The sequence below is a fragment of the Bacillus paranthracis genome (assembly GCF_001883995.1).
Classification (GTDB): Bacteria; Bacillota; Bacilli; order Bacillales; family Bacillaceae_G; genus Bacillus_A; species Bacillus_A paranthracis.
In genome coordinates this window covers 57672-104088 of sequence record NZ_MACE01000033.1, presented here as the reverse complement: position 1 = coordinate 104088, position 46417 = coordinate 57672, and the positions used below count along the sequence as shown (strand labels likewise).

Below are 46417 nucleotides of genomic sequence, written 5' to 3'. Positions count from 1 at the left end.
AAATAACTCATACATGTCTTGCGGAAGTAGTTCAGTGGTAGAATACAACCTTGCCAAGGTTGGGGTCGCGGGTTCGAATCCCGTCTTCCGCTCCAGTAAAATTTTATATGGCGGCATAGCCAAGTGGTAAGGCAGAGGTCTGCAAAACCTTTATCACCGGTTCAAATCCGGTTGCCGCCTTTTCTTTTGTGCCGATGTGGCGGAATTGGCAGACGCGCACGACTCAAAATCGTGTTCCTTCGGGAGTGTCGGTTCGACCCCGACCATCGGTATCACGAACGGCGTAATAAAAAGACTCTACACCAAATGTGTAGAGTCTTTTTATATTTTCATCACACTACAAAATAAGCATAAATAGTGTGTTGGTGAAATGGTAGGATTTTTTTGCTAAATTATGTTATGTGCTTCTAAAATTCGTAATAAACGTAGGAATTCATGTATAATATAACTTGTCGAAAGAACAAAATGATAGTGATTTATATTATGTCTGTAATATGAATCAAAAATGAACTTTTTATATTTCTTTTAAAAATGTGTTGAACACACATGATATTTCATATTAATATTTTTATGTAGATTTAAAACGGGAAAGAGAGTGGAAAGTATGGGTCGTAAATGGAATAATATTAAAGATAAAAAAGCATCAAAAGATGCAAATACTAGCCGTATATACGCGAAATTTGGACGTGAAATTTATGTAGCGGCAAAACAAGGCGAGCCAGATCCGGAATCAAACCAAGCGCTTAGAGTTGTATTAGAACGTGCGAAAACATACAATGTTCCAAGAACAATTATCGATCGTGCAGTTGAAAAAGCAAAAGGTGGTTCAGAAGAAAATTATGACGAGCTTCGTTATGAAGGATTCGGACCAAATGGAGCTATGGTAATTGTAGATACACTTACAAACAACGTAAACCGTACTGCAGCAGATGTACGAGCTGCATTTAGCAAAAACGGTGGTAACATGGGTGTAAACGGTTCTGTAGCTTACATGTTTGATGCAACAGCTGTTATCGGCCTTGAAGGGAAAACATCAGATGAAGTTCTTGAGATTTTAATGGAAGCAGATGTGGATGCACGTGACATACTTGAAGAAGAAGATGCTGTTATCGTGTATGCTGAACCAGATCAATTCCATGCAGTACAATCTGCTCTTAAAGATGCGGGTGTTGAAGAATTTACAGTTGCCGAATTAACAATGCTTGCACAAAACGATGTAACACTTCCTGAAGATGCACAAGCACAATTTGAAAAAATGGTTGATGCATTAGAAGATTTAGAAGATGTACAACAAGTTTATCACAACGTAGACTTAGGAGAATAATACGATAAAAGCCCCTGTTCGTTTAACGAATAGGGGCTTTTTTAATAAAGGTATTTTATTGTAAACAGGGAATATGCTTATAGGGATATATGAAATATTCATTATTGCTAGGAGGCTTAACATGGAACAAAAAACACCAAAACATATCGTTGCTGTAGCAGGCTATTTAACAAATGAAAAAGATGAAGTGTTATTAGCAAAGGTACACTGGCGAGCTGATACGTGGGAGTTACCAGGAGGACAGGTAGAAGAAGGGGAAGCACTCGATCAAGCTGTTTGTAGGGAAATGCTTGAGGAGACGGGTTTAACTGTGAAGCCGCTTGGAGTTACAGGAGTTTATTATAATGCTTCCATGAACATTTTAGCTGTCGTTTTTAAAGTAGCATATGTAAGCGGTGAAATAAAAATTCAACATGAAGAAATACAAGAGGCTAAATTTGTTGCTTTAAACGAAGAGAACATAAATGAGTATATAACGCGTCCTCATATGAAATCCAGAACACTTGATGCGATGAGAGCAACCCATTTCATTCCGTATGAAACGTGGGAAGTGCAGCCGTATAACTTAATAGGAAGATTGTAAAGAAAAGAGTAGCCGATTTGAGATACAGTCAAATCACTACTCTTTTTTGTATACTGTTTAAGAAAAAGGTCAAAATAATAATAGTGTTAGTATTGATTTAAAGAACGTTTGTTCTGTATAATATATGATATATTATGTACATTTAGATTACTAGATACTCAAAAGTATATATATTGGTAGATGATATAATGAAAATAGGGCGCTTTAATAGAGAAAGTATAATAGCCTTAAGATCTAATCTGCTATTGATTTAGCATAATCTATATTCAATATTTCAGATGAATAGTAGATAAAAAAGGACTGTGATACAATACTTTTTTATCCCGCTATTTGCCGGGCAGCCAGATTGGTGGGGGTCTGATGAAAGTTTCAATTTATACCTTACAATGATGTAAGGTACGTGTAAGAGAAATCGATGGGATATTTTTTTACAACAAGGTATTCTTAAAGTAAGAGTTATACGCTATGTGGAAAAGAGGTGTTTAAGATGAAAGAACGAGTATTATCTAGGGTGAATTATCATCAAAAAGTTGCATTAAATCCAATGACTAAGTTTTTTTATAAAGCCATTATTTTATTATTATTGTTAAGTTTTACGTTATTATTCATTGGAAATGTAATGATTGAGAAAAGTGATATTAGTAAATTACATGTACCGGCTAAGTTAGAGGTACCAGAATCATTGACACATGCATTTATTGCGACAGAAGATAAAAGGTTTTATCATCATAACGGTTTAGATTATATAGCGATTGTCAGAGCGTCTGTTGAAAATATAAAAGCTGGTGGTGTTGTGCAAGGCGGAAGCACAATTACACAGCAGTTATCTAAAAATGCTTTTTTAACGAATGAACGTACATTTTCTCGTAAGTGGAAAGAGATTTTCTATACGAAAAAAATTGAACGTACATTTACGAAGGATGAAATTTTAAAATTGTATGTAAGCAATATTTATTACGGAGAAGGAGCATGGGGAATTGAAAAAGCAGCAAACCTATACTTCGGTAAAAAGGTGAGCCAATTAACATTGGCTGAAAGTGCAATGATGGCTGCTGTAGTAAAGGCACCTGCTTATTACTCACCGGCACAAAATTATGATAAGGCCGTAGAGAGACGAAATGTCGTTTTGAGATTGATGGAGAAAGAAGGCTATATCAATCATGATGAGTATGTGCAAGCAGTTAGTGAGAAGTTAGTCATTCGTCATGATATAAAAACAGAGCAGTCGATGTTAAATAGTGCTCGTGAAAAAGCAGTAAGCTAATGGAAGTTCCTACATAGGAGCTTCTTTTTTTGAATAAATTGTGACAAATCGTGACACAATATCGTCACAATTATTGTGTTTTTGTAATTTATGTGAGCGTGTTCATTGCGTGACGTATATAAGTGTTGATATTATGTGTATTGTGTACAATGCTGTATACAGAATATGAAATTAAAGAGGAATGTATATGAAATCATCGAACAAACTCATGGCTCTTGGTATAGTTTTTTCCATTGCAGTATTGATTGTGATCGGAACGATTGCGTATAGCATCATAAATGACAAAAAAGATAAAGGGAATGAGATGTTTGCTTATTCCACACAACAATCTTTAGGGAAAGATGATGCTCCGGTTAAGGTAGTTGAATTTGGAGACTTCAAATGTCCCGCTTGTCGTACTTGGGATGTAACAGTATTGCCACGATTAAAAGAAGAGTATATTGATAAAGGTAAAGTGCAGTTATACTTTATTAATTTTCCGTTTATTGGGAAAGACTCTGATTTAGGTGCAGCAGCTGGTGAAGCAATTTATAAACAAGATAAAGATTCATTCTGGACTTTCTATGATGAGATTTATCAAAGTCAAAAGAAAGATACGGAAGAATGGATTACAGAAGAATTACTTCTTAACATTGTGAAAGAGAAGCTTCCGAAAGTTGATGTAGATCAATTTAAGAAAGATTTACACAGTAAAGAAATAAAAGAAAAAGTACGTAAAGATTCAGATCGTGCTCAAAAATTAAAAGTTCAAGGTGCTCCTTCAGTATATATAAACGGAAATCTTGCAAACCCTGATTTCGATAGTATGAAGAAGGCGATTGATAAAGAATTGAAAAAGTGATGAGCTACTCATCACTTTTTCGACTTTTTTCGATAAAATTCTTGCTTCCGCTTTTTTTACATGCTATACTACTTTACATAAGTTATTCTAATATCTTATATGTATTTCATATTTGCGGGTGTAGTTTAGTGGTAAAACAAGAGCCTTCCAAGCTCTGGTCGAGAGTTCGATTCTCTTCACCCGCTCCAAATTTTATTAAATGTTTTTCTATAAATTGTGATCAACGCAGTGTTTCGTTTCCGAGATAAACGAGGCATTGCGTTTTTTAATGTTTGGAAAACGTAATTGTATGCGAAAATAGAAGTAAAGAATAGTATTCCGAAAGTGAATTGCTAACTAATAGATCGTTACATAAAGGATGGATTCATCTGAGGAGGCGATTAGAAATGGATTTTGAACAATTAAAGCAAGATGTTATTGCGTATAGTAAAACGATTGGTATAGATAAAATAGGCTTTGCTAGTGCTTCACCATTTGAAGAATTAAAGCAGCGGTTAATCCAGCAGCAACAATTAAATTATCAATCTGGATTTGAAGAGCCTGATATAGAAAAGAGAACGAATCCACAGCTTCTATTACCTGGTGCAAAATCAATTATTGCGATTGCATTAGCGTATCCTTCAAAATTAAAAAATGCACCATTAAGTAAGCGTGGAGAACGCCGTGGGATTTTTTGTCGTGCTTCTTGGGGACAAGATTATCATCTAGTTTTACGAGATCGTTTGCAGAAATTAGAAGCATATTTAATCGAAAAACTTCCCGATATAGAAGTTAAGTCAATGGTTGATACGGGTGAATTAAGTGATCGAGCTGTTTCAGAGCGTGCTGGTATTGGATGGAGCGGTAAGAACTGCTCTATTATTACACCTGAATTTGGTTCGTATGTATATTTAGGAGAAATGATTACAAACGTTCCATTCCCACCAGATCAGCCGATAGAAGATCAATGCGAGAGCTGTACAAAGTGTATTGATATTTGTCCTACAGGTGCTTTAATACAAGGAGGACAGTTAGATTCGAAGAAGTGTATAGCATTTTTAACACAGACGAAAGGATTCCTACCAGAAGAGTATCGCGACAAAATAGGTAATCGTATTTATGGATGTGATACGTGTCAGACAGTTTGTCCGAAAAATAAAGGAATGGATTTTCATAATCACCCTGAGATGGAACCAGATCCTGAGTTAGTTAAACCGTTATTAACACCGCTTTTAACAATTAGCAATCGTGATTTTAAAGAGAAATATGGAATTATGTCTGGTTCATGGAGAGGTAAAAAACCGTTGCAACGAAATGCAATTTTGGCACTTGCACATTTTAAAGAAGCATCAGCAATTCCAGATTTAATAGGTGTTATGAAAGATGATCCAAGACCAGTGCTTCGCGGGACGGCAGCGTGGGCGCTTGGAAAAATTGGTGGAGACGGCGTGGGCGAAGCTATTGAAAAAGCGATGCAACGTGAGAAAGACGAAGAGGTTCTTCATGAAATGAATCGCGGACTTGAACTGTTAGCGCAGAAAAAAGAGTAGATAATATCTCCCTTTTTCATATTGTAATATGGGAGGGAGACGAAATGGTTGTAAAAATAAATATTGAAAAGCAAGTCCAACACTTTTTAGCATATATAACAGAGAAACGAACAAATGTAGATGGTATTGCTGAAGATTTATTACAAATAGCAAAGAGAAAGAAACAATTATTTCAAAAGCGTAATGCAGAGATAGTAAAAGCAACTGCGGATGTTTCTTTTATGAGGCAATTAAATAATAGCAATCATCAAGAAATTGATTATCAAATACATTTTAAATATTTAATTAAGCATAAAGAATTATTTTATATTGAAGAGGAACAATTAAAACGAAGAGTTTGTTTAAATAATAGCCGGATAATAAGTGATTATGCTATTGAAGTGCCAGAAGCAGTTGGAATGAGTGAGACATTAGAAAGGGAAGTTACAAAAGAGAAGTACGGTTCCTATCAGTACAACCGTTTAGAGGCAGTTAAATATGCAGAGCGTTGGTGGGATGATCGAAACCCTGCATATCGTAATTTCCCTGATAATTGTACGAATTTTATTTCTCAATGTCTTCATACTGGAGAAGTACCAATGAATGGATATCCTAATATTCGTAAAGGATGGTGGCAAAGGGAGAATCAGTGGAGTTGGAGCTGGGCTGTTGCACACTCTTTTTATTGGTATTTGTCAGGTGCTACATCAGGACTTCGAGCTGAAGCTGTAGAAAGGCCAGAGGACCTTATTCTTGGTGATGTCATCGCTTATGATTTCGAGGATGATGGTAGGTGGAACCATACGACGATTGTAGTAGCAAAAGACGCAGATGGTATGCCACTTGTAAATGCACATTCAGCGAATAGCCGTCGGCGTTATTGGAACTATGAAGATTCTAGTAAATATACACCACAAATGAAATATAAATTCTTTCATATTATTAATGGGTAGAGATTTTTCGCTCAAGTGGTATAATACGTAGTAGACAAAAAACAGAGGTGAATATCGCGTGGGAGTACATGTTGTTTTATATCAACCAGAAATTCCAGCAAATACAGGGAATATTGCTCGTACTTGTGCAGCAACTGGAACAGAATTACATTTGATTAGACCGCTTGGATTTTCAACGGATGATAAAATGTTAAAGCGTGCAGGATTAGATTATTGGCAGCACGTGAAAATTACGTATTATGATTCAATTGAAGAGTTTTATGAGAAAAATAAAGACGGTGAATTCTTCTATTTAACAAAGTATGGCGAGAAAGCTCATACAGCGTTTGATTATAGCAAACGTGAGAAGGATTACTATTTTGTATTTGGAAGAGAAACGAACGGCTTACCAGCTAATGTAATCGAAGAAAATTTCGATCATTGTTTACGTATTCCAATGACTGATAAAGTGCGTTCATTAAATTTATCTAATACAGCAGCTATTTTAATTTATGAAGCATTCCGTCAACAAAATTATCCAGGATTAGATTTAGAAATTGTTTATTAAAAGTCGCCATATGGCGACTTTTTTTCTAAAAATAAAAATAATATGTAATCATACATTTAAAAAAGGATACATATTCATATAAAATGGGATATATGAATAAAAATAGATCAGACGGGTTGAGATAAATATGAAGGAACAATATAGTAATCAAAATACCTTTTTAAGTATGATAGATATGGATTTAATAAGAAGAGGATTATTACATGCTATTCAAGATTTAGTATTTATTGTTAAAGTTATTGATGATGAAACATTTACATATATTTATGTAAATAAGTTAGGTATGGATTATGCGAAGCTAAGTGAAGAATGTTATGGAAAAACTTTTGCAGAAGTATTACCGGAAGATACGGCGGAAATATTGCAAGTGCAATATGCAAAAGTAGCGAGCGAAGCGAAAGCACATACCTTTTGTGATGTAGTTAGTTTACCAACTGGTAACTTACATTATGAATCTTCACTTAATCCTGTATTTGATGAAGAAGGAGTATGTCAGTTTATTATTTGTATTACAAGGGATATCACAGCTCAAATAGAGGAGAAGATGGAGATAGAGGAAAAACAAATGCTGTTTAAGTCATTACTAGAATATAATAATGACTCCATCATATCTATAGATTCTATAGGAAGAATTACATATGCAAATCCAGCAACGTATGAAATATTTGGATACCGATTTGAAGAATTAAATAATAAGTTTATTTTTGAATTTATTAATAAAGAATATGAAAAAGATTTTCAAATTATATTTAAAGAAGCCATGCAAGGAAGGGCAAAGCAAATTGTTTCAAAGAAATATGTTCATAAAGAAGGGTACGAGCTCTATATTTCCTTGAGAACTATCCCGATTATTGTAAATGGTGAAATTGTTGGAGTATATATTGTTACAAGGGATGTTACAAAGCAAATATTAAATGAAATGAGAACGGAATATTTAGCTTATTATGATCAGCTAACAGGATTAATGAATAGAATTTCATGTACAAATAAGTTAAATGATTTTTTAAATGAGAAGGTAGCTTTTGCGTTTATCTTTATAGATTTAGATGAATTTCACCTTATTAATGATACGTTTGGTCATAAAGAAGGAGATAAAGTGTTACAAAAAGTTACAGAATGTTTAAGCAGTTTTCAAATACCCGGTATACACTTATTTAGAGAACACGATGATCAATTTGTTATGTTAATAGAAAATATAACGAAAGAACGTGTAGAGGGAGTTTCCAAAAACATACTGAAAAGGATTAGTGAACATTTTGTAATCGAAGAAGAGGACGTGTATTTAAGTGCTTCAATCGGAATTGTAATGGCTCCAACAGATGGAGAAGATGAAAAGATATTATTCCAAAGAGTTGATGCTGCTTTGGAAAAAGCAAAAGAAAAAGGAAAAGGGCATTATCATTTTTATTGCAGTGGGTTAGATTGTGAGCGTGAACAAAGATTTATAATAGAAAACCAATTACATCGTGCTATAGAAAAAAATGAATTCTTCTTATATTATCAGCCGCAAATTAATATTGAAACGAAAAAAATAGCTAGTATGGAGGCTTTAATAAGGTGGGAGAATAAAGAATTAGGATTTGTCTCTCCCAATCAATTTATTCCGCTAGCAGAAAGAACAGGATTTATTATTAAGCTTGATGAATGGGTAGTAAATGAAGTGTGTCGACAAATACGCGAATGGTTAAATAAAGGATATGAAGTTGTCCCAATTGCAGTTAATATTTCAGCCAGGCATTTTCGCTCTATTACATTAATAGAGATGATTACACGAGCTTTACATAAGTACAATGTACCAGCTCATTTATTAGCGATAGAGGTTACAGAAGGAGCCCTTATACATAAAGATATATCGAAAAGAGTATTGCTACAATTAAAAGAACAAAATTTAAAGATTCATTTAGATGATTTTGGTACAGGGTATTCATCTTTGAGTTATTTAAAAACGTATCCAATTGATACTTTGAAAATTGATCGTTCTTTTATGGAAGGTATACATGTAGATGAACGCGATACGAATATTACGGCTGCAATTATTCATCTAGCTCATACGTTGGAATTGAATGTAATTGCAGAAGGGGTAGAAAAAGCGGAACAAATACAATTTTTGAAGGAAAAGAATGTGAAGTTTGTACAAGGTTATTATTATAGCCGCCCTTTATCAAAATATGATGTGGAAAATGTGTATTATAAATAATCGATAAAAAAAGTGATGTGCTAAGAAGCACATCACTTTTTATGTGTACCGGGTTTATCATTGTAACCAGATGTAAAAATAGCTGTAAGAAATGTGAGTGATACACCTAAAATTAATAATAATTTCATACTAATATCCCTCCTATTTTTTCAGTTTACGAATCTGAAATATGAATCGAAATGTATGTAATGTTCTTGGAAGAAAAGAATTTATTTAAAATGAATAGAGGTGTAAAAACTTTAATACCTATATTATACAGAATTTTCTTTGAATTTTGGAGAGAATTTTATAACACTACTGTATATTTCATTTTGATTTAAAGAATGTTTAAGGACATCCTAGCATACCTTTTATAATAATCCGATTGAACAAGGAGATGGGGGAGGAGCTATAATGGATATTCTAAAAAAAATTGAACAGCATCGAGAAGCAGAAGAACGCTTACAATGGGAAGGTACGTTTGCGGAGTATTTGGAGCTTGTGAAGGAAAGACCATGGGTGGCTCAAACAGCACACTCTCGCATTTACAATATGATAAAAGATGCTGGAATTGAAGAAGTTGATGGTAGAAGAAAGTATAACTTCTTTAGTAATCAGCTATTTGGGTTAGAGGATGCTTTAGAACGTCTTGTAGAGGAATATTTTCATCCGTCTGCAAAACGATTAGATGTTAGAAAACGTATTTTATTATTAATGGGTCCTGTTAGTGGAGGTAAATCAACATTAGTTACGATGTTGAAACGAGGATTAGAAACATATTCAAGAACAGATCGAGGAGCAATTTTTGCAATTAAAGGGTGCCCAATGCATGAAGATCCACTTCATTTAATTCCGCATCATTTACGAGATGATTTCTTTGATGAGTATGGAGTAAGAATTGAAGGGAATTTATCACCACTCAACGTTATGCGCCTAGAGCAAGAATATGGTGGGAGAATTGAAGATGTAGTTGTGGAGCGTATTTTCTTCTCTGAAGATCGCCGAACTGGTATTGGTACATTTAGCCCTTCTGATCCTAAATCACAAGATATTGCAGATTTAACAGGTAGCTTGGACTTTTCTACAATTGCAGAATATGGTTCAGAATCAGATCCACGAGCGTATCGCTTCGATGGAGAATTGAATAAGGCAAACCGTGGGATGATGGAATTCCAAGAGATGTTAAAATGCGACGAGAAGTTTTTATGGCATTTATTATCGCTTACACAAGAAGGGAATTTTAAAGCGGGAAGATTTGCACTTATTTCAGCAGATGAATTAATTGTAGCGCATACGAATGAAACAGAGTATCGCTCTTTCATAGCAAATAAGAAAAATGAAGCATTACACTCAAGAATTATTGTAATGCCAGTTCCATATAATTTACGAGTGAGTGAAGAAGAACATATTTATGAAAAAATGATTCGTGAAAGTGACGTGTCCGATGTGCACATTGCACCGCATACACTTCGGGTTGCAGCAATGTTTACGATTTTAACTCGTTTAAAAGATCCGAAGCGTCCAGATATTGATTTAATTAAAAAGATGCGTTTGTATGATGGAGAAACGGTAGAAGGTTATAATGCGATTGATGTAGAGGAGTTGCAACGCGAATATCAAGATGAAGGTATGAAAGGTATTGATCCTCGTTACGTTATTAACCGCATTTCTTCTACAATTATTCGAAAAGAGGTACCATCTATTAATGCTCTAGATGTGCTTAGATCTTTAAAAGATGGATTGGATCAGCATCCATCGATTAGTAATGAAGACCGAGAGCGCTATATGAACTTCATTTCATTAGCAAGAAAAGAATATGATGAAATTGCTAAAAAAGAAGTACAAAAAGCGTTTGTTTATTCGTATGAAGAATCCGCTAAGACACTTATGGATAATTACTTAGACAACGTTGAGGCGTACTGCAATAAGTCGAAATTACGTGATCCGTTAACAGGTGAAGAAATGAGCCCAGATGAAAAGTTAATGCGCTCGATTGAGGAGCAAATTGGAATTTCAGAAAATGCTAAAAAAGCATTCCGGGAAGAAATATTAATTCGCATCTCTGCTTATGCACGTAAAGGAAAACGCTTCGACTATAATTCGCACGAACGTCTTCGTGAAGCGATTCAGAAGAAGCTATTTGCTGATTTAAAAGATATAGTGAAAATTACAACATCAACGAAAACACCAGACGAAAATCAGCTGAAGAAAATTAATGATGTTGTTGCACGTTTAATTGATGAGCACGGCTATAATTCTTCTTCAGCAAATGAATTATTACGCTATGTAGGTAGTCTGCTAAACCGATAGTTTGATAACAAAACGCTGTCTCTTGTATTTTGCGGGACAGCGTTTTATTATCCAGTCATATGTGTAAAGTGTCATACCTTGTCCAAATGCAATAAATTAAGATGCAATTTTATGAATTTATTGTCAATTATTTTTACAATATGCATATGATAGAGTAACCAACCATTCATACGAAAAAAGCCAACACAATACAATATGTTGCAAAGTGTAAATGTGTGCAACTATGCATTGTGTTTCTTTCTTATCAAAGGCTGAATGATTCTTTTCTAGTATGTGAGTGGCAAAATTTTGTTTAGGATGCTCGGAGTATTATATGAAAAACGTTATATATGTTTATGGGATGATTTTCGATGGGCAGTTACCTTTCATTCTAGCTGGTACAGTATAAAACAAAATTTCTAGCTTGCTGTTCATATAGGAAGACAATTACAGTAAGGAGGGAAAGAAATGGGTGAAGAAAACCAACCAAATTATACGATTTCACAGGAAAACTGGTCCCTCCATCGCAAAGGATATGACGACCAACAACGCCATCAAGAGAAAGTACAAGAGGCAATTAAGAATAATTTACCCGATCTTGTAACAGAAGAAAGCATTGTTATGTCTAATGGTAAGGATGTTGTAAAAATACCGATTCGTTCTTTAGATGAATATAAGATTAGGTACAATTATGATAAAAACAAACACGTTGGGCAAGGAAATGGTGACAGCAAAGTTGGTGATGTCGTTGCGAGAGATGGATCAGGTGGTCAAAAGCAAAAAGGACCAGGAAAAGGGCAAGGAGCAGGGGATGCGGCTGGAGAAGATTATTATGAAGCTGAAGTCTCTATTTTGGAATTAGAGCAAGCATTTTTCAAAGAATTAGAATTACCTAATTTAAAGAGAAAAGAAATGGATGAAAACAAGATTGAACATGTTGAATTTAATGATATTAGAAAAACGGGATTATGGGGCAATATCGATAAGAAAAGAACGATGATATCCGCATATAAACGAAATGCGATGCGTGGTAAAGCATCTTTTCATCCAATTCATCAAGAAGATTTAAAGTTCCGTACTTGGAATGAAGTATTAAAGCCAGATTCAAAAGCTGTTGTATTAGCGATGATGGATACGAGTGGATCGATGGGAATATGGGAGAAATATATGGCACGGAGCTTCTTTTTCTGGATGACGAGATTTCTACGCACAAAGTATGAAACAGTAGATATTGAATTTATTGCCCATCATACGGAGGCAAAAGTAGTTCCAGAGGAAGAGTTTTTCTCAAAAGGAGAAAGTGGCGGAACAATTTGTTCTTCTGTATACAAAAAAGCACTTGAGCTAATTGATAATAAATATTCACCAGACCGCTATAATATTTATCCATTCCATTTTTCAGACGGTGATAATTTAACATCAGATAATGCTAGATGTGTAAAACTTGTTGAAGAATTAATGAAGAAGTGTAATATGTTTGGATATGGGGAAGTGAATCAGTACAATCGCCACAGTACACTTATGTCAGCCTATAAAAATATTAAAGATGAAAACTTCAGATATTATATTTTAAAGCAAAAAGCAGATGTATTCCATGCGATGAAGAGCTTTTTTAGAGAAGAATCTGGAGAAAAAATGGCATAACCCCCTTAAAAAGGGGTTATTTTTTTGTTAACTTTTTATTTTTTTAGTTGACAATGATAATGAAAATCATTATCATTTATTCGAGAAATGATTACATTTTAATTTGTATATTTTGGAGGAGATGTCAAGTTGAAAAGAAATAAAAGAAAACATATAAATGCAATGATTATAGCGGCGACGTTATCACTTCCGTTTGCTGTTTATTCAACACCTGCTTTAGCGGCAGTAGCAATTGAGGCGAATAAAACGGGACAAGGTTTAGAAGATGGTACATATGACGCTGTTATTAAAGCGTATAAAGATAAAACAAATGAAGAGTCTATGGCAGCTGTTTATATAAAAAATCCGAAATTAACAGTTGAGAACGGAAAGAAAATTGTAACAGCAACGTTAAGTGATAGTGACTTCTTTCAATACTTGAAAACAGAGGATATACATACTCCTGGTGTGTTTCATGATGTAAAAGTAATATCAGAAGATAAAAAGAAAAATGGAACGAAAGTGATTCAGTTTGAAGTAGGGGAATTAGGAAAAAGGTATAATATGCAAATGCATATTTATATTCCGACAATAGCCTATGATAATAAGTATCAAGTACAATTTGAAGTAAATACATTGAATTTAGAAAATAATGTTCCAGAAGCACAAAAGGAAAATAAAGAGGATAAAGTGGATCAACAAGATGAAAATGGAAATGTAATATTAGATAGGCAATTACAAAAGCATATTAATAAATATAACTTGAATAGAGAAAATTTAGATACCCCAATAACTAAGGAAGATTTATTAAAAGTTAAATCTTTAATAGTCGTTGAAGCTAAAAGCAAAGGAATAAAAGACGTAAGCGGTCTAGAATATATGAAGAACTTAGAAAACTTAACGTTGGAAGAAGTTAAGTTAGAAAATATAAAATTTATCTCGAATTTGAGGCAATTGAAATCATTAAGTATAACCTATGGCGAACTTGAAGATATTGGACCTTTGGCTGAGTTAGAACATATTGAGAGTTTAAGCTTGAGAAATAATAAAATTTCAGATTTAAGCCCACTAAGTCAAATGAAGAAGATTAAATTGCTAGATTTAAATAGTAATTATATAAAAGATATTAAACCATTATTTACAGCGAAATCTTTAAGGACTTTGACTGTAGCAAATAATCAAATTAGTAATGCTAATCTTGCTGGGATTGAGCAACTGAAGAATGTGAAGAGTTTATCTTTAAGTAACAATGGACTTACTAATATTGAACATATTACACCAATGAAAAAATTAGTAGAGTTAGACCTTTCTAAAAATGAATTAGAAAACATCGAACCTTTATCAAGAATGTCTACTGTACAATCACTTAATTTAGAAGAAAACTATATTTCAGATATAACACCACTTAGTCAAGTAACAGGTTTATATGATTTAAAGCTAGCGTCAAATGAAATTCGTGATGTTAGACCGGTTCAAGAGTTAGGAAAAAGAATGTACATTGACGTTCAAAGACAAAAAATCTTTTTAGGTGATGTAGAAAAAGATAAGGAAGTTAAAATACCTATCTATAATTTACAAGGCGAGCCACTCGATACTATTCAATTAAAGAATGGAGATGGAATAGTTAATAATGGTTCTGTTAAATGGAGTACTACCGGTGAAAAAACATACGAATTTATATTAGATATAAAGCCAGAAGAAAATCGTATTAAGTTTAATGGAACAGTAATTCAAAATGTTGTTGAAAGGTTAGATGAAATAAAAGAGGATAATGAACAAAAGGAAAATGTAATTCTCGATAAAACTTTACAACAACATATTAATAAAGAGAATTTAGGTAGAGAGAATTTAAACGCTCCTATCACAAAAGAAGATTTATTACAGATTAAAAAATTAGAAATCCTTAAAGAAAAAGGAAAAGAGATAAAAGATATAACAGGCTTAGAATACATGATGAACTTAGAAAAACTCACTTTGGAAGGAGTAGGTCTGAAAAATATTGAGTTCATCTTAAACATGAAACAATTGAATAATTTGAATGTATCTCATAATCAAATTGAAGATACTACTCCATTATCTTCATTAAAAAATTTACAATGGTTAAATCTTACAGATAATCGTATTAAAGATGTGTCAGTTCTTGGATCAATGTTAGACTTACTTAGTTTAAAATTAGCTGAAAATGAGATTCGTGATGTAAGGCCGTTAATACAATTAGGCCAGTGGGGAACAATTGATGTTAGAAGGCAAAAGGTCATTTTGGATGATGCAGAAATAAATAAAGAAGTGAAAATACCTGTATATGATTTAGAAGGGGAACGAATTGAAAAAATTACGTTAAAGAGTGCAGGTGGAATGCTTACTGATGAGGGAATCATTTGGAGTACTCTAGGAGAAAAAATATATGAATTTGACTTGGATGCAGATCATTATGAGACGGGCATATTATATAGTGGCATCGTCATGCAGAATATAGTAGAAAAATTAATACCGAAAGAAGAAGTAAAAGAGCCAGAAAAAGAAGTTGAAGAAACAAAAGAAGAAGTGAAAGAAACGATAAAAGAAGTTGAAGAAGAGCAAGAAGAAGTAAAAGAGCCGGAAAAAGAAGTTGAAGAAACAAAAGAAGAAGTGAAAGAAACGATAAAAGAAGTTGAAGAAGAGCAAGAGGAAGTAAAAGAGCCGGAAAAAGAAGTTGAAGAAACAAAAGAAGAAGTGAAAGAAACGATAAAAGAAGTTGAAGAAGAGCAAGAGGAAGTAAAAGAGCCAATAAAAGAAGTTGAAGAGGTAAAAGAAGAAGTGGACGAGCCAACAACAGGAGTTGAAGGGGCGAAAGCTGAGATAAAAGGAACAGGAAAAGAAATTGAAGGTTCAAAAGACGCAGTAAATCAATCCACAGTAGTCCAAGAACAAAATGTGAATAATCAAGTTGTGAAAGAAAATAAACCAGTTGTTAATAAGCAAGAAGAAAGTAAGAAATCATTAGGAGCAACAGGTGGACAAGAGAATACATCAATATTACTTTCAGGCATAGCGTTAGTTCTTTCAGCATTGAGTATGTTTGTATTTAGAAAGAGATTATTTAAGAAATAAAAAACTTTTTATTTTATTATAACGTAATATGATTATATGAATTTTTAAGAAGACATTATCATGGCGATTTCATTTTGAAATATGCTTATGATGATGTCTTTTTTAGAAGGAGATAAATGGAAAAGGTGTCGGAGAGCGGTTATTACAAGCTTCAATTCAATATATTTTCTCCTTCCAAGGGATGAGAGAGATAGAACTATGTTTGAATACGAATTATGATCGTGCGATGAAGTTGTACAAGAAAGTAGGTTTTGAGGAGAAGGCATGTTTACAACACTATATAATAGAGTAAAAAACCCCATTCGTATGAAAATTATATTTCATACGAATGGGGTTTTTTAATTTGCTTTTTTCCTCATTTATCATGGATTTAGAAATAATTTGAGGTGCCAATCGTTACATAACCTTTTTTATTTTTTGCGGAACTTCTTTCGTTTGCAAATTAACATCTTCTTTTCGTAGCTCTTTAAAGAGTGAAGTAACCATAAGGACGACTACGATAGAAAATGGTAGTGCTGCGATGATCGCTGCAATTTGCAGTGCATTTAATCCTCCAGCTTGTAATAAAATAGCTGCAATAATCGCGATTGTTAATCCCCATATAAGTTTTAAACTATTTTTTGGTGATAAGCTTCCGTTACTCGTTTGCATAGAAACGACAAATGTTGCCGAGTCAGCAGAAGTAACGAAAAATGTGGCTACTAAAATTAACCCGATAATTGTTAAAAATGTAGAGAACGGTAGATGTGAAATAACAGCAAATAATCCAATCTCTGTACCATTTTTTGCGATTTCATCAGCTATACCAAGCGATTGGAACATTTCCATATGGATAGCGGTACCGCCAAATACTGCAAACCAAAATGTGCAGATGAGAGTTGGGACTAATACAACTCCAAAAATAAATTCTTTTATTGTGCGTCCTTTAGAAATACGGGCGATGAATGTACCGACGAATGGGGACCAAGAGATCCACCATCCCCAATAGAAAATAGTCCAGTTTTCTATCCAAGAAGAAGATTTTTCATTAAATGCTCCTAAATTTAATCCCATACTAGGTAAAGCTCCAATATAAGAACCGAGTGTAGATGTGAAATATTTCATAATAAATACAGTTGGTCCTAAAAGTAAGAAGGAGACGAGTAATATACCTGCAAGAGAGAAATTTAAGTTACTCAAATATTTAATCCCACGATCTAAGCCTGTTTGTGCACTTGTTAAATATAAAACAGCGAAGATAGCGATAAGTACGAGCTGTGTAAGTAAAGTGTTATGAATAGAAGGGAATAAATAGCTTAATCCTCCAGCAATTTGTTGAGCACCAATCCCAACAGAGGGCACAATACCAAATACTGTGGCTAAAACAGCTAAAATATCGACTGTTTTTCCGATAGGAGAATTTTTCGATCGATTAAATAATGGAGTAACTGTAGCCCCAATTGTGCTACCTTTTTGTTTGCGGAATGTGAAATATGCAATTGTTAAAGCAACCATTGCGTATAGTGACCATGGAAAGAGACCCCAGTGGAAAAATGAATATTGCATAGCGAGCTTGGCGCTTTCCTCTGTACCTGCTTTTCCTGTTAGTGGATCTGTAAAGTGTGAAATCGGTTCAGCGATTCCATAAAAGAGGAGTCCAATTCCCATTCCTGCCCCAAATAACATGGATAGCCAAGATGGATAACTATACTTTGGTTTTTCTCCATCTTTACCAAGACGAATAGAACCGTACTTAGAAAATGCTAAATAAGCGGCTAAAATAATCATTGCAGTCATAAGTAGAGAGTAAAACCATCCAAATTTATTGAGGATAAATGAGTTTAAAGAAGATGTAACGCTTTGTAAATCATAGCCTTGTATCCAACTTGCTGGGGTAATTCCCCATATGATGAATAATGTTGTTAGCAAGATGGAGATATAGAATACACTGTTTTCTTTTTTTATCATAGAATCCCACCCTTGTTTAATAAAGTTAACAATTATATTAATCATAACAATTAAAGGGTTAATTGTCAAAAAATTCGATTTTTAACATGTGTAAAAGGACTGTTTAATCGCTAAAGATTCATAACTATTGGCGGCTAGATAGTGGGGAGATTGTTCACGATATGTACAAAATGTAAGAAGAAATAATATGAAATATTGCATTTTATATTGTTATATCTAGATTTTATGTTAAATTCTTGGATGGAATATTAAAATAGGGGGCAAAGATATGAACAAGAAATCAAAGATCAATAAAGTGATGCTTAGCATTAGTACAATGGCTCTATCGCTGGGGGCAATTCAAACTCATGCATCAGCAGAAGAAAAGGTGCCATATAATGTATTGCATTCGAAACCAGTAGGAATTGAAAAGCCAGTAGATGAGATTGGACACGTTTCTAAAGCGGAGGAAACATTATCGTTTCAAGAACGGTTAAAAGTAGGAGACTTTTCACAACGACCAGCATCTATTCCGAACAAAGCGGCAGTAAAGCAAGTTAAAGAAAGCTATTCAATGGCTGATTTAAACAAAATGAATGATCAAGAATTAGTCGAAACGTTAGGTAGTATTAAGTGGCACCAAATTACAGACTTATTCCAGTTTAATGAAGATGCAAAAGCTTTTTATAAAGATAAAGGGAAAATGCAAGTCGTTATAGATGAATTAGCTCATCGGGGTAGTACATTTACGAAAGATGATTCAAAAGGAATTCAAACGTTTACGGAAGTGCTACGTTCAGCTTTTTATCTGGCATTTTATAATAACGAATTAAGTGAATTAAATGAAAGAAGTTTCCAGGACAAATGTTTACCTGCTTTAAAATCTATCGCAAAAAATCCAAACTTTAAGCTTGGTACAGCTGAACAAGATACAGTCGTATCTGCATACGGAAAATTGATTAGTAACGCTTCAAGTGATGTTGAAACGGTTCAATACGCAGCTAATATTTTAAAACAATATAATGATAATCTTCATACGTATGTAGACGATCGTATGAAAGGACAAGCTGTATACGATATTATGCAAGGGATTGACTATGATATACAGTCTTACTTAATTGAGGCTCGTAAAGAAGCGAATGAAACGATGTGGTATGGAAAAGTAGATGGGTTTATTAATGAAATAAATCGTATTGCTCTTCTAAATGAAGTAACACAAGAAAATAAGTGGCTCGTTAATAATGGAATTTACTTTGCTAGTCGTTTAGGGAAGTTTCATAGCAATCCAAATAAAGGATTAGAAGTTGTGACACAGGCAATGCATATGTATCCGCGCTTAAGTGAGCCGTATTTTGTCGCAGTAGAACAAATTACAACAAATTATAACGGAAAAGATTATAGCGGGAATACAGTAGATTTAGAGAAAATACGTAAAGAAGGAAAAGAGCAGTACTTACCAAAAACGTATACATTTGATGATGGATCTATCGTATTTAAAACAGGAGATAAAGTATCGGAAGAAAAAATTAAGAGACTATACTGGGCTGCAAAGGAAGTAAAAGCGCAGTATCATCGTGTAATTGGGAATGATAAAGCGTTAGAGCCGGGCAATGCAGATGATATATTAACGATCGTAATTTATAACAGTCCAGAAGAGTACCAATTAAATAGACAACTGTATGGATATGAAACGAACAACGGTGGAATTTATATTGAAGAAACAGGAACATTCTTTACATATGAACGCACGCCAGAACAAAGTATTTATAGTTTAGAAGAATTATTCCGCCATGAGTTTACCCATTATCTGCAAGGGAGATATGAAGTGCCAGGTTTATTCGGAAGAGGAGATATGTATCAAAATGAAAGGTTAACTTGGTTCCAAGAAGGAAATGCAGAGTTTTTCGCAGGGTCTACTCGAACAAATAATGTAGTACCGAGAAAGAGCATCATTAGTGGATTATCATCTGATCCTGCAAGTCGTTATACAGCAGAGCGTACATTATTTGCTAAATACGGTTCTTGGGATTTCTATAATTACTCGTTCGCATTGCAGTCTTACTTATATACGCATCAGTTTGAAACATTTGATAAAATTCAAGATTTGATTCGTGCGAATGACGTGAAAAATTATGATGCATATCGTGAAAATCTAAGTAAAGATCCTAAGTTAAATAAAGAGTATCAAGAGTATATGCAGCAGCTAATCGATAATCAAGATAAATATAATGTACCGGCAGTAGCAGATGATTATTTAGCTGAACATGCCCCAAAATCATTAACAGCAGTAGAGAAAGAAATGACTGAAACGTTGCCGATGAAAGATGCAAAAATGACAAAACATAGCTCCCAATTCTTTAATACATTTACATTAGAAGGTACGTATACAGGTAGTGTAACAAAAGGTGAGTCAGAAGATTGGAACGCAATGAGTAAGAAAGTAAATGAAGTTTTGGAACAACTTGCGCAAAAAGAATGGAGTGGCTACAAAACTGTTACAGCATATTTCGTCAATTATCGTGTAAATAGCTCAAATGAATTTGAATATGATGTAGTCTTCCACGGTATCGCAAAAGATGACGGAGAAAATAAAGCTCCAACGGTTAATATAAATGGCCCTTATAATGGACTTGTAAAAGAAGGTATTCAATTTAAAAGCGACGGCTCAAAAGATGAAGATGGAAAAATCGTTTCTTATTTATGGGACTTTGGAGACGGAAGCACAAGTGCAGAAGTAAATCCAGTACATGTATATGAAAGAGAAGGTTCATATAAAGTAGCGTTAATAGTAAAAGATGATAAAGGGAAAGAGAGTAGAAGCGAAACAACGGTTACGGTTAAAGATGGAAGTTTAACAGAATCAGAACCAAATAATCGCCCGGAGGAAGCAAATCGTATTGGACTAAACACTACGATAAAAGGTAGCCTTATGGGCGGGGATCACACTGATGTTTATACATTTAGTGTAGCATCAGCGAAAAATATTGATATTTCCGTTTTAAATGAGTATGGAATCGGGATGACATGGGTACTTCACCATGAATCAGATATGCAAAATTATGCTGCTTACGGTCAAGCAAATGGCAATCATATAGAGGCAAACTTTAATGCAAAACCAGGTAAATATTACTTGTATGTATATAAATATGATAATGGCGATGGAACATACGAATTATCAGTAAAATAAGTGCTTTTCCAATGTATGTTTAACTTTACTTTTTGTGGAAAATAGTATATTATATAGATATATAATATACCGGTTATTTTCTAGGAGGAGCCTGTCACAATAGGCTTCTCCTGTTCTTTTTTAGAGGCCTGTACTGCAGGCTTTTCTTTAAAGAGTAAATAACTGAAAATTAAGAACAATAATCTTTGAAAGAGGTGGGGCATACACATAACAAAAAAGGGATTGTTTAAGAGAGGGGGATAAGAAATGGTTTTGTTTGGTTATCCACTTGAGACAATTTATTTATACGGATTTATTATTGCTACTATACTCACTGTGATTTATATCTTTTTTGGGGATATATTTGAATCCATATTTAGTTTTGGAGGCGGATCTGTATCCGTTGTTACTTTATTACTTAGTTTTTTCGCTATGTTATGTGGACTTAGTTATATAGGAGAATATTTATTTTCCTTTAATAGTATTCTTATTTTCGTGGCTGCATTTGCTATATCCTTTATTGGTGTATTCATAATGAAAATATTAATTTTAAAGCCGATTGCAGAGGCTGAACAAAATACTGTGCAACGTATGGATGAATTCATTGGTTGCAAGGGAGAAGTCATTACGACAATTCCTACAGAAGGATTTGGTGAAGTATTAATATCCTCCCAATTTGGAAGTAATGCAATTCCAGCTAAAACAATTGGGAAAAAAGATATTTCACAAGGAACTGAGGTTATTATTGAGGGAGTCCAAGATGGTGTTTTGCTTGTACAAAACATCGCTTATTCTTTAAAAAAACCAAAATTATAAGGGGGAATTCACATGACGATTCCATTAATTATTGGTGGAGTTTTACTCGCAATTTTAATTCTACTCATTTTAGTATTCATTACGAAGTATCGAACAGTTGGACCAGATGAAGCGTTAATTGTTACAGGGAACTGGCTTGGTGGTGGGAAAAATGTAGTGACCACTGATGATGGAAAGAAGATTAAGATTATTCGCGGTGGCGGTACATTCGTAGTGCCAATCATGCAAAGAGCAGAACCTTTAAGCTTACTAAATTACAAGTTAGAAGTGGGTACACGCGATACGTATACGAAGCAAGGTGTTCCAGTTACAGTAAATGGTGTTTCTATTATTAAAGTAGGTTCTACAATTGAAGAAGTATCGACAGCAGCTGAGCAATATTTAGGAAAAGAAACAGAAGAGTTAAAAGTAGAAGCGAAAGAAGTTTTAGAAGGTCATTTACGTGCGATTTTATCTTCTATGACAGTAGAAGATGCGTATAGTAATAGAGAGCAATTTGCTCAAAAGGTGCATGAAGTAGCTTCTACAGATTTAAAGAAAATGGGTCTTCGTATCGTTTCCTTTACAATTAAAGAAATTATGGATAAGAACGGTTACTTAGATGCACTTGGTCAGCCGCAAATTGCGACGGTTAAGCGTGATGCAACAATTGCAAATGCAGAGCGTGAAAAGGAAGCGCGTATTGAAAAAGCTCGTGCTGAGAAAGAAGCGAAAGAGGCTGAATACCAACGTGATGCCCAAATCGCTGAAGCTGAAAAACATAAAGAATTAAAAGTACAATCTTATAAGAGAGAGCAAGAACAAGCTCGTGCAGATGCAGATCTTTCTTACGAATTACAACAGGCGAAAGCACAACAAGGTGTTACAGAAGAGCAAATGCGCGTTAAAATCATTGAGCGTGAGAAACAAATTGAATTAGAAGAAAAAGAGATTGCGCGTCGTGAAAAGCAATACGATGCAGAAGTAAAGAAAAAAGCAGATGCAGATCGTTATGCTGTTGAGCAATCAGCGGAAGCAGAAAAAGTAAAACAAATGAAAAAGGCAGATGCGGATCAATATAAGATTGAAGCTGAAGCGAGAGCGCGTGCGGAAGAAGTACGTGTGGAAGGTTTAGCGAAGGCGGAAATCGAAAAAGCGCAAGGTCAAGCGAAAGCGGAAGTACAAAAAGCACAAGGTACGGCGGAAGCAGATGTTATTAGGTTAAAAGGTTTAGCAGAAGCAGAAGCGAAACAAAAAATTGCAGAGGCATTTGAGTTATATGGTCAAGCGGCAATTATGGATATGGTACTTAAAATGCTTCCAAGTTATGCGAAGGAAGTTGCAAGCCCACTTAGTAACATTGATAAAATTACAGTTGTCGATACAGGCGGCGGTGGTAAAAATAGCGGCGCCGGAAAAGTTGCAGGTTATGCGACTGATTTAATGGCAACGATGCAAGAAACATTAAAAGCTTCTTCTGGCATTGATTTAAAAGAGTTATTAGAAGGATTTGCTGGAAAAGGAGCAGTACAACAATTATCAAACGATAAACCTGTTGTATCAGTAGTAGAAGATGAGAAAAAAGAAGTAGAAAAAGATAAAGAATAGTATAGTGGGTGGAACCTCTAGTAAGTAAGATACTAGAGGTTCTTCTGTGAATTGTTCGAATAATTTACATTTTAATATATTGTTTTAATTATTTAATTTATATAGAATGAAAAAGGTATGTATTAATTCTTTAATAGAAAAAGAGATAAAGAGTTGATACGTTTTAATCGTATAATTTATATAAAGAAATTAAATGTAAAACAATTACATTTAAAACGGTATGGAGGGGTAGAGATATGTTTCAAGGGAAATTAAGAAGAAGTAGTTTAAAAGCAAAGTTACTTGTGTCATTTGTTATTGTTTTGATTCTTCCAAGTATTGTAATTGGTTGGACGTCTTATCAGCAAGCAAAGACAAATTTTAATGAAACAATTTTACAATCAGCGGAAGATAACGTAAAGATTTTAAATAATGTTATTAATAAAGAGATAGACAGTAAAAAGGTAGACGCAGTATATTTTACAAAGTTATTTAGTGGAGTAAGTTACGGAACTGATCAGCTTCAAAATGTGCAAAATAAATTAGAAGAATATAATAAATTACATCCAGAAATAGAAGCAATTTATACGGGGTCTAGTACGGGACAATTTATTCAATCACCGTCTATTCAAATGCCAGATGGGTATAATCCTACCGAAAGAGATTGGTATAAAGAAGCAGCGAAAAAAAGCGGAGAAGTGGTTATCACAGCCCCATATAAGTCAAGTACAACAGGGAATATTGTTATTACAATAGCAAAACAAAATGAGGATAAGAGCGGTGTTCTCGGTATTGATTTAATTATTAATGATATTGTAAATACTTCAAAAATGGTCAATATCGGCAAAAAAGGATATGTAGCAATCTTCGACCAATCTAAACATGTAATAGCACATCCGACGATGAAACCGGGTGACAAAATAGAAGAAAAACTGGAGAAGGAATTGTACAAACAGGAAACAGGTGATTTTAAATTCAAACTTGATGGTGATGATCGCAATATTACCTTTATAACAAATAAGCAGACTGGATGGAAAATAGCAGGAATTATGCCTTCAAAAGAAATTATTGAAGCAGCTAATCCTATTTTCTATAAAACGCTAACTGTTATTGGTATTTCATTAATAATTGGTGGGATTTTAATTTACTTCATAATTGCTTCTATCATTAGTCCGTTAAAACAACTTGTTATATCATCGAAAAAGATTAGTGAAGGCGATTTAACAGAAACAATTACAGTTCATTCTAAAGATGAAATTGGACAGTTAGGAGAAAGTTTTAACGAGATGGCGGCATCATTACATCAGGTCATTTCCAATATAAATACTTCAGCAAGTCACGTGGCGGCATCTTCAGAAGAATTAACAGCTAGTATGAAGCAGACAAGTGAAGCGACGGAACAAATTACACAAGCAATAGAGCAAGTGTCGAGTGGGGCTGAAATACAAACGAAAGAAGTTGAAGAAGGCGCAACATTATTAGAAGAAGTTACAGAAGGAATTCAGCGTGTTGCAGATAGTTCTTCATTAGTATCTACAGCATCTATGTATACGAAGAAAAAGGCTGAAGATGGTGGAAAGTTAGTTGAACAAACTGTGAATCAAATGCAATTAATCCATGAGTCTGTTTCACAATCAGATAAAGTTATTGTTTTGTTAGATGATAAATCAAAACAAATTGGAGCAATCCTTGAGGTGATTCAACATATTGCAGAGCAGACCAATTTATTAGCGTTAAATGCGGCAATTGAGGCTGCAAGAGCTGGAGAGCAAGGAAGAGGATTTGCAATTGTAGCAGATGAAGTACGAAAATTAGCTGAGCAATCAGGACAGTCTTCTACGGAAATTGGAAAACTAGTGAAAGAAATCCAATTTGATATCAAGGAAACGGTAAGTTCTATGAAGCTAGTTGGGACAGAAGTACAATCAGGGCTTGTAGTTGCAAATGAAACGAAGCAAAGCTTTGCTGAAATACTGAAATCTACAGATGATACAGTTGTACAAATTGATAACATGGTAGAAGTAGCGAAGCAAATGACAGTAGATGCAAAACAAGTTAGTGCATCAATTAATGAAATTGCAGCTACGATTGAAGAAAATGCAGCAAGCGTTCAAAATATTGCTGGTTCTTCAGAAGAACAATTAGCTTCAGTAGATGAAATCAATGCAGCAGCAGTTCATTTATCACAAATGGCAGAGGAATTACAGGAGATGATCGGTAAGTTTAAAGTGTAATAATGATTGTTAAGAAACGAGGTAATAATTTTACTTCGTTTCTTTTTTATGAAGAGAAAAAGAAAGAAATATAGAGTAACCGTGTTATGATTAAGTATAATTAAAGAGACTGTATATTCTTTAAATTCTATCTTTAATCATGTTAGGGGAATGGTTTTGAAATTTAAAAAATTAAAACTCCAACCGAGAATCACATTAACTATTAGTACACTTATTCTTGTTGTACTTATGCTAACGAGTTATTTATTTTATTACATATTATCTGAAACGGTAGAAGAGCAAATTGGCAAAAGAGCTTTGCATGTTGCGAAAACAGTTGCTGCTATACCAGAAATCAAGGAAGCTTTTCAAACAGAAAATCCAGCTTCTATTATTCAACCGATTGCGGAAAAAATTCGAATTGATACAGATGCTGATTTTATTGTAGTTGGAAATAAAGAAGGGATTCGTTATGCACATCCTAGGAAAGATAAAATAGGAGAAGCAATGGTTGGCGGAGATAACAAAGGAGTTTTATTAGAAGGGAAATCTTACGTTTCGAAAGCAACTGGATCATTAGGCCCTTCATTACGCGGAAAAGTTCCAATCCATAATCAGGAAAATGAAATCATTGGTGTGGTATCTGTTGGATTTTCAATGGATGATATTCATGGAGCGGTAGAAGTGTATGGAAAGCGTGTGTTTTGGATTACAATAATAGGTCTATTAATTGGAGTAATCGGCTCTATATATTTAGCTGGCAGTATAAAAAGAATGATGTTTGGGATGGAGCCAGAAGAAATTTCATCTTTATATGAAGAGCATAGTACAGTGATTCAATCTGTACGTGAGGGGATTATTGTCATTGATCAACATGGCATAATTAGTTTAGTTAATCAAGCAGCCTATGATATTCTTTCGCTAGATGAACAACGAAATATTATTGGAGAATTTATTTTAGATATAATTCCTAATTCAACGATATTAGATGTACTTCAAACTGGTGAAGAACAGTTTGACCGCCAATTAAATATAAAAGGGCAGGCTGTTATTGCGAACCGTCTACCCATTAAAGTAAAGAATAAAGTAACTGGCGTTGTATCGAGCTTACGTTTGAAATCTGAAATGGATCAGTTAACAGCAGAATTATCTCAGACGAAGCAATATACAGAGGCATTAAGAGCGCAAACGCATGAATATAACAATTTGTTGTATACGCTTTCAGGTCTTATCCAGCTAGAATTATATGAAGATGCTTTGGAGCTTATTCATAAGGAAACAGCGGTATATCAAGATTTTGTTCAATTTATTATGAAACGAATTCAAAATCCATGGTTAGGTGGGATTTTAATTGGATTCTATAATAGAGCAAGAGAGTTGAAGATTGATTTTATGCTAGATAGAGAGAGTAGCTTAGACAAATTAAGCCCGCATATTGAGAGTAATTATGTCGTTTCTATTTTAGGAAATTTAATTACGAATGCATTTGAAGCGATTGAAAGAAATGAAGAACATGATAAGAAAGTAAGAATGTTTGTGACTGATATCGGAGAAGAAATAGTCATTGAAGTGGAAGACTCAGGACAAGGGATTCATGATGAGGTCATTACTAGCATATTCTATAAAGGCTTCTCGACGAAAGAAGGCGAGAAGCGAGGATATGGATTAGCAAAGGTGAAAGAGTTAGTAGAAGATTTAAATGGAAGTATCGCAATCGAAAAAGGGGATTTAGGTGGTGCATTGTTTATTATTGCATTACCAAAAGAGAGAGGCGAATTGTAATGGGTGAGGAGATTGAAGTATTGATTGTAGAAGATGATATTCGAATTGCAGACATTCATCGTCGTTTTACTGAAAAGATTGAGGGATTTAAAGTAATTGGAACAGCGACGACTGGGGAACAAGCGAAAGAATGGCTAGATCTTGTGAAGCCACAGCTCGTTTTATTAGACGTGTACTTACCTGATATGCAAGGAACGGAACTTGTCACATATATTAGACATAATTTACATGATACAGATATTATTATGATTACAGCTGCATCGGAAACAGATGTAGTGAGGCACGCCCTGCGAGGTGGAGTAACAGATTATATCGTAAAGCCACTTATGTTTGATCGATTTAAAACAAGTTTGGAAAATTACCAAAAAAAGCTTGTGCAGTTAAAGAAAAATAACCAATTATCTATCGAACAAATAGAACATTTATGGTCTCAAAGAGGCGTAAAGGGAAATGAAATAGAATATGCCCCGAAAGGTATAGACCCCTTAACTTTAGCAAAAATAAAAAAGCATATGTTAACAGTGAATGAAGAAGGTATTACTGCGGAAGTGCTAAGCTCAATGGTCGGAGTAAGCAGATCGACAGCGAGGCGTTATTTAGAATATTTAATATCAGGAAAGAAAGTTCATGCGGAGCTTATATATGGGAGTGTTGGGAGACCAGAAAGAAGATATTTTCTTATTCCTTCATAATAAAAAACAGTAGAGGATATATGTCCGCTACTGTTTTTTTATTTTATATTGGAATAACCCCAATTAAAATTCCAGTAATCAACATGACCATTGTCGTTCCAACCGCCCACAATAAAGTAAAACGTTGATGTTCACCAAAATCAACCTTTGCCATCCCAACTAATAAATAAGTGGATGCAACAAGGGGGCTTAATAAGTGAACAGGTTGTCCCAGTAAGGAAGCGCGTCCCATTTCAGCTGCACTAATTCCATAAGTAGCAGCAGCTTTTGTCAAAATAGGTAATACTCCGAAGTAAAATGCATCATTGGACATGAAAAATGTGAATGGCATACTAAGAAGAGCTGTAATAATTGGTAGTTGTGGGCCAAGAGCGTCTGGTATAAGAGTTACTACACTTTTAGCCATTGCATCTACCATTTTTGTTCCTGATAAAATTCCAGTGAAAATCCCAGCGGCAAATACGAGAGAAACAACTGCTAATACGTTTCCTGCGTGAGAAGCAATACGCTCTTTCTGTTGATCTAAGTTCGGATAGTTAATCATAACAGCAATAGCGAAAGCGATTGTAAATAAAACAGGTAATGGCATAACTTCTAGTATAAGACAGACAAGTAAGGTAGCAGTTAATAAAAAGTTAATCCATAGAAGTTTAGGGCGCTTATGAACAGCAATTTCTACTGTTGCAGCTTGCTCATCTGTTGTTTGCATTTGTTTTAAATATTGTATATCCATAATTCCTAAACGTTTTCTTTCTTTTTTTCCAAGATAGTAAGCAACGAAAACTACCCAAAGTGCACCAGCAATCATTCCTGGTATAAGTGGTGTAAAGAGCTCTGATGCGTCTAGTCCAAGTGCACTCATAACACGAGCTGTCGGTCCACCCCACGGTGTAAGATTTGTCACGCCTGCACCTAACATAACAACCCCAGCTAATATAAGTGGATTCATTCCAAGGCGTTTATATAGTGGGTACATTGCGGAAACAGTAATCATATACGTTGTCGTTCCATCCCCATCTAATGAAACGATAATTGTAAGAATCGCTGTACCAACAACAATTTTTAAAGGATCTCCTTTTACAAATTTCAAAATCCTACTAATGACAGGATCAAATAAACCGCTATCAATCATAATTCCAAAATATAAAATAGCAAACATAAGCATAATACCAGTAGGTGCTAGTTTTTGAATGCCCTCTAACATCATAGGTCCCATGTTTGCATAAAATCCTCCAATTAATGCGAACGTAATTGGAATTAATATTAATGCTACTAGTGCTGACATACGTTTTGTCATAATTAAAAACATAAAGACAAATACCATTGCAAATCCAAGTAGTGCTAACATGTAATCTCCCCCTCAAAAATGATTGCGCTTTCAAAATAAAATAAAAATTCAGAAAAAGGTTTTTTGTTTATCATAAAAGCATCTATTTGAATGGTAAATAATTTGAAAAATAACATCATTAGAAGCATAATTTTTATTTTGGTCATTTTGTTCACGGGAGTTAATTTGAATTTTTAAAAAGTAAGCTGCTCTCCATAAGAATGGTAGAATAAGATGACAATATTGAAGTGTGAAATAGGGAGTAGATTTTATATGAAAACAAGAATGGAAGAGATTTGTAGTTCTTATGAAGGAAAAGTAGAAGAGATTTTTGTTAATGAATCTTCTTACGTATATGAGTGGGAAAAATTAATGATGATCCGAAAAAATAACGGTGAACTTGAAAAGGTTGCAGTCGGCATCAGTGGAAATATAAGATTAGTAAATGTAGTTGTTGGGCAGCAAATTCATACAGATACATTATTAATTAAAATAGAAGATGATTTAGTAATTACAGGTTGTGAATGATGAGAGGTGTGTAGAGAGGACTACACATCTTTTTTGTTCCATATATTACAAAAGACACATCATTTTTTCACAAATCGCACACAAGTTTTTGATATGCTCCTTGTAGAAGATACGGTTAGGGAGGAAATACAATGAGAACAAAGTATGTGATGCTTGCTATATGCTTATTCTTTGTCTTTACAATTGTAGGATGTGGTAAGAAACAAGCAGAGGCTGTAGCAATTGATGAGAAGCATGATAAGTGTGATATTTGCCAAATTGGGGTAATGGATAATCAATTTGCAACAGAAATCATTTTAGAAAATGGAAAAGCATTAAAGTTTGATGATATCGGTTGTATGTATAAATGGATGGAGATTAATCCAGGTGAAAAGACGAAAGAAAAATTTGTTCGAGATTATGATTCGAAAGATTGGGTTTCGTTAGAAGACGCTACTTATGTATATGATAAAACAATTACAACACCAATGGCTTATAATGTCATTTCATTTAAAAACAAAAAAGATGCAAAGAGCTTTGTATCTAACTATAAGGGGAAAGTTCTCTCGTATAAAGAGCTAGCAGAGCATAAATGGGAAATGAATAAAGAAATGATGGGGAACACGAAAAAGGGAAATCACGGTGGGCATCATTAATACTAGAAAAAGACAACTGCATAGTTGTCTTTTTCTAGTATTATTCAGGTGCAAATATAGAAAAGGTGTAAAATTTTTAGAAGAACGGTTACAATGGAATGTAGTGACCTAAAGCAACCATGTATGTACTTTTTAGAAATGTATACAAATGCGGTGAAAACGTGCTAAACTAATTGCTTCATAATGCTAATGATGAGGCCATCAGGCGTATCATTCCAATAGGTTGAGAAACATCATATAAGTTTAAGATAATCCAATTAAAGAAGGAATATAAAGTGCTTATGGATAAATGTACTCAAGAAGAGTTATTGTATGTGATGGAGGAATGGTTAAGAAAACATTATCTTTCATAGGAGCTGTAGTTGTGAGAAAACAAAAAATTTTATTATGTATGTTATTAGGACTTTTAATGACGGTAGTGGCTTGCGATAAGCAAGAAGAGCCAGAATCGAAACCGGTTCATGTGAAAAACGAAAAGAAACAAGAGAAGCATAAAGAACAGGAAGAATCTAAAGAAGAAAAAAGTATAAATTTAATGGACAAACAGTTGCTACTTTCTGCCACTCTTGGAGATACAGAAACAGCTATGAAGTTGATTCAAGATGGAGCGAATATAAATGTAGAAGGTGACAACGGAGAAACACCTGTCCTTGCAGCAACGTACCAAAATCATGTAGAGACAGTGAAAGCATTAATTGGTGCAGGTGCTAATATTGAAATTAAAGATGAGAAACAAAGTAATCCACTTCTTTATGCGAGTAGAGAAGGATATACGGATATTGTAAAAGTATTAATTAATGCAGGAGTTAATACGAAAGAAACGACTAAGTCAGGTGGAACAGCACTTATTTCTGCATCTGAGCGTGGCCATGTAGAGGTCGTAAAAGAATTGTTAGAGCATACAGATATTGATGTCAATTATAAAAATGCTCGTGGTGGAACAGCTTTAGTAGAAGCAATTGTATTAGGAAATGGTAGTGAAAATCACAAGAAAGTAATTCAAATGCTTATTGACCACGGGGCAGATGTAAATATGGCCAATAAGGAAAATATTACGCCACTGCAATATGCTGAAAAAAGAGGTTTTAAAGATATTGCAAATATGTTGAGGGTAGCTGGAGCGAATGAAGTAGTACAGCCACAACCGCAACCGGTAGAATAACAAGTATGAAATAATCCCATTTAGATAGACAGAATGAAGAAGTCATTGAGTATGATGGATTCAGTAATGTGTATGTAAATGGGATTTTTGTTTTGGGCATGAAAAATAGATTATGAATGGTATATGGAGTAACTAAGGAGAATATAAATGAGGCTCTCAGAACTTGATTTAATAGCAATTCAGGTAGAGGTTTTATTTGTTCATAATCAAGTAGGAAAAATGAAATATGTAAATGAACAAGGAAATCCGAAAGCACCACGCTGTTTTCTTGGCAGAACTCGTGAAGGGAGTATAACGAGATATCATTGTGATCTGGATGATGAAACGGTAGGTAAGATTGAGAAATTAATTCGAGAACCTTCAAATCATATAGAGATAGCAAAGATTATCCATGTATTAAATGAAGAAAGAACAGTAAAAAATATTTGGATGGGCCCTGCTTTCATGTTCTCTAATAATTTACATAAGCCAACTAGAACAATACAGATAACAGAGAAGAATAAAGAGCTTTTGCGAGAAAATTTTCCTAATCTAATAGAACAGATGGAGTGGAGGCAACCTTACTTTGCAATTGTAAAAAATGAAAAGGTAGTTTCTATATGTTGCAGTGCTAGGAGTACACCTGTAGCTGCTGAGGCGAGTGTGGAAACTTTAGCGGAGAATGGGTATGGTACTGATGTTGTTACAGCCTGGGCGATATCAATACAAGAAGAAAACCGCATTTCACTTTATAGTACTTCTTGGGATAATTATGCCTCACAAGAAGTTGCGAGAAAACTAAAATTGATTAACTATGGAATGAATTTGCATATTACTTGAATTTTAAAGATAGTTGTTTGCTGTTGGGGTTATTCGTATATCTAGATTAATGTTAAGAAAATATGGTGAATATTAACATTCGATTAACAGCTAATTAACAATCTATCAAAACTGACTTAATAAATGCATACTATAGTAAAGGTAACAAAATAACTAGGGTAGAGAATATTTGAGAACACCCGCTTACATATAACGTGCCACTTTCTTAGGTGTGCTCTATTCCCTAGAGTTCAAATAAGGAGAAAGGTGTTCTATGTAAGTAGGTGTTTTTAGTTTGGATAAAAACAGAAAAGCTAGGTGGAATGAATGTTTAAAGAACCTTATATTGCGATGATAAAGGATTGGAAAGGATACAACACATACAAAAAATTACCGAAAACAGTTTTTCTTATGACGGGTTCAATGCTGGAGTTACCAGAGTGTGTATATGAATTACAGAAACATGGACATGATGTCTTTCTTCATTGTGATTTTATACAAGGTTTAAATACGAATACAGAGGAAGCACTTTTGTATATTCAAGACGTTATCGGAGCACAAGGTATTATTTCAACAAAAGGATCTACAATTCGAAATGCCAATAAAATTGGATTAAAAACGATCCAACGTATTTTTATTGTCGATAATTTATCTCTTACAAAATCAATTGAAAATTGTAAAACGACTAAACCGAATGCAGTAGAGATTATGCCTGGTATTATGCCTTCCATTATTAAGCAGTTAGCAGAGGAAATAGAATTTCCTATCATTGCAGGCGGACTGATTCAAACACGAGAAGATGCGGAAATTGCTATTCGTGCAGGCGCAAGTGCAATTTCAACGAGTCATTATGAAGTATGGATACAAGAAGAAAAAAGGAGTGCAACTTTGTGATTGAATTGAAAAATGTTTCAAAGGTATATAAAAATGCAGAAGAGACAGCGGTCAAGGGGGTATCGGTTCACATTAAAAAGGGTGAGTTTTTTGTTTTAGTTGGGCCTTCAGGATGTGGGAAAAGCACATTATTACGAATGATCGCTGGCCTAGAAGAAATTTCTTCGGGGGATTTAATTATTAATGAACGTGTTGCAAATGATTTAGAGCCGAAAGATCGTAATCTATCAATGGTATTTCAAAATTATGCACTATACCCACACTTATCTGTAGAAGAAAATATTTTATTTGGACTTAAGGTAAGGAAAGTACAAAAAGAAGAGCGGCAAAAGAGATTAATGGAAGCTATTGAAATGGTAGGGCTGAAAGAGTATGTGAAAATGAAACCAGGTCAATTATCAGGTGGACAAAGACAGCGTGTTGCGCTTGCTAGAGCGATTGTGAGCCAAGCACCGATTTGTTTAATGGATGAACCACTTTCGAATTTAGACGCGAAATTACGTGCGCAAATGAGAATTGAAATTAGAGAAATTCAGCAGCGTTTAGGAATTACAATGATTTACGTTACTCATGATCAAATAGAGGCGATGACTATGGGAGATCGCATCATGGTTTTAAATAAAGGAAGCATACAGCAAGTTGGAACACCGCTTGACATCTATAACGAACCAGCAAATGAATTTGTTGCAAGTTTTATAGGGTCTCCTTCGATGAATATAAATGATGGAGAAGTAAACAAAGAAAAAGGTGTATTACATATAGGGCAATTGCAAATTCCGTTATCTATTGGACAGTTAAAGCAATTACCAGAAGGAATAATTCGCATAGGCATGCGTCCTGAGCATATTGCCCTGTCTGAGGAAGGACAAGAAGTTACGCTACAATCTGTAGAAGTATTAGGCAACGAATCTATATTAAACTTCGCAATAAATGGAACAACTTGGAGTGCAAAAGTCATTGGACAGCTAATCCTGAACAAAGGTGACAAAGTAAAATTATTATTCTCACAAGATAAGTTATGCTTCTTTCATCAAAATACGAATGAACGATTAAAAGTGGTAGCTGAAGAAGAGTTGAAAGTGGTGGCGAAATAATGATTGAAGTAGGCAAGTTACCAGCCCAAGCAAAGGTGGCAAAAAAGAAGAATTTATGGAGTAGAACGAAAGATTTAAGAATAGGATTATTATTTTTAGCGCCATCTATTTTATTGTTCTCGATTTTTCTTTTTTATCCATTATTTAGGACGATTTACTATAGCTTTTATTTAACAGATATACACGGAGAAGCTAATCTTTTCGTTGGCTTAGAAAATTATCAATACTTATTTTCTGATCCTGCTTTCTACAAAAGCATAAAGTCAACTTTATTATTTGTTGTATATACAGTGCCTACGAGTATTATACTCGCTTTATTTCTTGCATTGATTGCAAACGGAAAGGTAAGAGGTATTGGGTTATTTCGAGTTCTGTTTTCTTCGACAATGGGAATATCAGTAGCTGCTAGTGCAGTGATTTGGTTATTTTTATTTCATCCAAGTGTCGGGTTATTCAATAATATATTAGCTTCTATGAATCTTCCTGCAATTGCATGGTTAACGAGTCCGGACTGGGCACTATTCTCTGTATCAGTTACAACGGTTTGGGTGAATACAGGATTTGCATTTTTAGTTATATTAGGTGGTTTACAAAATATTGATACGTCTTTATATGAGAGTGCATCTATAGATGGTGCTAGCTATTTATATAAGCTTCGTCGTGTTACATTACCGATGCTATCACCAACTTTATTCTTTATCGTGACAGTAACGTTAATTAGTGCGTTCCAAAGCTTTGGACAGATTGATATTTTAACGCACGGTGGACCAAATGATGCAACAAATTTAATTGTATATTCGATTTATAAAGAGGCATTTGTGAATCATCAATTTGGGACAGCAAGTGCACAAGCGATGGTACTATTTGTTTTCATTTTCATTGCTACATTACTTCAATTTAAGTTTGCTGAGAGAAAGGTGCATTATAAATGATCGTTAAACAGTGGAAACAAAATTTCCTGCTATACATGCTGCTCATAATTAGTGCAGTAATGGTATTTTTTCCTGTGCTGTATGCGTTTTTAATAAGCTTTATGACACCAGACGATATTCAAATGAGAAGGATATTTCCAACTCAATTTACTTTTGATAATTTCATTAATATTTTTCAAAAAGTACCACTTTTTACATATTTATATAACAGCTTAGTTGTATCGACAGTTGTTATGATTGGACAACTTATCGTGTCAAGCTTAGCGGCGTATGCTTTTGTCTTTCTTCAGTTTAAGGGAAGAAATCTTATTTTTTTCCTGTTTATTTCAACGATGCTTATTCCGTGGGAAGCGACGATGGTACCTAACTTTTTAACGATTCAAAACTTTGGCTGGATCAATAGTTTCGCTGGGATGACAGTGCCGTTTTTTGCAACAGCTTTCGGTATTTTCTTGTTACGCCAACATTTTATGACACTTCCGAATGAACTGAAAGAAGCTGCTTTTATTGAAGGGATTGGAAATGTAAGATTTTTGTTCAGCGTTGTAATTCCGTATTGTAAAACGAGTTTTATTACGCTTGGCGTATATAGTTTTTTAACAACATGGAATATGTACTTATGGCCACTTTTAGTGACCACTGATGAAAAGGTAAGAACAGTTCAAATTGGTGTGAAGCAGCTTCAATCTCAAGAAGTTGCAACTGATTGGGGAAGCGTAATGGCTGGCGTTACGGTTATCGTTATACCAACATTGATTCTATTATTTTTAGGACAAAAGCAATTACAACAAGGATTAACAAAAGGTGCAATTAAATAACTAAGAGAAGGTGAGATTAAAATGAGTCTAGTTAAAAAAGGTGCTGCTCTATTAATGGTAGCAACAATGGCATTATCTAGTGCTGCTTGTTCAAATAGTAAAACAGAAGGAAAACCTGAAGCACAGGCGAAAGTAGCACCAGTTGAAAAAAATGGTGATAAAACTGTAATTCGTTTTTGGCACGCGATGGGTGGAAAAACACAAGGGGTATTAGAGGGACTTGTTGCGGACTATAATAAGTCACAAAATAAATACGAGATAAAGCCAGAGTTCCAAGGGACATATGAAGAGTCTTTAACGAAATTTAAAACGATGTCTGCTACGAAAGAAGCGCCAGCTCTTGTTCAGTCGAGTGAAATTACAACAAAATATATGATTGATAGTAAAAAGATTACGCCAATTGATAGTTGGATAAAAAAAGATAAGTATGATACTTCAAAGTTGGAAAAAGCAATTACAAATTATTATTCAGTTGATGGAAAAATGTATTCTATGCCATTTAATTCATCTACACCAGTATTAATTTATAATAAAGATGCTTTCGCAAAGGCGGGCTTAGATCCAGAGAAAGCTCCAAAAACATATGCGGAATTGCAAGAAGCAGCGAAAAAGTTAACGATTAAAGAAGGCGGAAATGTAAAACAATATGGATTTTCAATGCTGAATTATGGTTGGTTCTTTGAAGAATTGTTAGCGACACAAGGCGCTTTATATGTAGATAATGAAAATGGTCGTAAAGATGCTGCAAAGAAAGCTGTATTTAACGGTAAAGAAGGACAGAAAGTATTTGGGATGCTAGATGAGTTAAATAAAGCTGGTGCACTAGGAAAGTATGGAGCAAGTTGGGATGATATTCGTGCCGCGTTCCAGTCTGGACAAGTTGCTATGTATTTAGATTCTTCAGCTGGTGTTCGCGACTTAATTGATGCATCTAAGTTTAATGTAGGCGTGTCATATATTCCATATCCAGAGGATTCGAAACAAAATGGTGTTGTTATTGGAGGAGCATCATTATGGATGACGAATATGGTTTCAGAAGAAACACAACAAGGTGCTTGGGACTTTATGAAATATTTAACGAAGTCAGACGTACAAGCAAAATGGCATACTGCAACAGGTTATTTCTCTATTAATCCAGATGCATATAATGAACCATTAGTAAAAGAGCAATATGAAAAATATCCACAGTTAAAAGTAACAGTAGATCAATTGCAAGCGACGAAACAATCTCCAGCAACACAAGGTGCTTTAATTAGTGTATTCCCAGAATCACGAGATGCAGTTGTAAAAGCATTAGAAGCAATGTATGACGGAAAGAATAGTAAAGAAGCGTTAGATGAAGCTGCCAAAGCGACAGATAGAGCAATTAGCATTTCAGCTCGTACGAGTCAAAAATAAGAGAAAGCCGTATCCGAAAAAGGATACGGCTTTCTTTAGGAGATAAGGGATCAAAAAAATGAAGAAGTCTTATCTCTTTTATATGAGTAAAGGGTCTAGAATGAATCTTGTCCTTTTCATTATTTGTTTAACTCCATTGCAACTTGTTTACCATTTACGAAAACCTCTGCCACTGCTACTAAAACTTCCATCACTTTTTTCATTTCTCATCTCTCCTTGTTTTTTGTTCCATTTCTTACTTTTAGTATAAGGAAATATAGCAATCGCAACTATCGAATTGGATGACAAGAGACTTACATTGTTGTAAGGATAATCGTTGTATCTGTAATAAATACGGTTTTAAATTGCAATTCTGAAGTTTCTGTTGTTTTGAACTATAATTAGAAAAAGGGGTGATAATATGAAAAGAATTCTTGTTATTAGTGATATTCATGGAGAAATAAAAAAGTTCGAACAGTTATTAGAAGAAGCTCAATACGATGCAAAAAAGGATCAACTAATTTTATTAGGGGATTATGTAGATCGTGGTCCAAATGCACGTGCAGTAATTGAAAGGGTAAAAGAGTTAAAAGAAGATGGAGCCCTCGTTCTAAAGGGAAATCATGAAGATATGATGATTAAGGCGTTAACGACTGATGAGGAACGTTCATGGAACCATTGGGTAAAAAGGAATGGTGGAGATAAGACATTATATAGCTATGGATTTGTAGAAGAAGATATTGTAGTTAATGAGGAAGACTTCCAAAAACCAATTTTACAATCGCATGTTTTAGAAGATCATGTAAAGTTTATTCAAGAATTAGATCATTACATTGAAACAGAAGAGTACATATTTGTACATGCTGGTGTTGAGCCTATGAAACGAGTTTCTGAATGTGAACCATATACGTTAATGTGGATCCGTAATGAGTTTCATAATGGATATAGTGGCGAAAAGGTTGTTGTATTTGGCCATACGGAAACAAAAACGCTTCACGGTAGTGAGAATTGTGGCGTGTATTTTGGTAGTAATCGAATTATTGGAATTGATGGCGGGGCTGTGTATGGTGGTCAGCTAAATTGTTTGGAATTGCCAAGTAAAAAGGTATATGTAGTAAAAAATTGAAAGAGATAAGGGAAATCTTATTTCTTTCAATTTTTTATTAAGCTAAATTTAAGAAAGAGTCTTTATAATTAATCTTTAAAATTCTGTATCAAGAAAAAGTGTAGAAAGAACGAATTAAAAATGAAGTTACAAAATATAATGATATTCTTTTGTTAGGAAAAGCAGGAATGTGATTATAAATAGAATCGAACGATATGGTGGAAGGTGAGAATATGCGCTTACTCGTAGTAGAAGATAATGCTTCGTTATTAGAGTCTATCGTACAAATTTTGCGTGATGAATTTGAAGTAGATACAGCATTGAATGGAGAAGAGGGGTTATTTCTAGCGTTACAAAATATATATGATGCAATTTTGCTTGATGTGATGATGCCAGAGATGGATGGTTTTGAAGTAATTCAAAGAATACGTGATGAAAAGATTGAAACACCAGTCCTGTTTTTAACAGCGAGAGATTCTTTAGAAGATCGGGTGAAGGGATTGGACTTTGGTGGAGATGACTATATCGTTAAGCCATTTCAGGCCCCTGAATTAAAAGCGAGAATTCGTGCTTTACTACGCAGAAGTGGTAGTTTAACAACAAAGCAGACTATTCGATATAAAGGAATTGAACTGTTCGGAAAAGATAAAGATGTTCAAGTAGATGGACAAAGTATGAAGCTAACATTAAAACAATATGAGCTTCTAGAGTACCTTGTTCAAAATAGCGGAAAGATTTTAATGAGGGAACAAATTTTTGATCGTGTTTGGGGATTTGATTCAGATACGACAGTGGCAATTGTAGAAGTGTATGTACATCATTTACGTAAAAAATTAGAGCCATTCGGTTATCAGAAAGATATTCAAACCGTTCGAGGTATTGGATATATATTAAAAGAACAATGAAAAAGGGAAGTATGTTTCAGAAGACGCGTATTCGATTGACTATATTGAATTCATTAGTATTTATCATTTTGATAGGCGTATTAGGTAGTATCATTTATTCTTACACATATAAGCGTATTTATAGTGGAGTAAATGAATCGATAGAAAAAGCCGTTCAACATAGAAAGAATGCAGATGATAAAAAACTACCTAAAAAAATTAGAGGATATCCTCCAATTGGGGATCCAAGGATAATGGAGTTAACTTGGCTTGGAAACACGGTGGAGATAGATATTGAAAACGGCAAACGTCGTTTTATTTTTGAAGACAATTTGGAGAAGTTTTCTCCAAAGAAATTAGGAACTTTGCAAGATATAGAAGTACAAGGACAATATTTTAGAATATTTTCATTTCAAAAAGATGCAAAAATAGTTCAAATTGCAAGGGATATAACAGCTGAAAAAGAAATGTTACATACTTTATTTTTAATTCTTGTGATAGGTTGTAGCGTAGGAAGTTTATGTGCAATAGGAATCGGCTTTTTCTTAGCTGGCAGGGCACTCGTACCTATTCAAAATTCATGGGAAAAACAGCAGCAATTCGTTTCTGATGCGTCACATGAACTAAGGACACCGCTTGCAGTTATTCAATCAAAAACAGATGTTTTATTCCAGTCACCATCCGCTACGATAGAAGAAAAAGCGATGGATATTTCTACAATTTCAAAAGAATGTAGGCGGTTATCAAAACTCGTTAGTAATTTATTATTGCTAGCACGCTCTGATTCTAATCAAATTGAGATGGATAAGAAAACGTTTGAACTCGATAAATTGTTAGAAGAAATAGTAGCTCCATATAAGGAGATTGCTTCTTATCAAGAAAAAGAAATGATATTAAAAGTAGAACGTGGCGTATCTTTTATGGGTGATAGAGAGCGGATTCATCAAATGATGGTCATACTGTTAGATAATGCGATGAAGTATACGAACGAAGGCGGTCATATTCAAATCAATTGCACGCAAACGAGTAGTTCAATTCGTATACAGGTGAAAGATGACGGGATAGGAGTGAAAGAAGAAGATATTCCGAAATTATTCAATCGTTTTTATCAAGGGGATAAAGCAAGAAGTACGTCAGAAGGAGCTGGATTAGGTCTTTCAATCGCAAATTGGATTGTAGAAAAACATTACGGAAAAATATCAGTAGAGAGCAAATGGGAAGAGGGCACTTGTTTTGAAGTGATTTTCCCTAAACACCAAAGAATATAAGTGAGAAGACGATCTTGTTTTTACAAGGTCGTCTTTTTTTAAGGGAAAGTTAAGAAACTATTTTTAACATGTATTATATACAGAAAAGTTCGCCCTATAAAGAAGCGATTATAAAAAGGTATTTGAGTAGATTACATCGATCATAATGTTATTTCGATTATGAATAGGGAATGATGGAAAAGAAAGTGTAAGAGGGAGGAATTAATTTTGAAAAAGAAAATGATGACGGTATTCACTATTGGAGTAATGAGTTTAAGTATATTAGGGGGTGCCTCTCCTTCTGAAACATCAAAAGGAAAGACAGATTACACACAGCGCAGCAAAGAACAATTAAACAACGGAAAGATACATGCTGTGCATACAGAAGAAAAGGCGGAGAATTTAGGGATTGAAACGGCAGGGAAAGAACAAATTACGTTAGAAAAAGAAATCCATGAGACGGAAGTAGGAAGAGAAGCGAAGCAGCTAGGAATTTCGATTGAAGGAAAAGATGTTGGAACTCTTTCAGAAGAAATCTATGAAACAAAAGTGAAGCAAGAAGCGTTAAAGCTAGGCCTATCAATAGAAAACACATCAATTGTAAATTTGATTACTCAAATTAATACGATTAAAATTAGCGATGAAGCGGATAAATTAGGTATTTCAACAAATGGAAAAGAAATAGAGGACATTGCGGAAGAAATCTATGGAACGAAAGTAAGAGAGGAAGCAGGGAAGTTAGGTATTTCACAAAAAGGAAAAGAGATAGAAGAGTTAGCACAAGAAGTATACGAACAAAAAGTGCAAGAAGAGGCAAAAAAATATCATATTGATTTGTATGGGAAAGATATATATCAAGTATTAAGTGAAATTAATGAACAAAAGGTGTTACAAATGGCAGATGAGCTTAATATCGATAAAACGAATATGAATGCTCAAGAACTAGCAGAAAAAATAAAAAAAGATCAGCCTGAAAAAGGAAAAGAACTAAATTTTGTACCGGTGATTCGCACGGATGCTGACGCGTTTTATTCTTATTTAACGAACTAAGAAAGGCGTGAGAGTGATACGAAGGTTTAAGTGGTATATATGTATAGCATTACTAGCTATAGCGGTATGGAATGTATATACAAATGGAATTACAAAGTATATGGAAAAGTTAACATTCTTCAATATACAAAGTGAAAAAGAAGCGGAGTTTAGTAATAATGGTGAAAAGGTCATCTTATCAAATGTACCTTTCATTCAGCAGTTACCAGAGTTAGATAGAGGCTGTGAAGTGACGAGCTTAGCGATGATGTTACAATACGCAGGTATTACAGTGGATAAGATGAAATTAGCAAACGAAATAAAGAAAGTTGATTTTATGAACGATGGTGTACGTGGGAATCCGAATGAAGGATTCGTAGGAAATATTTATACCTTTTCTGAATCAGGATATGGTGTATATCATGGACCACTTTTTCAATTAGCGAAAAAGTATTTACCTAACAAAGCTGTGGACTTAACAGGGAAGAGTATAGGAGAACTTTATAAGAGTGTAAAATCAGGACAACCGGTAGTTATGATTACAAATGCAACATTTGCGCCATTAGATGAAGATGAATTTACTACATGGGAAACAAATAGTGGAGATGTTTCTATTACGTATAATGAACATTGTGTAGTACTTATTGGATATGATAAGGAATTTGTATACATTCGAGATCCTCTAAGTGATAGTTTAGATGTAAAAGTACCGAGAGAAAACTTTGAACAGGCATGGGTGCAAATGGGGAGTCAGGCGATTAGTTATGTGAAAAGCAATTAGTAAGGAAAGGGATGTAAGGAATTGTAAGAGGAGTTTTTGTGGGGGCTTTTTGTTACGAAATAAGAGAACTTCAGCATATATAATAAGCTGAAGTTCTCTTATTTTTTATGATTAAATCTTTAGAAGGAGTGAATATGTAAAAATGCATAATTGACAAAAATATTACATGTTATCATTATATATTGTTTTATATATGTCGTTTGTATAAAATTACACAAGTATTCACATTCCATAAAGGAGGCTTATTATGCAAAAAATATTTAACTGGGTTAAATGTATGAGTATCAAGAAAAAATTAATCATTTCATTTTTTCTTATTTTAACTATACCAGGACTTATTATCGGTGGTGTTTCATATCAAACTGCCAAAACAAATTTTGAACAACAAATCACAGGTAAAGCAAAGGAAAATATTTCGATTTTAAATACTGTTATTTCTCAAAATATAGAAGAGAAATTTGTTGATGCAGCATACTTTGCGGACATCTTAACAGAGGATACATATCCAAACGGACAAGAAGAAATAGTAAGAACGAAATTAGCGCAATATATAAAACTTCATCCAGAAGTAGAAGGTATTTATATTGGAACGCAGACAGGAAAGTTTATAAGAGAACCATTTATCAAAATGGATGATGGGTATAATCCAACAGATAGATCTTGGTATAAAGAAGCACATGAAAATAAAGGGAAAGTAATTGTTACTGCACCATATCAATCAGCATCTACAAAAAATATGGTAGTGACAATTGCAAAAGAAGTAAAAGATGGTAAAGGTGTTATAGGAATTAACTTAAATTTAGATAACATCTTGAAAATTTCCAAAATGATTAACATTGGTGAAAAAGGTTATGCAGTTATTTTAGATCAAAATAAGCAAATTGTTAGTCATCCATCTAGAAAACCAGGTGCAAAAGTTACTGACCCTTGGATTAAACCGATTTATGAAGAAAAACAAGGAAATGTCTCTTATACAGAACAAGATGATAAAAAGAATTTAATCTTTGCAACAAATGAGAAAACGGGCTGGAAAGTAGTTGGAGTTATGTTTGATGAAGAAATTACCCAAGCTGCGAATCCAGTATTTTATAAGACTTTTATTGTTATTGCTATCGCTATTGTATTTGGTAGTGTATTAATTTATTTCATTACAAAGTCTATTACAAGACCATTAAGAAAAATAGCTGACTCGGCACATAAAATTAGTAAGGGAGATTTAACAGAGAAAATTACAATCTATTCCAAGGATGACATAGGGAAATTAGGGAATTCCTTTAATGAAATGTCTGCCTCTTTACAAGATGTGGTTACTCAAATTAGTTTTTCAGCAGAACATGTGGCGGCATCGGCTGAAGAGTTAACAGCGAGCGTACAGCAAGCAAATGATGCGACAGATCAAATTACAATTGCAATGGAACAAGTATCAGGTGGGGCTGAATCACAAAGTCAAGGTGTTGAAGAAGGTGCGGCTACATTACAACAAGTAAATACAGCAATTCAAGATGTAACTGGAAGTGCAGAATCAATTTCTATCTCCTCATTGCATGCGAGAGAAAGAGCTGAAGAAGGGGAGGAATTGGTTGAACAAACAGCAAAACAAATGCAGTCTATTTCTAGGTCGGTATCCGAGTCAGATGCCATTATTAAACTTCTTGATGAGAAATCAAAGCAGGTAGGAGCTATTTCTGAAGCAATTCAAAATATCGCTACTCAAACGAACCTTTTAGCTTTAAATGCGGCTATTGAAGCAGCAAGAGCAGGTGAACAGGGCCGAGGGTTTGCTATTGTAGCAGATGAGGTTAGAAAATTAGCGGAGCAATCAGGAGAATCATCTGGAGAGATTGCGAATTTAATTGCAGAAATTAAGGCTGATATTGAACAGACTGTTAAGGCGATGGATAATGTGAATGGGGAAGTCCAACAAGGCCTTGATGTTGTAACAAAAACGAAAGTAAGTTTTACGGAAATTTTAAGTTCTACTACACATATTGTTTCTCAAGTGAATCAAATGGTAGAAACAACGAAGAGAATTGCTGGAGATGCAAATGAAGTGACAAATGCTATTGATGAAATTGCAGCGGCTGCAGAAGAAAATACAGCTAGTATACAAAGTGTTGCTGCTTCGACAGAAGAACAAATGAATTCAATGGAAGAAATTAGTTCAGCTTCACAAAATTTAGCTGAGATGGCCGAAGAACTACAAGCGATGACTAGTAAATTTAAAGTATAATAACAGCAGATAAGTAAGGTGAAAATAATATCACCTTACTTATTTTTCTATTCAGCAATTAGGGGAGTCATTAATGGGATGAAAAAAAGAAAAAGACTATGGAATTTATGGAAAACGATTACATTGTTAGTTTGTACAGTTGTAATTTTTTCTTTACTTATGACAGATATATTAATTAGTCATAATGTAGAACGGACAACGGAGGATAGCCAAGCAGAGAAAGCAAAAACAATTGCACACATTGTGGCGAATGATTCGATTGTAATCGATGGTTTAATTGGGAAAGCGGATACTGCTGCAATCCAAACGTATACAAATAGAATATTAAAAAACACAGGTGTTCAATTTATTGTAGTTATGGACATGAATGGAATAAGAAAATCACATCCAAATCCTCAAAAAATAGGTCATCATTTTATTGGGGGAGATGAAGGGCCTGCATTGAAAGGAAAGGAACATGTATCGCTGGCAGAAGGAACTTTAGGTATTTCAATGCGAGTGTTTGTACCTGTATTTTCTGAAACAGGTGAACAGCTTGGAGCGGTGGCCGTTGGTATTTCAGCAGATAATGTAAAAGAGAGAGTTAAGGAAAGTAGACATATCATTTATATTGGTGTCGGAGTTGGAGTACTAGTCGGAATTATAGGAGCAATATTGCTAGCTAGACATATAAAGAAAAGTTTATTCGGTCTTGAACCTCACAGAATAGCGAAAATTCTCGAAGAAAGAAATACGATGTTACAATCTGTAAAGGAAGGTATTATTGCTGTAGATAAAGAGGCCAATGTAACTTTAATAAATAATGAGGCAAAACGATTGTTTAAGAAAAGTGGTCTTGAAGAAGATTTTATTGGTAAAGATGTTGAGTTGTATATGCCTAATTCACGTATAAAAGAAGTATTACAAACGGGAGAAGTACAATTAAACGAAGAACAAAATATTTATGGAATTACGATTGTGACGAATCGTGTTCCTTTATATGTAAAAGGAGAAATAGTTGGTGCGATTGCAACATTTCGTGATAAAACAGAGATTAGAAAATTAGCAGAAGAATTAACTGGTATTAGGTTATATGCGGAAGCATTACGGGCACAATCGCATGAATTTATGAATAAAATGCATGTCGTATTAGGGCTTACACACATGAAGCAGTATGAAGAGTTACAGAAATATATAAGCGGTATGGTATCAGAGCATCAATATGAAATTGGTGGGAT

General features: G+C 34.3%; 35 protein-coding genes, 4 tRNA genes and 2 pseudogenes (1 of these 41 running past the window's edge). 39 read left to right on the top strand and 2 right to left on the bottom strand.

All coding sequences use genetic code 11. The features are described from left to right. Positions 1-20: 20 nt before the first annotated feature. The 16 genes and pseudogenes from BAQ46_RS14475 to BAQ46_RS14390 all read left to right on the top strand — a co-directional run. Positions 21-95 (top strand) — tRNA-Gly (locus BAQ46_RS14475). A 14-nt stretch (positions 96-109) separates the two neighbouring features. Then, a tRNA-Cys gene (locus BAQ46_RS14470) sits at positions 110-180 on the top strand. Positions 181-190: 10 nt separating this feature from the next. After that, positions 191-272: transfer RNA gene (locus BAQ46_RS14465), tRNA-Leu, on the top strand. A 332-nt stretch (positions 273-604) separates the two neighbouring features. After that, positions 605-1324, top strand: coding sequence for a YebC/PmpR family DNA-binding transcriptional regulator (locus BAQ46_RS14460; protein WP_000532946.1), 720 nt, complete (start codon positions 605-607; stop codon positions 1322-1324). 121 nt (positions 1325-1445) lie between these two features. Continuing rightward, entirely contained in the window at positions 1446-1907 is a 462-nt protein-coding gene (locus BAQ46_RS14455) for an NUDIX hydrolase (protein ID WP_000436092.1), read from the top strand. Positions 1908-2394: 487 nt separating this feature from the next. After that, positions 2395-3171 carry a transglycosylase domain-containing protein gene (locus BAQ46_RS14450; protein ID WP_000664704.1) on the top strand — a complete coding sequence of 259 codons (777 nt, stop codon included), beginning with the start codon at positions 2395-2397 and terminating at the stop codon, positions 3169-3171. Between the two features lie 187 nt (positions 3172-3358). Continuing rightward, positions 3359-4012 carry a DsbA family protein gene (locus tag BAQ46_RS14445; RefSeq protein WP_000842720.1) on the top strand — a complete coding sequence of 218 codons (654 nt, stop codon included), beginning with the start codon at positions 3359-3361 and terminating at the stop codon, positions 4010-4012. A gap of 114 nt (positions 4013-4126) precedes the next feature. Next, a tRNA-Gly gene (locus BAQ46_RS14440) sits at positions 4127-4200 on the top strand. A 198-nt stretch (positions 4201-4398) separates the two neighbouring features. Further along, on the top strand, positions 4399-5541 hold the full coding sequence (gene queG, locus BAQ46_RS14435; RefSeq protein WP_071742069.1) for a tRNA epoxyqueuosine(34) reductase QueG: 1143 nt from the start codon (positions 4399-4401) through the stop codon (positions 5539-5541). A gap of 44 nt (positions 5542-5585) precedes the next feature. Continuing rightward, a complete protein-coding gene (locus tag BAQ46_RS14430; RefSeq protein ID WP_000260542.1) occupies positions 5586-6473 on the top strand; it encodes an amidase domain-containing protein in 888 nt (295 codons plus the stop codon). Between the two features lie 58 nt (positions 6474-6531). Then, positions 6532-7020, top strand: coding sequence for a tRNA (uridine(34)/cytosine(34)/5-carboxymethylaminomethyluridine(34)-2'-O)-methyltransferase TrmL (gene trmL / locus BAQ46_RS14425; protein ID WP_000538147.1), 489 nt, complete (start codon positions 6532-6534; stop codon positions 7018-7020). Positions 7021-7147: 127 nt separating this feature from the next. Next, positions 7148-9217, top strand: a complete 2070-nt coding sequence (locus tag BAQ46_RS14420; RefSeq protein ID WP_000664307.1) for a sensor domain-containing protein — start codon at positions 7148-7150, stop codon at positions 9215-9217. A 393-nt stretch (positions 9218-9610) separates the two neighbouring features. Then, a complete protein-coding gene (locus BAQ46_RS14410) occupies positions 9611-11506 on the top strand; it encodes a PrkA family serine protein kinase (protein ID WP_000353279.1) in 1896 nt (631 codons plus the stop codon). A gap of 447 nt (positions 11507-11953) precedes the next feature. Then, on the top strand, positions 11954-13129 hold the full coding sequence (yhbH, locus tag BAQ46_RS14400; RefSeq protein ID WP_000503505.1) for a sporulation protein YhbH: 1176 nt from the start codon (positions 11954-11956) through the stop codon (positions 13127-13129). A gap of 129 nt (positions 13130-13258) precedes the next feature. After that, positions 13259-16198: an NEAT domain-containing protein gene (locus BAQ46_RS14395; RefSeq protein WP_084638332.1), complete on the top strand. Its 2940-nt coding sequence runs from the start codon at positions 13259-13261 to the stop codon at positions 16196-16198. 121 nt (positions 16199-16319) lie between these two features. Then, positions 16320-16490 (top strand): annotated as a pseudogene (locus BAQ46_RS14390) (GNAT family N-acetyltransferase); the annotation flags it as partial. A 104-nt stretch (positions 16491-16594) separates the two neighbouring features. Here BAQ46_RS14390 and opuD read toward each other — a convergent pair. After that, positions 16595-18145 (bottom strand): glycine betaine transporter OpuD, encoded by a 1551-nt coding sequence (gene opuD, locus BAQ46_RS14385; protein WP_000591587.1) that lies wholly within the window; start codon positions 18143-18145, stop codon positions 16595-16597. Between the two features lie 268 nt (positions 18146-18413). Here opuD and colA point away from each other — a divergent pair, with 268 nt between their 5' ends. The 7 genes and pseudogenes from colA to BAQ46_RS14355 all read left to right on the top strand — a co-directional run bounded on the left by colA (position 18414) and on the right by BAQ46_RS14355 (position 28359). Continuing rightward, entirely contained in the window at positions 18414-21311 is a 2898-nt protein-coding gene (gene colA, locus BAQ46_RS14380; RefSeq protein WP_071742068.1) for a collagenase ColA, read from the top strand. A gap of 246 nt (positions 21312-21557) precedes the next feature. Next, positions 21558-22106 (top strand): NfeD family protein, encoded by a 549-nt coding sequence (locus tag BAQ46_RS14375; RefSeq protein ID WP_000242441.1) that lies wholly within the window; start codon positions 21558-21560, stop codon positions 22104-22106. 12 nt (positions 22107-22118) lie between these two features. Beyond that, on the top strand, positions 22119-23693 hold the full coding sequence (floT, locus tag BAQ46_RS14370; RefSeq protein WP_000155027.1) for a flotillin lipid rafts scaffold protein FloT: 1575 nt from the start codon (positions 22119-22121) through the stop codon (positions 23691-23693). Between the two features lie 236 nt (positions 23694-23929). Further along, a pseudogene (locus BAQ46_RS31690) lies at positions 23930-24967 on the top strand (HAMP domain-containing protein); the annotation flags it as partial. Further along, the gene (locus BAQ46_RS31685; protein WP_373418647.1) at positions 24959-25906 is read left to right on the top strand and encodes a methyl-accepting chemotaxis protein; all 948 of its coding nucleotides are present in this window, start codon (positions 24959-24961) and stop codon (positions 25904-25906) included. The pseudogene BAQ46_RS31690 and the gene BAQ46_RS31685, both read left to right, overlap by 9 nt. Before the next feature lie 150 nt (positions 25907-26056). Beyond that, a complete protein-coding gene (locus BAQ46_RS14360; RefSeq protein WP_073536204.1) occupies positions 26057-27667 on the top strand; it encodes an ATP-binding protein in 1611 nt (536 codons plus the stop codon). Then, positions 27667-28359, top strand: a complete 693-nt coding sequence (locus BAQ46_RS14355) for a response regulator (RefSeq protein ID WP_000503455.1) — start codon at positions 27667-27669, stop codon at positions 28357-28359. Before BAQ46_RS14360 ends, BAQ46_RS14355 begins: the two co-directional genes overlap by 1 nt. Before the next feature lie 43 nt (positions 28360-28402). Here the strand turns inward: BAQ46_RS14355 and BAQ46_RS14350 are convergent, their stop codons facing one another. Continuing rightward, the gene (locus BAQ46_RS14350) at positions 28403-29707 is read right to left on the bottom strand and encodes a CitMHS family transporter (protein ID WP_071742066.1); all 1305 of its coding nucleotides are present in this window, start codon (positions 29705-29707) and stop codon (positions 28403-28405) included. Positions 29708-29959: 252 nt separating this feature from the next. Between BAQ46_RS14350 and BAQ46_RS14345 the strand changes: the two genes are divergently transcribed. From BAQ46_RS14345 to BAQ46_RS14270, 16 genes are all read left to right on the top strand, one after another. Beyond that, entirely contained in the window at positions 29960-30214 is a 255-nt protein-coding gene (locus tag BAQ46_RS14345; RefSeq protein ID WP_000857644.1) for a hypothetical protein, read from the top strand. 131 nt (positions 30215-30345) lie between these two features. Then, positions 30346-30849, top strand: coding sequence for a nitrous oxide reductase accessory protein NosL (locus BAQ46_RS14340; protein WP_001259405.1), 504 nt, complete (start codon positions 30346-30348; stop codon positions 30847-30849). A 289-nt stretch (positions 30850-31138) separates the two neighbouring features. Next, the gene (locus BAQ46_RS14335) at positions 31139-32011 is read left to right on the top strand and encodes an ankyrin repeat domain-containing protein (RefSeq protein ID WP_002163759.1); all 873 of its coding nucleotides are present in this window, start codon (positions 31139-31141) and stop codon (positions 32009-32011) included. A 147-nt stretch (positions 32012-32158) separates the two neighbouring features. Next, complete coding sequence (locus BAQ46_RS14330; RefSeq protein ID WP_001239731.1) at positions 32159-32830, top strand: hypothetical protein; 672 nt, start codon at positions 32159-32161, stop codon at positions 32828-32830. A gap of 306 nt (positions 32831-33136) precedes the next feature. Continuing rightward, positions 33137-33703, top strand: a complete 567-nt coding sequence (locus BAQ46_RS14325) for a glycerol-3-phosphate responsive antiterminator (RefSeq protein ID WP_071742065.1) — start codon at positions 33137-33139, stop codon at positions 33701-33703. After that, positions 33700-34797, top strand: a complete 1098-nt coding sequence (locus BAQ46_RS14320) for an ABC transporter ATP-binding protein (RefSeq protein ID WP_000571386.1) — start codon at positions 33700-33702, stop codon at positions 34795-34797. The genes BAQ46_RS14325 and BAQ46_RS14320 overlap by 4 nt, the downstream gene beginning before the upstream one ends. Then, a complete protein-coding gene (locus tag BAQ46_RS14315) occupies positions 34797-35729 on the top strand; it encodes a carbohydrate ABC transporter permease (RefSeq protein ID WP_000573563.1) in 933 nt (310 codons plus the stop codon). Before BAQ46_RS14320 ends, BAQ46_RS14315 begins: the two co-directional genes overlap by 1 nt. Beyond that, positions 35726-36547 carry a carbohydrate ABC transporter permease gene (locus tag BAQ46_RS14310; RefSeq protein ID WP_000635931.1) on the top strand — a complete coding sequence of 274 codons (822 nt, stop codon included), beginning with the start codon at positions 35726-35728 and terminating at the stop codon, positions 36545-36547. The genes BAQ46_RS14315 and BAQ46_RS14310 overlap by 4 nt, the downstream gene beginning before the upstream one ends. A 21-nt stretch (positions 36548-36568) precedes the next feature. Next, positions 36569-37945, top strand: a complete 1377-nt coding sequence (locus tag BAQ46_RS14305) for an ABC transporter substrate-binding protein (protein WP_071742064.1) — start codon at positions 36569-36571, stop codon at positions 37943-37945. 400 nt (positions 37946-38345) lie between these two features. Then, on the top strand, positions 38346-39050 hold the full coding sequence (locus BAQ46_RS14300; RefSeq protein WP_000821992.1) for a metallophosphoesterase family protein: 705 nt from the start codon (positions 38346-38348) through the stop codon (positions 39048-39050). A 212-nt stretch (positions 39051-39262) separates the two neighbouring features. After that, positions 39263-39934, top strand: a complete 672-nt coding sequence (locus BAQ46_RS14295) for a response regulator transcription factor (protein WP_001238633.1) — start codon at positions 39263-39265, stop codon at positions 39932-39934. An 11-nt stretch (positions 39935-39945) separates the two neighbouring features. Beyond that, on the top strand, positions 39946-41181 hold the full coding sequence (locus BAQ46_RS14290) for a sensor histidine kinase (protein ID WP_282957204.1): 1236 nt from the start codon (positions 39946-39948) through the stop codon (positions 41179-41181). Positions 41182-41388: 207 nt separating this feature from the next. Continuing rightward, positions 41389-42210, top strand: a complete 822-nt coding sequence (locus BAQ46_RS14285) for a transporter (protein ID WP_071742062.1) — start codon at positions 41389-41391, stop codon at positions 42208-42210. 13 nt (positions 42211-42223) lie between these two features. Further along, complete coding sequence (locus tag BAQ46_RS14280) at positions 42224-42970, top strand: C39 family peptidase (RefSeq protein ID WP_061131289.1); 747 nt, start codon at positions 42224-42226, stop codon at positions 42968-42970. A 247-nt stretch (positions 42971-43217) separates the two neighbouring features. Next, complete coding sequence (locus BAQ46_RS14275) at positions 43218-45200, top strand: methyl-accepting chemotaxis protein (RefSeq protein ID WP_061131290.1); 1983 nt, start codon at positions 43218-43220, stop codon at positions 45198-45200. Positions 45201-45278: 78 nt separating this feature from the next. Beyond that, positions 45279-46417, top strand: partial view of a sensor histidine kinase gene (locus BAQ46_RS14270; RefSeq protein WP_061131291.1) — the 5' portion only. 466 nt of this gene lie beyond the right edge of the window; the window shows 1139 of its 1605 coding nt (coding positions 1-1139); its start codon is at positions 45279-45281; the stop codon falls past the right edge of the window.

Bases quoted from the DNA above. Each gene is read 5' to 3' on its own strand.
- BAQ46_RS14430 (WP_000260542.1), top strand. From the start codon at position 5,586: ATGGTTGTAAAAATAAATATTGAAAAGCAAGTCCAACACTTTTTAGCA.
- BAQ46_RS14455 (WP_000436092.1), top strand. From the start codon at position 1,446: ATGGAACAAAAAACACCAAAACATATCGTTGCTGTAGCAGGCTATTTA.
- BAQ46_RS31685 (WP_373418647.1), top strand. From the start codon at position 24,959: ATGGCGGCATCATTACATCAGGTCATTTCCAATATAAATACTTCAGCA.
- BAQ46_RS14345 (WP_000857644.1), top strand. From the start codon at position 29,960: ATGAAAACAAGAATGGAAGAGATTTGTAGTTCTTATGAAGGAAAAGTA.
- BAQ46_RS14350 (WP_071742066.1), bottom strand. From the start codon at position 29,707: ATGTTAGCACTACTTGGATTTGCAATGGTATTTGTCTTTATGTTTTTA.
- BAQ46_RS14305 (WP_071742064.1), top strand. From the start codon at position 36,569: ATGAGTCTAGTTAAAAAAGGTGCTGCTCTATTAATGGTAGCAACAATG.
- BAQ46_RS14325 (WP_071742065.1), top strand. From the start codon at position 33,137: ATGTTTAAAGAACCTTATATTGCGATGATAAAGGATTGGAAAGGATAC.
- BAQ46_RS14315 (WP_000573563.1), top strand. From the start codon at position 34,797: ATGATTGAAGTAGGCAAGTTACCAGCCCAAGCAAAGGTGGCAAAAAAG.
- BAQ46_RS14340 (WP_001259405.1), top strand. From the start codon at position 30,346: ATGAGAACAAAGTATGTGATGCTTGCTATATGCTTATTCTTTGTCTTT.
- BAQ46_RS14375 (WP_000242441.1), top strand. From the start codon at position 21,558: ATGGTTTTGTTTGGTTATCCACTTGAGACAATTTATTTATACGGATTT.
- BAQ46_RS14410 (WP_000353279.1), top strand. From the start codon at position 9,611: ATGGATATTCTAAAAAAAATTGAACAGCATCGAGAAGCAGAAGAACGC.
- BAQ46_RS14300 (WP_000821992.1), top strand. From the start codon at position 38,346: ATGAAAAGAATTCTTGTTATTAGTGATATTCATGGAGAAATAAAAAAG.
- BAQ46_RS14420 (WP_000664307.1), top strand. From the start codon at position 7,148: ATGAAGGAACAATATAGTAATCAAAATACCTTTTTAAGTATGATAGAT.
- BAQ46_RS14445 (WP_000842720.1), top strand. From the start codon at position 3,359: ATGAAATCATCGAACAAACTCATGGCTCTTGGTATAGTTTTTTCCATT.
- BAQ46_RS14460 (WP_000532946.1), top strand. From the start codon at position 605: ATGGGTCGTAAATGGAATAATATTAAAGATAAAAAAGCATCAAAAGAT.
- floT (WP_000155027.1), top strand. From the start codon at position 22,119: ATGACGATTCCATTAATTATTGGTGGAGTTTTACTCGCAATTTTAATT.
- BAQ46_RS14290 (WP_282957204.1), top strand. From the start codon at position 39,946: ATGTTTCAGAAGACGCGTATTCGATTGACTATATTGAATTCATTAGTA.
- BAQ46_RS14330 (WP_001239731.1), top strand. From the start codon at position 32,159: ATGAGGCTCTCAGAACTTGATTTAATAGCAATTCAGGTAGAGGTTTTA.
- BAQ46_RS14335 (WP_002163759.1), top strand. From the start codon at position 31,139: ATGTACTCAAGAAGAGTTATTGTATGTGATGGAGGAATGGTTAAGAAA.
- BAQ46_RS14295 (WP_001238633.1), top strand. From the start codon at position 39,263: ATGCGCTTACTCGTAGTAGAAGATAATGCTTCGTTATTAGAGTCTATC.
- BAQ46_RS14360 (WP_073536204.1), top strand. From the start codon at position 26,057: ATGGTTTTGAAATTTAAAAAATTAAAACTCCAACCGAGAATCACATTA.
- yhbH (WP_000503505.1), top strand. From the start codon at position 11,954: ATGGGTGAAGAAAACCAACCAAATTATACGATTTCACAGGAAAACTGG.
- opuD (WP_000591587.1), bottom strand. From the start codon at position 18,145: ATGATAAAAAAAGAAAACAGTGTATTCTATATCTCCATCTTGCTAACA.
- BAQ46_RS14450 (WP_000664704.1), top strand. From the start codon at position 2,395: ATGAAAGAACGAGTATTATCTAGGGTGAATTATCATCAAAAAGTTGCA.
- colA (WP_071742068.1), top strand. From the start codon at position 18,414: ATGAACAAGAAATCAAAGATCAATAAAGTGATGCTTAGCATTAGTACA.
- BAQ46_RS14310 (WP_000635931.1), top strand. From the start codon at position 35,726: ATGATCGTTAAACAGTGGAAACAAAATTTCCTGCTATACATGCTGCTC.
- queG (WP_071742069.1), top strand. From the start codon at position 4,399: ATGGATTTTGAACAATTAAAGCAAGATGTTATTGCGTATAGTAAAACG.
- BAQ46_RS14355 (WP_000503455.1), top strand. From the start codon at position 27,667: ATGGGTGAGGAGATTGAAGTATTGATTGTAGAAGATGATATTCGAATT.
- BAQ46_RS14275 (WP_061131290.1), top strand. From the start codon at position 43,218: ATGCAAAAAATATTTAACTGGGTTAAATGTATGAGTATCAAGAAAAAA.